Origin of the sequence: Bacteroides eggerthii (assembly GCF_025146565.1) — a bacterium.
Classification (GTDB): Bacteria; Bacteroidota; Bacteroidia; order Bacteroidales; family Bacteroidaceae; genus Bacteroides; species Bacteroides eggerthii.
The window spans coordinates 1,325,343-1,383,013 of sequence record NZ_CP102258.1 but is presented as its reverse complement, the minus strand read 5'-3'; the positions used below and the strand labels follow the sequence as shown (position 1 = coordinate 1,383,013).

47 protein-coding genes, 1 tRNA gene and 1 riboswitch (2 of these 49 cut by a window edge) are annotated in these 57,671 nt (G+C 46.3%); of the genes, 24 read left to right on the top strand and 24 right to left on the bottom strand.

The genetic code is table 11. The annotated features are described in order from the left end of the window. A protein-coding gene (locus NQ546_RS05445) for an IS256 family transposase (protein WP_004292403.1) crosses the window boundary here: on the top strand, positions 1 to 1,116 show its 3' portion. It extends 99 nt beyond the left edge of the window; 1,116 of the gene's 1,215 nt are visible here — the last part of the coding sequence; its start codon lies off the left edge, out of view; the stop codon is at positions 1,114 to 1,116. Positions 1,117 to 1,352: 236 nt separating this feature from the next. Here the strand turns inward: NQ546_RS05445 and NQ546_RS05440 are convergent, their stop codons facing one another. After that, positions 1,353 to 2,480 carry an AAA family ATPase gene (locus tag NQ546_RS05440; protein WP_004289015.1) on the bottom strand — a complete coding sequence of 376 codons (1,128 nt, stop codon included), beginning with the start codon at positions 2,478 to 2,480 and terminating at the stop codon, positions 1,353 to 1,355. A gap of 347 nt (positions 2,481 to 2,827) precedes the next feature. Between NQ546_RS05440 and NQ546_RS05435 the strand changes: the two genes are divergently transcribed. Then, complete coding sequence (locus NQ546_RS05435) at positions 2,828 to 5,857, top strand: SusC/RagA family TonB-linked outer membrane protein (protein WP_259812401.1); 3,030 nt, start codon at positions 2,828 to 2,830, stop codon at positions 5,855 to 5,857. Positions 5,858 to 5,881: 24 nt separating this feature from the next. Then, complete coding sequence (locus NQ546_RS05430) at positions 5,882 to 7,360, top strand: SusD/RagB family nutrient-binding outer membrane lipoprotein (RefSeq protein WP_004289013.1); 1,479 nt, start codon at positions 5,882 to 5,884, stop codon at positions 7,358 to 7,360. 83 nt (positions 7,361 to 7,443) lie between these two features. On the opposite strand, the gene NQ546_RS05425 is transcribed toward NQ546_RS05430, so the two are convergent. The 5 genes from NQ546_RS05425 to NQ546_RS05405 all read right to left on the bottom strand — a co-directional run bounded on the left by NQ546_RS05425 (position 7,444) and on the right by NQ546_RS05405 (position 11,081). Next, entirely contained in the window at positions 7,444 to 8,103 is a 660-nt protein-coding gene (locus tag NQ546_RS05425; RefSeq protein ID WP_171031116.1) for a MarC family protein, read from the bottom strand. A gap of 53 nt (positions 8,104 to 8,156) precedes the next feature. Then, positions 8,157 to 8,849, bottom strand: coding sequence for a YjjG family noncanonical pyrimidine nucleotidase (locus NQ546_RS05420; protein ID WP_004293701.1), 693 nt, complete (start codon positions 8,847 to 8,849; stop codon positions 8,157 to 8,159). Positions 8,850 to 8,934: 85 nt separating this feature from the next. Continuing rightward, positions 8,935 to 9,813: a Cbp1 family collagen-binding glycoprotein adhesin gene (locus NQ546_RS05415; RefSeq protein ID WP_004289010.1), complete on the bottom strand. Its 879-nt coding sequence runs from the start codon at positions 9,811 to 9,813 to the stop codon at positions 8,935 to 8,937. Positions 9,814 to 9,847: 34 nt separating this feature from the next. Then, a complete protein-coding gene (rsmI, locus tag NQ546_RS05410) occupies positions 9,848 to 10,522 on the bottom strand; it encodes a 16S rRNA (cytidine(1402)-2'-O)-methyltransferase (protein ID WP_004289009.1) in 675 nt (224 codons plus the stop codon). A 10-nt stretch (positions 10,523 to 10,532) separates the two neighbouring features. Further along, the gene (locus NQ546_RS05405; RefSeq protein ID WP_004289008.1) at positions 10,533 to 11,081 is read right to left on the bottom strand and encodes a hypothetical protein; all 549 of its coding nucleotides are present in this window, start codon (positions 11,079 to 11,081) and stop codon (positions 10,533 to 10,535) included. A 110-nt stretch (positions 11,082 to 11,191) separates the two neighbouring features. Between NQ546_RS05405 and NQ546_RS05400 the strand changes: the two genes are divergently transcribed. From NQ546_RS05400 to NQ546_RS05390, 3 genes are all read left to right on the top strand, one after another. Further along, complete coding sequence (locus NQ546_RS05400) at positions 11,192 to 11,800, top strand: thymidine kinase (protein WP_004289007.1); 609 nt, start codon at positions 11,192 to 11,194, stop codon at positions 11,798 to 11,800. A 14-nt stretch (positions 11,801 to 11,814) separates the two neighbouring features. Further along, positions 11,815 to 12,945, top strand: coding sequence for an AI-2E family transporter (locus NQ546_RS05395; RefSeq protein WP_004289006.1), 1,131 nt, complete (start codon positions 11,815 to 11,817; stop codon positions 12,943 to 12,945). An 80-nt stretch (positions 12,946 to 13,025) separates the two neighbouring features. Beyond that, positions 13,026 to 13,101: transfer RNA gene (locus tag NQ546_RS05390), tRNA-Lys, on the top strand. Positions 13,102 to 13,239: 138 nt separating this feature from the next. On the opposite strand, the gene NQ546_RS05385 is transcribed toward NQ546_RS05390, so the two are convergent. From NQ546_RS05385 to NQ546_RS05360, 6 genes are all read right to left on the bottom strand, one after another. Then, entirely contained in the window at positions 13,240 to 14,208 is a 969-nt protein-coding gene (locus NQ546_RS05385) for a permease (protein ID WP_115615963.1), read from the bottom strand. 45 nt (positions 14,209 to 14,253) lie between these two features. Continuing rightward, on the bottom strand, positions 14,254 to 14,703 hold the full coding sequence (locus NQ546_RS05380; RefSeq protein WP_004289004.1) for an arsenate reductase ArsC: 450 nt from the start codon (positions 14,701 to 14,703) through the stop codon (positions 14,254 to 14,256). Then, positions 14,700 to 15,413 carry an aromatic aminobenezylarsenical efflux permease ArsG family transporter gene (locus NQ546_RS05375; protein WP_004289003.1) on the bottom strand — a complete coding sequence of 238 codons (714 nt, stop codon included), beginning with the start codon at positions 15,411 to 15,413 and terminating at the stop codon, positions 14,700 to 14,702. The genes NQ546_RS05380 and NQ546_RS05375 overlap by 4 nt, the downstream gene beginning before the upstream one ends. 9 nt (positions 15,414 to 15,422) lie before the next feature. Beyond that, the gene (locus NQ546_RS05370; RefSeq protein ID WP_004289002.1) at positions 15,423 to 15,827 is read right to left on the bottom strand and encodes a nitrophenyl compound nitroreductase subunit ArsF family protein; all 405 of its coding nucleotides are present in this window, start codon (positions 15,825 to 15,827) and stop codon (positions 15,423 to 15,425) included. Positions 15,828 to 15,838: 11 nt separating this feature from the next. Beyond that, a complete protein-coding gene (locus tag NQ546_RS05365) occupies positions 15,839 to 16,069 on the bottom strand; it encodes a thioredoxin family protein (RefSeq protein ID WP_004289001.1) in 231 nt (76 codons plus the stop codon). Positions 16,070 to 16,138: 69 nt separating this feature from the next. Next, entirely contained in the window at positions 16,139 to 16,465 is a 327-nt protein-coding gene (locus tag NQ546_RS05360; RefSeq protein WP_004289000.1) for an ArsR/SmtB family transcription factor, read from the bottom strand. Between the two features lie 452 nt (positions 16,466 to 16,917). Here NQ546_RS05360 and NQ546_RS05355 point away from each other — a divergent pair, with 452 nt between their 5' ends. From NQ546_RS05355 to NQ546_RS05320, 8 genes are all read left to right on the top strand, one after another. Further along, entirely contained in the window at positions 16,918 to 17,586 is a 669-nt protein-coding gene (locus NQ546_RS05355) for a DUF4840 domain-containing protein (protein WP_004288999.1), read from the top strand. A 100-nt stretch (positions 17,587 to 17,686) separates the two neighbouring features. Next, positions 17,687 to 18,355: a lipocalin-like domain-containing protein gene (locus NQ546_RS05350; protein WP_039953079.1), complete on the top strand. Its 669-nt coding sequence runs from the start codon at positions 17,687 to 17,689 to the stop codon at positions 18,353 to 18,355. A 412-nt stretch (positions 18,356 to 18,767) separates the two neighbouring features. After that, the gene (locus tag NQ546_RS05345; RefSeq protein WP_004288997.1) at positions 18,768 to 19,808 is read left to right on the top strand and encodes an efflux RND transporter periplasmic adaptor subunit; all 1,041 of its coding nucleotides are present in this window, start codon (positions 18,768 to 18,770) and stop codon (positions 19,806 to 19,808) included. Between the two features lie 4 nt (positions 19,809 to 19,812). Continuing rightward, complete coding sequence (locus NQ546_RS05340) at positions 19,813 to 22,845, top strand: efflux RND transporter permease subunit (RefSeq protein ID WP_004288996.1); 3,033 nt, start codon at positions 19,813 to 19,815, stop codon at positions 22,843 to 22,845. Positions 22,846 to 22,847: 2 nt separating this feature from the next. Continuing rightward, positions 22,848 to 24,140, top strand: a complete 1,293-nt coding sequence (locus NQ546_RS05335) for a TolC family protein (RefSeq protein ID WP_039953077.1) — start codon at positions 22,848 to 22,850, stop codon at positions 24,138 to 24,140. 31 nt (positions 24,141 to 24,171) lie between these two features. Beyond that, positions 24,172 to 25,197 (top strand): sensor histidine kinase, encoded by a 1,026-nt coding sequence (locus NQ546_RS05330; protein WP_004288994.1) that lies wholly within the window; start codon positions 24,172 to 24,174, stop codon positions 25,195 to 25,197. Further along, positions 25,194 to 25,964: a LytR/AlgR family response regulator transcription factor gene (locus NQ546_RS05325; RefSeq protein WP_004288993.1), complete on the top strand. Its 771-nt coding sequence runs from the start codon at positions 25,194 to 25,196 to the stop codon at positions 25,962 to 25,964. The genes NQ546_RS05330 and NQ546_RS05325 overlap by 4 nt, the downstream gene beginning before the upstream one ends. Before the next feature lie 195 nt (positions 25,965 to 26,159). Then, entirely contained in the window at positions 26,160 to 26,408 is a 249-nt protein-coding gene (locus NQ546_RS05320; RefSeq protein WP_004288992.1) for a hypothetical protein, read from the top strand. Between the two features lie 90 nt (positions 26,409 to 26,498). On the opposite strand, the gene NQ546_RS05315 is transcribed toward NQ546_RS05320, so the two are convergent. Next, the gene (locus tag NQ546_RS05315; protein ID WP_004288991.1) at positions 26,499 to 27,350 is read right to left on the bottom strand and encodes a mechanosensitive ion channel family protein; all 852 of its coding nucleotides are present in this window, start codon (positions 27,348 to 27,350) and stop codon (positions 26,499 to 26,501) included. A 134-nt stretch (positions 27,351 to 27,484) separates the two neighbouring features. Further along, positions 27,485 to 27,581, top strand: a riboswitch (TPP riboswitch). Positions 27,582 to 27,616: 35 nt separating this feature from the next. Here NQ546_RS05315 and NQ546_RS05310 point away from each other — a divergent pair. Genes NQ546_RS05310 through NQ546_RS05300 form a run of 3 tightly spaced genes read left to right on the top strand, consistent with a single transcriptional unit; the run spans position 27,617 to position 31,190 of the window. Continuing rightward, positions 27,617 to 29,851, top strand: a complete 2,235-nt coding sequence (locus tag NQ546_RS05310; RefSeq protein WP_004288990.1) for a TonB-dependent receptor — start codon at positions 27,617 to 27,619, stop codon at positions 29,849 to 29,851. Positions 29,852 to 29,903: 52 nt separating this feature from the next. After that, a complete protein-coding gene (gene pnuC, locus NQ546_RS05305) occupies positions 29,904 to 30,509 on the top strand; it encodes a nicotinamide riboside transporter PnuC (protein ID WP_004288989.1) in 606 nt (201 codons plus the stop codon). 15 nt (positions 30,510 to 30,524) lie between these two features. Then, positions 30,525 to 31,190: a thiamine diphosphokinase gene (locus NQ546_RS05300; protein WP_004288988.1), complete on the top strand. Its 666-nt coding sequence runs from the start codon at positions 30,525 to 30,527 to the stop codon at positions 31,188 to 31,190. A 75-nt stretch (positions 31,191 to 31,265) separates the two neighbouring features. Here the strand turns inward: NQ546_RS05300 and thrC are convergent, their stop codons facing one another. From thrC to thrA, 3 genes are read right to left on the bottom strand one after another with little or no spacing between them, the layout of a single operon-like run. Then, a complete protein-coding gene (gene thrC, locus NQ546_RS05295; protein ID WP_004288987.1) occupies positions 31,266 to 32,567 on the bottom strand; it encodes a threonine synthase in 1,302 nt (433 codons plus the stop codon). Next, a complete protein-coding gene (locus NQ546_RS05290) occupies positions 32,564 to 33,817 on the bottom strand; it encodes a cofactor-independent phosphoglycerate mutase (protein WP_039953189.1) in 1,254 nt (417 codons plus the stop codon). Before NQ546_RS05290 ends, thrC begins: the two co-directional genes overlap by 4 nt. Positions 33,818 to 33,831: 14 nt before the next feature. Then, positions 33,832 to 36,264 carry a bifunctional aspartate kinase/homoserine dehydrogenase I gene (thrA, locus tag NQ546_RS05285; RefSeq protein WP_004288985.1) on the bottom strand — a complete coding sequence of 811 codons (2,433 nt, stop codon included), beginning with the start codon at positions 36,262 to 36,264 and terminating at the stop codon, positions 33,832 to 33,834. 535 nt (positions 36,265 to 36,799) lie between these two features. Between thrA and NQ546_RS05280 the strand changes: the two genes are divergently transcribed. From NQ546_RS05280 to NQ546_RS05270, 3 genes are all read left to right on the top strand, one after another. After that, positions 36,800 to 37,840: an asparaginase gene (locus tag NQ546_RS05280; RefSeq protein ID WP_004288983.1), complete on the top strand. Its 1,041-nt coding sequence runs from the start codon at positions 36,800 to 36,802 to the stop codon at positions 37,838 to 37,840. A gap of 301 nt (positions 37,841 to 38,141) precedes the next feature. Next, positions 38,142 to 39,509 carry a DNA repair protein RadA gene (gene radA / locus NQ546_RS05275; protein ID WP_039953074.1) on the top strand — a complete coding sequence of 456 codons (1,368 nt, stop codon included), beginning with the start codon at positions 38,142 to 38,144 and terminating at the stop codon, positions 39,507 to 39,509. Positions 39,510 to 39,583: 74 nt separating this feature from the next. Continuing rightward, positions 39,584 to 41,206: an NAD(P)/FAD-dependent oxidoreductase gene (locus tag NQ546_RS05270; protein WP_004288980.1), complete on the top strand. Its 1,623-nt coding sequence runs from the start codon at positions 39,584 to 39,586 to the stop codon at positions 41,204 to 41,206. Here the strand turns inward: NQ546_RS05270 and NQ546_RS05265 are convergent. From NQ546_RS05265 to lpdA, 5 genes are all read right to left on the bottom strand, one after another. Then, complete coding sequence (locus tag NQ546_RS05265; protein WP_004288979.1) at positions 41,201 to 41,707, bottom strand: flavodoxin; 507 nt, start codon at positions 41,705 to 41,707, stop codon at positions 41,201 to 41,203. The two genes, NQ546_RS05270 and NQ546_RS05265, sit on opposite strands and share 6 nt — an antisense overlap. 17 nt (positions 41,708 to 41,724) lie before the next feature. Further along, a complete protein-coding gene (locus NQ546_RS05260) occupies positions 41,725 to 43,761 on the bottom strand; it encodes an alpha-ketoacid dehydrogenase subunit alpha/beta (RefSeq protein WP_039953188.1) in 2,037 nt (678 codons plus the stop codon). Between the two features lie 18 nt (positions 43,762 to 43,779). Next, a complete protein-coding gene (locus NQ546_RS05255) occupies positions 43,780 to 45,081 on the bottom strand; it encodes a dihydrolipoamide acetyltransferase family protein (RefSeq protein WP_004288977.1) in 1,302 nt (433 codons plus the stop codon). Between the two features lie 63 nt (positions 45,082 to 45,144). Further along, complete coding sequence (locus NQ546_RS05250; protein ID WP_004288976.1) at positions 45,145 to 45,894, bottom strand: lipoate--protein ligase family protein; 750 nt, start codon at positions 45,892 to 45,894, stop codon at positions 45,145 to 45,147. Further along, a complete protein-coding gene (lpdA, locus tag NQ546_RS05245) occupies positions 45,894 to 47,243 on the bottom strand; it encodes a dihydrolipoyl dehydrogenase (protein WP_004288975.1) in 1,350 nt (449 codons plus the stop codon). Before lpdA ends, NQ546_RS05250 begins: the two co-directional genes overlap by 1 nt. A gap of 143 nt (positions 47,244 to 47,386) precedes the next feature. Between lpdA and NQ546_RS05240 the strand changes: the two genes are divergently transcribed. Further along, positions 47,387 to 47,965, top strand: coding sequence for a helix-turn-helix transcriptional regulator (locus NQ546_RS05240; RefSeq protein WP_004288974.1), 579 nt, complete (start codon positions 47,387 to 47,389; stop codon positions 47,963 to 47,965). 111 nt (positions 47,966 to 48,076) lie between these two features. Continuing rightward, positions 48,077 to 50,551, top strand: coding sequence for a TonB-dependent receptor (locus NQ546_RS05235; protein ID WP_004288973.1), 2,475 nt, complete (start codon positions 48,077 to 48,079; stop codon positions 50,549 to 50,551). A 39-nt stretch (positions 50,552 to 50,590) separates the two neighbouring features. Here the strand turns inward: NQ546_RS05235 and NQ546_RS05230 are convergent, their stop codons facing one another. The 3 genes from NQ546_RS05230 to metA form a co-directional block, all read right to left on the bottom strand. Continuing rightward, on the bottom strand, positions 50,591 to 51,640 hold the full coding sequence (locus NQ546_RS05230) for a hypothetical protein (RefSeq protein WP_004288972.1): 1,050 nt from the start codon (positions 51,638 to 51,640) through the stop codon (positions 50,591 to 50,593). A gap of 80 nt (positions 51,641 to 51,720) precedes the next feature. Beyond that, the gene (locus NQ546_RS05225) at positions 51,721 to 53,592 is read right to left on the bottom strand and encodes a peptidase U32 family protein (RefSeq protein ID WP_004288971.1); all 1,872 of its coding nucleotides are present in this window, start codon (positions 53,590 to 53,592) and stop codon (positions 51,721 to 51,723) included. Positions 53,593 to 53,639: 47 nt separating this feature from the next. Continuing rightward, positions 53,640 to 54,557, bottom strand: coding sequence for a homoserine O-acetyltransferase MetA (metA, locus tag NQ546_RS05220; RefSeq protein WP_004288970.1), 918 nt, complete (start codon positions 54,555 to 54,557; stop codon positions 53,640 to 53,642). A 342-nt stretch (positions 54,558 to 54,899) separates the two neighbouring features. Here metA and NQ546_RS05215 point away from each other — a divergent pair, with 342 nt between their 5' ends. Beyond that, positions 54,900 to 56,810, top strand: a complete 1,911-nt coding sequence (locus NQ546_RS05215; protein ID WP_004288969.1) for a fimbrillin family protein — start codon at positions 54,900 to 54,902, stop codon at positions 56,808 to 56,810. Between the two features lie 92 nt (positions 56,811 to 56,902). Then, positions 56,903 to 57,671: the 5' portion of a methylenetetrahydrofolate reductase [NAD(P)H] gene (gene metF / locus NQ546_RS05210; RefSeq protein ID WP_029429308.1), read on the top strand. 185 nt of this gene lie beyond the right edge of the window; 769 of the gene's 954 nt are visible here — the first part of the coding sequence; it begins with the start codon at positions 56,903 to 56,905; the stop codon falls past the right edge of the window.

Genomic DNA, 57,671 nt, shown 5'->3' with positions numbered 1-57,671 from the left:
TTGTTGGAGAGTATATTAAATGCTGCCCTTGAAGGTGAGATGGACGCTCATCTTTCTGAGGATGAACGCATGAGTGGCAACCGTCGTAATGGCAAGATGCAAAAACAAGTACAGACTTCGATGGGAGAAGTCACCGTATCTACCCCTCGTGACCGTAACTCCACCTTTGAACCCCAGTTCATAAAAAAGCGTGAAACCATTCTTGCAGAAGGTGTTGCAGACCGTATCATCGGACTTTATGCTTTGGGAAACAGCACACGTGAGATAAGTGACTGGATGGAGGAGAACTTGGGTAATCGTGTGTCTGCTGAGACAATTAGCGCCATCACCGATCGTGTACTTCCGGAAATAAAGGCATGGCGTTCCCGTAGCCTGGACAGCGTTTATCCGATAGTCTGGATGGATGCCATCCATTATAAGGTAATGGACGAGAGAGGCTGTGCCGTAACCCGTGCGATTTACAATGTACTGGCTCTGGACAGCGAGGGACATAAGGATCTGTTAGGGATGTATATCTCTAAGAATGAGGGCGCGAACTTCTGGCTGAATGTATTGACAGACTTGCAGACCCGTGGTGTCTGTGACATACTCATAGCTTGTGTTGACGGATTGAAAGGCTTCCCAGACGCTATCCAAAGTGTGTTTCCTGATACTATTGTCCAGCTCTGTATTGTCCATCAGATACGTAACTCCATCAAGTATGTCGGCAGCAAGCACCAAAAAGAGTTCATGAGGGATCTGAAACATGTCTATGGTGCGGTAAATAAGGAATCCGCTGAGACAGGACTTTTTAATCTGGAAGAAAAATGGGGTGAGAAATACCCTATCGTTATCAAGTCTTGGCAGGATAACTGGGAAAGGCTTACTGAATACTTCCAGTTTACGTCGGATATACGACGTATGATTTATACCACGAATACAGTCGAGGGCTATCACCGCCAAGTGCGGAAAGTGACAAAAAACAAGGGCGTGTTCCCTAACGACACCGCCCTTGAAAAGTTGGTTTATCTCGCTTACCGCAACATACGCAAGAAATGGACCATGCCCATAGCCAACTGGGCGGCCATCGCACAACAATTAGCGATAAAGTTTGGAGACAGATTTAAATTGTTGTAACTTTACGCTCGTCGGGAGTGCTGGTGCACCCCCTTGGCGCTGGCCGATCCCCGACCGATGAGCTTGGAAGAAAACGCCGCATGACACAGTTTATTTTACGTCTCCGCATAGGTGTATTATAACGAGAGAGTTCTCAGTGAATCCTGACTTCTTCATTGTAAATTAGATGCCTTATTGTTTTTCTTACAGTGCGTACTGTATCTTTGTTTCGGGATTATCTCTGCATATAGGTTTCGTCAACCCATCTGCTTTCTTAGCCAAATCTCAAAGAATTTGTCATATACGCTATAAACGCCTAACTCATTAGTAACAAAGTCTTTGTCCAACAATCCTTTTATGGCTCCTTGCACAGAACTGGCTGTTAGCTTGTAAGTTTTCAGAAACTTGGAGGAAGTGATTTCTTGGGCCCTTCCTTCCTTACAAATAGCAATGAGAACTTCTTTCTGCTTAGGTGGAAGTTGAAACAGAAGTGAAGAATAGGTAAAATTCAATTGCGATAAAATATTATCAATTGCAATATTCACTTTATCAACTGTACATTCTTCACCTTCAGCAGTCATTGCATAAAGCGAATTTACTATAAATTGTATATACCAGGTTATTCCTTCAAAACTCTTATAAATTTCCTGAACAGTTTCTTCAGTAATTCTTTTCTTATTCTCTACAAAGTGCTTTTTTATAAATTCCGTATAAATATCTATATTAATAGGAGATAACTCCATGATAGCCGTGCTCTGATAAAACGGACGTGACGGACTGGTAAATATCTCTCCCATCATATGCCGTTGCGAGCCAGCATAAATGAATTTTGCATTAGAACAATGCTGAATGTGTGTTCGTAGTGTAGCCTCAACATCACTCTCCGGATATTTGGCAATAACTTGGAATTCATCAATGGAGATTAAACAAGGTTTATCTGCTTGTTCTAAATAATGAAATATTTCATCAAGAGTTATGGCAGGAGTCTTTATATCCCCCATTTCCAAGTTCCAGTTGGGGTTACCACTGAAATCAAAAGAAATACTGGTGCGAAGAGAAGATAGGCATTTGAGAAATAATTCCCATGTCTTTCTTCCACGAGGCTTTAAACCATTCAAAATACCTTTTCCAAGTTCAAATACAAACTCTTGCAAGTTCTTTGTCGCATATATATCAATTAAAAATGTATGATATTCTTCCTTTATTCGTTTTTGATGAAAGCAATGTTCTATCAGTCCGGTTTTTCCTAAACGGCGAGGAGATATCAAAGCTACATTGTTACCGTTGGTTATGTAGCGTGTCAATGTGGCTGTTTCAATTATACGGTCGCAAAAATACTCTGCTGAAACATAGCCACTGGTTATAAACGGATTAATTTTTGCCATAGATTACATGTTTTATACAAAGATAATTATAATCTTATTATAATGATGCGTTCATAATATTTTTTTTTGTAATATGGCGTATTTTATTTTGACATAAATCTTAGTTTACAGCTTTTATCATGGTATGTTTCTTTTTTGCTAACCACCATTGCTTGTATTGCTTTTTATTTACAAAAATGGTTCAGTGAAAGACTAAGGTATATTTTGATAATTATAATATGAGTTATCAATATACATAACATATTAAAAACTAGAGTTTTAATTATAGAAGTGGTAACACACGAGTAACTTAGCGATTTTGTAAATACTTACTAGAATATGCCCTATTGACGTTTTAGGCAAATAGCATGAATTTATTAATATTTATAAATGATTCATCTACAGCAATTTACATACTAGATAGTTCTGCGAAGACTTTGCGTGTTTCGTTCGTTGGTATGCAAACACAGGAAGTTGCAATTAAACCAAATGTAAGAGTAATACTCAAATCAGATGCCGAACAACTTGATGAAGTTGTGGTAACTGCTATGGGTATCAAACGCGACCGTAAAGCATTGGGTTATGCGGCACAGGATTTGAATTCAGAACAATTGAACAAAGCAGGAACGACATCGCTTGCTAGTGCGATACAAGGTAAACTGACAGGTGTAGACATCCGTCAGTCATCGGGTGCACCGGGCGCTTCTTCTCAGATTATAATTCGTGGTGCTCGTTCGTTCGACGGCAACAACCAACCGCTATATGTAATAGATGGCATGCCGATAAACACAACTGCCGACTTTGATACCGGAAATTCTGTGACAGGCGCCAACTATGCCGATCGCAGCATCGATATCAATCCTGAAGATATAGAGTCGGTAAATGTACTGAAAGGACAGGCAGCATCCGCATTGTATGGTATTCGTGCATCCAACGGCGTAATTGTGATCACAACCAAGCGTGGTTCCAAAAACAATATGAACAAGCCAAGTGTGACGATTTCAACAAACCTGAGCGCACAGCGAGTTTCACGTAAATTCGAACGCCAAAATATATATTCGCAAGGTAACAGTATTACCGCAGGATATGATCCGACTTCTTCCATGACTTGGGGACCGAAAATCAGCGAACTGGCCAACGACCCTAAATATGGTGGAAACATGAACAACCAATATACGGCGACAGATGGTATGCACGAAGGACAATATTACAACCCTAAGCGTGCACAAGCAGGTTTGAGCGGCTGGACAACACCACAGATTTATGATAATGTGGGAGACTTCCTAGGCACTGGATTTACTGAAAACACCAACGTAAATCTGTCACAAAGTATCAACGGAATAAACTATTCTTTCGGCGTGAACAATTCACACCAAAATGGTATCATTCCTTCAACAGGAATGGATCGTTGGGGAGCACGTGGATTGGTAGACTGGAAAATCAATCCACAGTGGAATACAGGATTCTCCATAAACTACTCATCTACCAAAATCACTTCCGCACCTGGTGCCAACGATGGTATCATGAATGTAGTTTATTCAGCCCCAGCCGAATATGATTTGAAAGGAATTCCCAATCACGAACCGGGAAATCCAACGAACCAGATATTATTCCGTTCCACTTCATTTACCAATCCTTATTGGTGGGCGGAACATAACGAATACCTTCAGCATACCAACCGTGCTTTTGGCAATACTTATTTGGAATATCAGCCAAATTTAGGTTTAGGAGAGAACTTCTCCCTCAAGATAAGAGAACAGGCCGGTCTTGACATCTGGACGTCAGATTATGCCACCATACGTGAAATGGGCAGTACATCATCATTGAAAGGTGGAGATATAGAAAATTACGGTTCTCAGCACAATGTATTCAATAACCTGTTTACAGTTAACTTTGACGGTAAATTCGGTAAAAGTGACGAATGGAGACTAAACGTAATATTAGGTAACGAATTCAATCATGAGAGCATCCGTAACTGGGATTATTACGGCAGTAACTTTAACTTCCCCGGTTTTACTAATATCGGAAACGCTACTTCACTAACATCCAGCGAGTATAAGCGACAGGAACGTACTGTGGGTTTTTTCGGAAGCCTTTCAATGTCATGGCAAGATCAGGTGTACCTGACCGTAACCGGACGTAATGACTATGTGTCGACCATGCCACGCGGTAGTCGCAGCTTCTTCTATCCTTCGGTATCATTAGGCTGGGAATTCACCAAATTACCTTTCTTGCAGAATAATAAAATATTGAACTACGGTAAACTCCGCGCTTCATTCGCACAGGTAGGTCAGGCTGGTAATTATTATGCCAACTATTATTACACCCCGACTTACGGCGGAGGTATGTATTCTTACTATCCGGTTACCTACCCTCTTCCCAGTGGAGTATCTACTTTCAGACCCTACTACCGAGTATATGATGAAGGATTGAAACCACAAAATACAACCAACTACGAAATAGGTGCCGACTTGCACTTCTTCGGTAGTCGCTTGAAAGTGGAATACACATACAGTTTACAGAATGTAGAAGATCAGATATTCTATGTACCCGTAGATGGAGCGACAGGCTATCAGGAGATGTTGACAAACGCTGGAAAGATGCGTACACATGCTCACGAACTTTCTATTAATACTGCTATTCTGCAAGCCAAAGACTTCGACCTAAATTTAGGTATCAACTTTACGAAAGTTAATAACAAGGTTATAGAGCTGGCTCCAGGTGTGGAATCCATTATGCTGGGTGGGTTCGTTGAACCGCAAGTTCGTGCCCAGGCAGGATGTACCTATCCGAATATATATGGTTTGGGCTTCAAGCGCGATGAGGCTGGAAACTTGCTGTTATTAAACGGTCTGCCCCAATCTTCGGGCAATAGCCAAGATTTGGGTAACTGTTCTCCCGACTTCACTACCGGTTTTACACTAGGTGGTCGCTACAAACGTCTTTCACTCTCTACCACATGGAGTTGGCAACAAGGTGGAAAGATGTATCATGGAACAAACATGACATTGAACTATTTCGGTACCACCAAAGAATCGCTCCCCTACCACGAAGGAAGTATGATTGCCGAAGGTATAGATGAGGTAACAGGACAGCCTAATACAATTGAAGTGAATAAGGCCGATTACTATCAGGCTTATTACAATATCACCGAATCCGGTATTTATGATACGAGTTTCGTCAAGTTGCGTGACCTGACATTAACTTATCAATTGCCCAAACTCGGCATCTTCGACATTTCGATTTACGGTTTTGCCCGTAACGTGCTTATTTGGGCCAACTTGCCGAACTTCGATCCAGAGTCGTCGCAAGGTAACAACAACATGAGCGGATACTTCGAACGATTCTCTGTTCCTAATACATCCAGCTTCGGTGGTGGTCTTACTATTAATTTCTAAACATACAACATAAAGATTTTGATTATGAAAAAATACATATTCATGACTTTGACGGTGGTTCTCTTTGGCCTGACAGCATGTACGGAAGATGCATTTGACCGTATCAACAAGGACAATGAACACCCGTCACCGGAAGCTGTTCCAGCAGCACTCCAATTGACAGACGCTATTATGTCCACAGGTTTCAGTACCGTATCGGGCGACTTCGCCTTTTATCTTTCCTCACTCAACGAACAAGAGGTAGGTATGGGAAACAACCAATTAATGTTTGCCGAAATGCGCAACTCAAGCGAATGGGCAGCTTCTACGACCTTTAATAATGTATGGAACTCCACCTATGGCAACTTGCAGAATATACGCCAAATGCAGAGCAAAATAGAGAATGAGGTACCGGGTAATGTAGGACAGTTTGATATACTGGGAATGGCACAAATATTAGAAGCCGTAAACTTCGGTGTCCTGACTGATATGTTCGGCGACATCCCTTATAGCGAAGCTGTACAAGGACAAGGCAACCTACAACCCAAATTAGATGCACAGAAAGATGTATATACCGGCATTTTGGCTACACTCGACAAGGCTATCGATAACTTGGAAAAAGGTAAAAGTATGACCAATGCCGGCAACCAAGACATTGCCTACAAAGGGGCCGCATCTAAGTGGCTGGCAGCCGCTCATGCTCTGAAAGCACGCTACCTGTTACATAAGCTGGCGGTAGAACCTAATGTACTTTCCGAAGTAGCAACATCCGTACAACAAGCAATAGACAATGGATTCGAAGGATTTACGGTTACAGGATTTAATGGTTCCACATGCGACAATCCATGGAGCGCCTATGTTTTCAGCCGTCAATACACAGCACCTTCAAAGACAGTATCAAGTCTGATGGAAGCTACAGATGACCCTCGTTTAGATTATTATCTGAATGCTTTAGGAGAAGCTTATATTCCGGGAGATGAAACTATTGCTAAGACAGTAGATGACGCCAGAGTAATGAAATATCAGCCAACGTGGTATTTGTTCGGTTCACAACCCATTCATATCATGAGTAAAGCCGAACTCTATTTTATTCAAGCAGAAGTTCAGCTGCGTTCAAACGTTGACGCCACCTCAGCGTATCAAAAAGCAGTAGAGGCTTCTGTTACGGAAATTCTGACTTGGTTTGGAGATGAAACCACTGTGCCAGCTGCTGCAACAACAGCAAAAGCCTATGCATCGTCTTTGGGTGCACCGACACTCCAAAAACTTTTCGAACAGAAGTATGTGGCACAAGCACTGGATGAACAAGTAGAAACTTACAACGACTTACGTCGTTTGAAAGCAATGGGTGAAGAGTATGTAATACTGACTAATCCGAGAAATGCCCAAAGCGGTATCAACCGTTACCCAGAACGTCTACCCTACGGCAACAGCGCAGTCATCGGCAATCCGAATGTGAAAAAGGCCTATGGCGACGGTTCTTATATCTATTCTGAAAAGACATGGATAAACGGAGGTAAATAACCCAATTAACAAATCCCTTTATTTTAGTTTGCATTTTCATAAATCGCTAGAATAAAGGGATTTTTTATAATAGAATTACCCTATTATTTAATCATCTCCAAGCACCCTTCTTTAATTATATCCACCAATATAGGCTTCATTCCGCTGACAAAACATTCCACAGCAATCACCATCAAAATCAACCCCATCAAACGCATCATCACGTTATTACCGGTTTCACCCAATATATTAACCAAACGAGTAGAAGCTCTCAATATCAAAAAAGTAAGAAAATAAATAAGGGCAATAGTACCTATAAGTATCCCTTTCATTTCAAAAGAATGTGCATCTTGCATCAATACGATTGCATTTGCTATCGCCCCAGGTCCACACAACATCGGAATACCCAAGGGAGTTATTGAGATATCATCCGCATACGTTTTGATCTCCTCATCTTTTAACTTCATGGGAGTATAACGTGCTTGCAACATATCAAAACCTATCTTGAAAATGATAACACCGCCAGCAATTCGAAATCCATTTGTAGAAATTCCGAAAAACTTAAAAAGAAACTGTCCGGCAAAAACAAAGACCATCAAAGTTATAAATGACACTAAAGTTGCACGACTGACAATGGAACGACGTTCTTTATCCGTCATTCCCTGCGTCATCGTCAAAAAAACAGGCATTGTGCCCAAAGGATTAGTCAACGTAAAGAAAGAGGTAAAACACAACAAAGCAAAAGGAATAAGAGTCTCCATAATGGTAGTTTTATACGGTTATCATTAGAAACAAAAGTACAACTAATCTATCAATGTTACAATAAATCCAACAACTCTTTCAAATCAGAAATCTGATAAGTAGGCATAAAAGGTAAGTCCATACGACCGGACAAGTTATAAAACACCTGATGCATCCCTACTCCGGCAGCTCCAGCTATATCATTTTCCCAACTATCCCCAATCATCAACGAATCTTTCAGCTCGGATTGGGTTGCCGAAAGGGCAAAATAAAAGATCTCCGGCCAAGGCTTTAAAACTCCAATATCATCGGAAAGGACTATCTTCTTGAAATATTTATCAATCCCTGACGAATGCATTTTATGAGACTGGAGTTCCTTAAAACCATTTGAAAGAATATACAAATTGTATTTGGATGAAAGATATTCCAACACCTCACGCGCATGAGGCATCAATTTGCTTTTGGTAGGAATAGCAGCCAGAGCATCTTTTTCATATGCCTTTGCCAAAGCAGAATCACATATTCCTACAGCTTTAAGAGGATAGAGATAACGTTGACGATTTAATTCTTCTTTCGTCACCTTTCCATCGGCATATTCAGCCCACAGTTCCAGATTACGATGGTGGTAAAGCGAATAATAATGTTCGAAAGAATCAAAGAAACGATTATACTCATATTTCCAATACATCTCCTCATATGTATCACGAGCGTTAAGAGAAAAGGCCCAAAGCGTATCGTCTAAATCAAAAAAAAGATTTTTATAAGACATAAAAAGAATAATAAAAAAGGCTGTTTCAAAAGCAGATTCACAAACGCACTTTTGAAACAGCCCTATCCAATTATCAATCAAGTAACTATTTCACCTGAATTACCAAATACTTGGAGACACTCCAAAACTCTTTCGGGTTGGTTATTCTCAAAGTCAGCAAACCTTTATCATCTTTTTCCAAAGCATAAGAGCCTGTTGGATGAGTAGTCAGAACATCAGCATCTTTAGAATACAGCTTTATTTCTTTGGTGGTACGAATATCAATTTGAGTAAAATAATCCTTATTGATATCACCGTCTTTCAGTACTGATCCTTTCTTGAACAGGCCGGATCCACTCAAAATCTTCTGATCTTTCAGTTCTTTCTTTGTACCGAACACAAACCACGCAGTATTAAGTGCCTTGTCCTGTTCTGCCACAGTCTTAGCTTTCGCTTCATTTTCTGCAGTCAGTTCACTCTTAACCGCATTTAAATCTGTTACAGCGGCATCCAATTCCTGAATACGAATATTCTTGGAAGCCAGTTCTGCCTGTAGTTCTTCGATACGCTGAGTTTTTGCATTCAACTCTTGCGTCAAAGATTCAACAGCTTTCTTCAATTGAGAAGAGTTTGTTTTGCTATTTTTCAGCATAGCCTGCAGTTTAGCAATCTGTTCTTTGTTTTCCTCCATCTGTTTGCGAATGAATTCAATATCCGATGCTATCTGTTGCTTTGCATTCAGAGAACCCTCTGCCACTGCTCCACGTTGCAAATCCACCCGGCTCTCTGCCGCATTTATTTGGCGAAATCCTTCCGAAATATCATTGAAAGTCCCCATCATCTCATCCAGTTCAGCATTACGCTGAGTCAATTCCATTAAAAGAGAATCGTTTTCAGCTTTCAACTGGTCTTTACTGCCACCAGAAAAGCTATCACATGAAGCCATTACGGCTGCACACACAATTAAAACTGCTAACTTTTTCATACGCTTTTGTTTTACGTTTTGTTAATGAAGTTATTTAATCGTCTATTCCTGCTACTACAATTACTATTTCACCACGCGGTTCGTTGGCAGTAAAATGTTCTACCAATTCGGTGAGAGTGCCTCGTATTGTCTCTTCATGTATCTTGGATATCTCACGAGAGACAGACGCCTGCCGTTCCGCCCCAAAATGTTCAGAAAACTGCGTCAACGCTTTTACCAACCGATGGGGAGACTCATAGAAAACCATTGTTCGATGTTCTTCTGCCAGCCTTTTCAAGCGTGTCATCCGACCTTTTTTCTGAGGAAGAAAACCCTCGAAACAGAACTTCTCATTTGGCAATCCTGAAGCCACCAATGCCGGAACGAAAGCCGTAGCTCCCGGCAAACATTGCACCTCTATACCATTACGGACACATTCGCGAACCACCAAAAAACCCGGATCAGAAATTCCTGGAGTACCGGCATCCGAAATTAATGCAACAGTCTCACCGCCCTTTATTCTATTTACAACACTTTCTACCGTTTTATGTTCATTAAATTTATGATGAGACTGCATTACGTTCTTTATCTCGAAGTGCTTCAATAATATTCCTGAAGTACGCGTATCTTCGGCCAACACCAGATCCGCTTCTTTCAGGATACGAATAGCTCGGAAAGTCATATCTTCCAAATTTCCTACCGGTGTAGGTACTACATAAAGTTTTCCCATATCCGCTATCTTAACTGAAATACTTCTTGAGAAGTTCTACAAAATCAATAGCCGCCTCATTCTCTTCATCCGGTTGTACCTTTGACATAAAAACAGACATAGCCTCCTCCAATGAAGAAGCCTTACCCAGCTGCCCCACTATTTCGTTCATACGTGCCGTATCCCCATTGAACAACTCACGAGTAAAACGGAACGAATCATTCAGGCTGATGGCATGACATAGGTCTATAGCCGGTTTTATACGTTCGGCTAAAATCTGCGGAGCGGGAACTTCATCATCCTGCATGAAAACCGTCTCAGCCGGAACTTCCTTTGTAAGATCGGCAACAGCTTTATGTTCCAAGTCTGTCTTTACAACAGTAGAAGCCGATTGTTTAGCCGGAGTAATCACAAAAGTAGCGTCCAGCAGTGCAGTCAGTGCATCCAACCGTTCTTTCATCTGATAAATACTCCTTTTGGCAACTATCTTCAAAACAGGGTTAGTATCAGTGGACATCGACTGTATCAAACATTTCAATTCCTGTACATCCAGTTCTATATCTTTCAATAATACTTGCATATCCTTTTCCGTTCGTATTAAATGGTACAAATGTAGAAATAAATAATGAAAAAAATGCCAGTGAGCAAACAAAATGATTAATTTTGCGACTTAATATAACACTTTAAAACATGGTATTATTCTCGGAAGATCACATACAAGAGACTAAACGTAGAGGAAGAATTGAAGTTATATGCGGCTCTATGTTCTCCGGTAAAACCGAAGAACTGATACGTCGTTTGAAACGTGCTAAATTTGCCAAGCAACGTGTGGAAATATATAAACCTGCGATAGATACACGCTATTCGGAAGCAGATGTTGTATCGCATGACAGCCACACCATTTCTTCTACTCCAATAGACTCATCGGCAAGTATTCTGCTATTCACTTCTGAAATAGACGTGGTAGGCATCGATGAAGCACAGTTCTTTGACGAAGGCCTGATTGATGTATGTAACCAACTTGCCAACAATGGCATACGCGTAATTGTAGCCGGTTTGGATATGGACTTTCGCGGAAATCCTTTTGGCCCCATGCCGGGATTGTGTGCTATTGCCGACGAAGTATCCAAAGTACATGCTATCTGCGTAAAATGCGGTCAACTTGCATCATTTTCCCACCGTACCGTAAAAAACGACAAACAAGTACTGCTGGGTGAAACCGCAGAATATGAACCTTTATGCCGAGAGTGTTATTTACAGGCTATAAAGGAAGATCAACAAACAACAAACCAACAGTAATAAAAAACAGGATTATGGAACGTAAAAAGATCACTTTCGACAGTTTCATCCGCGGTGTCATTTTAGGGGTTATTATAATTGGTCTATTAATGCTTCTGAAGCGTCTAAGTAGCGTTCTATTACCTTTTTTTATTGCTTGGCTCATAGCCTATTTGGTATACCCGTTAGTCACACTATTCCAATACAAGCTAAAGTTCAAAAACAGAATTGTCTCCATATTCTGCGCATTGTTCACTATTCTGATTATAGGTGCCGGGGCTTTCTATCTGTTAGTGCCGCCTATGATACAAGAATTCGGCAGAGTACAAGCCTTATTAATCCAATACTTTTCTCATGGAACATACAATAGCAATGTACCCACCTCGCTTTCCGAATTCTTGCGAGATAATATTGACGCAAAATTCATCACTGAACTATTCAATAAAGAAAACCTGCTGGATGCGCTAAAAGAAGCAGTTCCCCGGTTATGGTCTTTATTATCAGATTCTATTGATCTACTATTCAGTGTATTTACCATATTTCTCATTTTACTATATGTCATTTTCATCTTATTGGATTATGAAAGTATTGCCGAAGGCTGGACACACCTCGTGCCCATAAAATACCGTCCTTTCACAATAAGCATACTAAACGACATAAAAACAGGCATGAACAGGTACTTCCGCGGACAGGCTTTTGTTGCATTATGTGTCGGAATCTTATTTAGTATAGGTTTCCTCATTATAGACTTCCCTTTAGCGATAGGTCTCGGTCTGTTTATCGGAGCATTGAACATGGTTCCCTATCTTCAGGTCATTGGATTTGTTCCTACTATCGTACTGGCAATCCTAAAAGCATCCGATACCGGTGGAAACTTTTGGATAATCATAGCCTCAGCTATAGCAGTATTCATTATTGTACAAGCCATTCAGGACGGATTTATCGTACCGCGCGTCATGGGAAAAATCACAGGATTAAATCCAGCCATCATTCTCTTGTCTCTTTCCATATGGGGATCATTAATGGGAATGTTAGGAATGATTATCGCACTCCCACTCACAACACTAATGCTTTCCTATTATCAGCGTTTCATCATTAACAAAGAAAATATTCACAAAGCGGAACCGGCTGATAATCAGATAAGAGAGAAAAAACAGATAGAATAATGCAAACTTTTTTCACCGTATCCCTTGCATATTCAATAAAAGTGCCTATCTTTGCACCCGCTTAACAGCAATAAAGGATTGATTCGCTAGCTCAGCAGGTAGAGCACAACACTTTTAATGTTGGGGTCTTGGGTTCGAGCCCCAAGCGGATCACCAGAAAATCAGAGAGTTACACAAAAGTAACTCTCTTTTTTTATGCCTAAATTACGCTGGTTTACATGATTCAGTTAAACCGAGATGTAAACCAAGAACGGAAACAACTGTAGATGTAACATACTACAAATCCATAGTGTGTTACAAAATAATATTATAGAGATAACCCAACATAACAATAAACAAGGTAATCACTCCAAAAAAAATTCCAATTAAACGCCATGTCATTACCTTCTTTAACAATGTGGCTTCAGGAAGTGAAAGCCCAACTACCGCCATCATAAAAGCGATTGCCGTTCCTATGGGAATCCCCTTAGCTACAAATACTTCAATTACCGGCACTATTCCAGCAGCATTGGCATACATTGGAACTGCCAAGATAACCGATAAAGGTACTGCAAACCAGTTTTCCTTAGACATATACTGTTCGAAGAATCCTTCCGGCACATAACCATGCATAAACGCACCGACACCAATGCCGATAAGGATATACAAAAACACCCCTCTAACAATACCCCATGCTTCTTGCATGATAACTGGCAGTCGTCTAAAAAACGGAGTATGCTCTTTTTCCCATATTCCAGAGTCGGAAGTTGAATTTTGCTGTATTTGTTTCACCCAATCACTCAAATAAGCCTCCAATTTCATCTTACCTAAGATAAATCCGCCTACCATACCCAACAGAACACCGCTAATCACATAAATAATGGTAATACGTAATCCAAAAGTGCCGATAAACAGAGCAACGGCAACTTCATTTACCAAAGGTGAGGTGATCAGATAGGCAAATGTTACACCCAAAGGAATGCCACCTTTCACGAATCCGATAAACAGCGGTATGGAAGAACAGGAACAAAACGGGGTAATAGCGCCAAATAAGGCGGCAAAAAAATACTGCAATCCATAGAGCTTGCGAGAAGTCAAATAATTGCGCAAACGTTCTATCGGAAAATAGGCATTTATAATACCCATTATCACACTGATAAAAAATAATAATATCAAAATCTTTATCGTATCGTAAAAGAAGAAGTTTATAGCTTTCCCTAAAGCTGTTGAAGCATCCAAGCCGAAGATATCATACACCAACCAATCTGCAAATCTTTGTACCATAATCCTATTATTGTTTGTAATAACACGAACAAACTGCCTCAAAAATTAGCGGTTACAAGCACATTTAAGCAGTTCTTGTTTTTTTATCTCTGTAATGTAGAACCTGGTAAATTCATTCTTGATTTCATTACGCACTCTTTCAAATTCGCTTCTGATAAAGTCTGTTGTTCCTATTGCTTCCGAGGGGTCATTAAAACCAATATGCAACCGTTTCCCTACATTACCCTCAAAGGCCGGACACATTTCGTTAGCACTACCGCATACAGTTATCACATAATCCCATGTGTCACTTAAATAAGCAGTTACATTGGTAGGAATATGCCTGCTTATGTCAATACCAACTTCTGCCATGGCCTCAACAGCCAAAGGATTAACTTTCTCTGCCGGATGCGTACCAGCGGAATACACTTGTATATCCTTGTCAAACGATTGCAGGAAACCATGCGCCATTTGGCTGCGACAGCTATTTCCCGTACATAAAATTAAAATTTTCATATTATATCCAAGTTTATCAATCCATAATAAATGCCAACCAAGATAAACAGTATGGCTACCATATAATTAAACCACTTCTGAAAAGTCTGCACACGATTATAAAACTTTCCTACCCCTGCTACACTGTATGCCAAAATCCAAGCGACAAGCATAACCGGAAGCCCTGTTGCCAATGCAAAAATGACAGGTAACAAATACCCCTCACTTTCCATAGCCGACATGGGAATGAGCATGCCAAAATAAAATAACCCACTGGTAGGACAAAATGCCATAGCAAACAATATCCCCAGCAACAAACTACCCCATGAGCCTTTTAGTTTTTCTGTTTTTTCAGTAGCGGAAAATCCGAACTTGGGTAATTGCAATTTATCTCCGGATAGCATAAACGACCCTATCAACATCAAAGCAGGAGCAAGCAGCAGTTCTCCCCATTCGCTGATACCTTTTTGTATGGCAAACATATCTGCACCCTTTCGGAGTATTGCGATAAGTATTGCTCCTAATACAGAATAAGCCAACACACGCCCTAAAGTGTATAGAATACCATTTGTAAATATCCGGTTACGGTTATTTATATCCTTACTGATAAATCCGATAGCGGTTATGTTAGTCGCCAATGGACAAGGACTTACAGCAGTCAACAGGCCGAGCAGAAAAGCGGTGATAATAGGTATCTCACTATTATCCAACAATGTTTGCAAGTATTCCATAAAACTGTGTTATTTTAGCAACCTGTTGATTTTCTGTTTTAATTCTTTCTTGAATACCGTTGTATTGCTTCGGGCATTCTGAAAGCCAAAGCGTGTCATGTCGTTACGTTCTTCTTTACCGTTCTCCCATTTATTAACATAAAGAGATGACCAGCTTACACGATATTTTTCTGCCAGCTTTTCACCTTCAGGAGTTGAAATATCTATTTCTTTGAAACGTAGTTTACCATTTTTGACCAATTCCGCCAAATCTACATTAACTACTTCTTTCGTGTGTTTATCAATGGCTTTGCAAGTTGCACAACGTTGTTTTCCATGAAAATAAAGAACCTCCACATAGGTATCTGTGGCAATCTGTGCCATTCCCCAAATAGAAGACAAACAAGCAATGGTAAAGAATAAAAAGCGTTTCATAATAATCAGATTTACTTGATTAATATATCTTTTACCTCTTTGGCAGAAAGCTTGCCTTTTGCCACAACCTTACCGTCCACGACAAGAGCAGGAAGCGTCATTACATTGTATTCCATAATCTTCATCAAATCTTCTTCTTTGGTTACTACCGCTTCCAAGGCTAATTCTTTTACTACTTGCGTAACTATTGCATACAGAGCCTTACAACCTGCGCAACCCGTTCCTAATACTTTAATTTCCATAATTTATAAATTTATCATATTAAATGTAATTCGTAAAACAACGAACATTAAGATTAAAAAAGGGGACTATCAGCAACACTCCCCCGATTTACAGATACATTGCTCGAAAAACTCCTTAAAGAGTTCACGAGCCAGTTGCCAATTCTTTCGGTTGATACAATATTTCACTTTAGGTGTTTCAACCTCTCCCTGTATAAGTCCCGCATTTTTCAACTCTTTTAGGTGCTGCGATACGGTTGCTTTGGCAATAGGAAGTTCTTCATGAATATCCCCAAAGTAACATGTTTTCTGTTTTGCCAAAAAGTGCATAATGGCAATTCTGGCGGGATGTCCTAATGCTTTGGCAAATCTCGCCAACTGTTCTTGCGTAGCTGTATAATCTTTCTTTTCGTCCATACATAGAATATTGTTCGCAAATATACGAACAATATTCTAAATAACAAACCTTACTATATTCTTTTCAAGTACAAAAACGTGACAATTAAGTAATATTCACCTACCAACAAGCAAATAGGTTCATCAAAAATGTCATTAAACATACACAAGAGATCAAATATAAAGCTGTAAAAGAATGGATTACCCCCAATGTTTTTTTTGAAAGACAGTTGGAATCCTAAAAACAAAAAAACGAAAATATAGCATATAAAATGAGACTAATTGAATATTAAAACCCAAATACAGAAATAAGTTTCTCTCTAAAAATGCAGTAGATATCATACTGTATATCAAACAAAAAACTCTTTTTAACAATCCCATCATGCAGCTATTTAAATGGGAACTGCATTTAATGTGCAAAAGCCGCCATAGATTGGCAGCACAGTATTAATCAAATTTTAAAATTAAAGAAAATGAAAAAAGTTTTTAAACCCATGAGAGTATTCGTATCAATGTTGGTACTTAGCAGTTCATTTTGTTTCACAGCTTGTAGTAATGATGACGAGAACACTCCACAACTTCCGGATGAAGTCACAACGGGAACAATGTTCGGGAATTATACAGGTAAAATGCTTATCTCCAGCTTGTCTCCAACAGAAAAAGAAAACAATGAAGAAGCGCCGGTTGGAGTAGATATATCAGCTACAGTTAATAATGATACCGTATATTTTGAGAAATTTCCCATTAAAGACATTGTTTTGTCTATCGTCAAAGATGAAACCTTGACAGACAAAATTGTAGAAGCCGTAGGTGACGTAAACTACAAAGTAGGATACAAACCTACGCTCACAGCGGCCAAAGATAGTATTAAATTCGTTTTGAATCCGGAATCATTGAAATTGTCTGTTGCGATACCATCAGAAACCGAAAATGAAAATCCGGAAGCCTTACTTATTGAAGTAAAAGTCGAACCTGGCAAAGAAGCCGGATATTCCGTTGAAAGTGCAAATATGAAATTTAATTTTGCCGCAACGAAAGTTTTGCTTGGAGAAGGAGAAAATCAGCAAGAACTCTCGGACTTTGCTCCGACAACTTTCAATTTTGACATGAATCAACATAAGATTGCTCATTCACGTTTTTAAAGTAAAATCATTCAGTATTCAAAAGAGAATGTCTATATTAGCCTATAGATATTCTCTTTTTATTAATTACAGAGTTTTTTTTAAGAATAGCAGAATAAAAATGAATCATTTAAAATGTACGTTATTAGTTTTTTCAACCGTATTGCTGACTGCATGCGGAAAAAATGAAAACATTGTCGGTAAATGGATGCAAGCTGTCCCCGGGCTACCGGAACTCAAGCAGGGCTTTGTGCTCGAAGCGGATGGAAAAGCATCATCGGTCAATATGGCTACGCTGTCTTATAAAGCCTGGCAACAGGAAGGAGCTTTCCTAATTCTTTCTGGGAAAAGTGTGGGCAACCACCAGGTGTTACCCTTCTCCGACACGCTTCATATTGAAAAACTGACCCAAGACAGTCTGATATTAAAAAAAGGAGAGCTTATTCTCCGATATGCAAAAGAAGATACCATATCCCAGAAGAAGCTGAACGAAAACATTCCAGCCTCTTTAATTGCTCCAGCAAAAAAAACATTGAGTGTAAAGGGAAAACTGATAATCGGGGCAGAAGTCCGGTCATTCATTCCTGAAGGAAGCGATGAAGCTTATTGGGTCATAGACAAGACCGGGAAACTTTATCAACAATATGACAAAATAACTAAAGGAGTGAAAAACGGAATTCCTGTATACGCTGAACTACAGGTAGAAGACATGGGAAAATCAAACGAAGGCTTTGCTGCCAACTACAAGAGTGTATATCACATACATAAAATTAACAAATTACATAAATAATACACTCTAAGAGAGACATACGTTTTCCGAAGTGTCCACATCACCATGCCAACATACAACAAGCATTTACCCGGACACATTTAAGGATAAAAGTTACCTATTTATTAGATTTCAGTTTTACAATTTACCAATATAAAAGAAAGGGAAATTGCCTTTTAAGTATCAAGGCAATCTCCCTTTTTACTACAAAATATGAGACCCAATCACAATGAATAAACGAATCTATTGAAGAATCTTCCAGACTGCCACCTAATCCTATTTTAGTCCTATTCAAATCCTCTTAATCCGTATTTCATCACCCCAATTCCGTATTCAGGTATTGTTTTCCCGACTTGGGTAAATTAGACCGAAAGATGCATTTTTTATTCTATACTTTTGTCGCTGTTAATATAACATATTAAGAGATATACACATGAGAATAAAAGTATTTTTATGGATGTCCACAGTGTTTACACTGTTGGTTTCCTGCACTGGCAAGAATGAACAAGTACGGTCGGGAATGATTGTCAAAACTGAAAAAGCAGTTCAATATTCCGGTGGGAATGGAAAGGAATATGCTTTCATCTCCCGGCCATACCGTACTTCGGAATTATCCTTCCGAGTAGGTGGTCCGATAGACCGCTTCGATGTATATTCCGGTAACTATTATTCGCAAGGAAGCATTATCGCCGAGATTGATCCTCGAGACTTTCGCATACGCAAAGAACGGACTAAAGCCATATATGAACAGATGAAAACGGAATTTGACAGAATACAGAAATTGTATGAAAAGAACAATATTTCTGCCAGCCAATATGAAAAGACAAAGGCCGATTATACTACGGCCAAGACCTCCTTTGACATGGCTTCGAACGAACTGGAAGATTCACGTCTCATAGCTCCCTTCAATGGATATGTGGGCGAAGTATATATAGAGAAGTTCCAAGATGTAAAAGCTGCACAGCCTGTCTTGTCGCTGATAGACATTGACCGTCTCCGCATCGAAACATACGTGACACAAGAAGTGGCAGCCGCAGCCCGATCGCTTGATTCGGTGAAAGTGTGTTTCGACATGTATCCCGACAAAGTTTATAAGGCGGCAGTAATTGAAGTATCCAAAGGCACTACCCGTAATAATCTTTCCTACCTGCTAACCGCACTATTACCCAATCCGGACAGAAAGCTGCTGGCCGGAATGTCAGGCAAGGTATATATGGATATTTCCACAGATCAGAAAGCAGGTGTAGTTATCCCACAGTATGCCTTATGCCACCGTCCCGAAGTGGGTGACTTTGTGTGGGTAACCAACGAAAGTACTTCCAAAGTAAGTCTGCGCAAGGTGACAAAAGGCGATTTACTGCCCAGTGGCAAGGTACTTATAACCAAAGGACTTTCCGCCGATGAGACTATTGCAACAAGCGGTTTGCGTTTCCTTTCGGACGGCATGGAAGTTGAGATCTCCTCTAAAAAATAAACCTATGAAGTTCGTAAAATATTTCTTGCAGAAAAGATCCGTCACCATTTTACTACTGGCGCTGGTACTGGCAGGTGGATTGTTTTCCTATATCAAAATGGGAAAACTGGAAGATGCGCCTTTTACTATTAAGCAGGCATTGGTACTGACTCCTTATCCGGGAGCTTCCCCATCGGAAGTACAGACGCAAGTAACCGACATTTTGGAAGAAGCCATACAATCCATGGGTGAACTGTATTACCTGAAAACGGAAAATCGTGCAGGTCTTTCCAAGATCACCGTTTATGTAAAAAAAGAGATTCGTGCAGATGAGATGCAACAGCTTTGGGACAAGTTGCGTCGTAAAGTGAATGACGTACAGGGGAAATTACCCGCCGGAGCAGGTGCCTCCATTGTCAACGATGACTTCGGCGATGTGCTGGGCGTGTTCTACGGGCTTACCGGTGACAATTACTCATTTCGTGAGCTGGAAGACGAAGCCAAGCTGATAAAGAATGAGCTGTTGAAGGTGAAAGACGTGGCCAAAGTGGAGATTTACGGTGTGCAGACACCTACTATTGACGTAACCATCAGCCCGGCTGTTATGGCACAAAGTGGAGTGACTACTGCGGACATCGCCCATGCATTTGAAGCACAAAACAAGGTGGTGGATGCCGGAGGAGTGGATGCTGGCAGCAATCGTATCCGAATCGAATCCACCGGCAATTTTTACTCTTTGGATGACATACGCGAGTTAACTATTGTATCACGTACCGGAGAACATTTCCGTTTGGCCGACATTGCCAATATAGAAGAAAGCTACCAAAACCCTCCGGGCAACATCATGCGGATTGACGGAAGTCCTGCCATAGGTATTGCTATCTCCACCGTCCCCACCGGCAACGTAGTGGATATGGCAAAGGCTGTGCAAATCACGCTTGATAAGTTTAAAGAGACAATGCCTGAAGGCTTTACACTGACTGCCATCTATGATCAAGGATATGAATCGGATATAGCCAATCAGGGATTTATCCTGAACTTGATTATTTCCGTACTCACAGTAGTAGCCATTCTATTGTTCTTTATCGGATTCAAGAATGGTATTCTGATAGGTAGCGGACTGGTATTCTCCATCTTCGCCACGCTAATAGTCATGATGGCTTCAGGCATAGCCTTACAACGCATGTCACTGGCCGCAATCATTATCGCCATGGGTATGCTGGTGGACAACGCCATTGTGGTATCCGATTCGGCGTTAGTCAATATGGAACGGGGCATGCGCAAACGAGTTGCCATCATGCGTGCCTGTTCATCCACTGCACTACCTTTACTGGCTGCCACTATCATTGCCATACTGACTTTCCTACCGATATACTACTCTCCGCATATCACCGGAGAATTGCTTTCGTCACTGGTCATCGTCATCGGAGTTTCCCTGATGTTCAGCTGGGTATTCGCCTTGACACAAACCCCATTCTTCATTCAGGAGTTTGTACGCCGTCCACGTCCGGAGGAATTAAAAGCCGGTCTTTTCGACGGTAAATACTATAATATATTCCGTAACGCCCTCCGTTGGGTGCTACGCCACCGTACCATGGCAGTCGCCTCTCTGGTAGTGATGTTGGTACTTTCAGCTTGGAGTTTCAAGTTTATACCGAAAGTATTTGTTCCTGCACTGGACAAACAATACTTCACGATGGACATGTGGCTACCGGAAGGCACTAACATTTATGAGACAGACCGTATAGCCGACGAAATGGCAGATTATGTACGGGGACATGAAGAAGTGGAAATGGTTTCCAACTACATCGGCCGCACACCGCCGCGGTATTATTTGTCCAATATAGCTTTCGGGCCACAGTCCAATTATGCGCAGTTACTCATCAAATGTCATACCTCCAAAGATGCGGTAGCCATGCACGCCCTGTTGCAAGACTCCATCCGGCTGAAGTTTCCGGAGCCACTGATCAAGGTCAACAAATTTGAGCTGAGTCCATTGACGGAAGCGATGATTGAAGCCCGCTTCCTTGGTCCGGATGCCGCAGTTCTGGATTCACTGGTAAACGTGGCAACCTCAATTATGCGGCGCAACCCGAAAGCAGCAGATGTACGTAATGAATGGGGTAACATGACCCTGGTTATGCGCCCTATCTACGACCCTGTCAAAGCTGGTGCACTTGGCATTACCAAAGCACAGATGATGCAATCCGTAAAATCCGTCAGCGATGGACTTCCCGTAGGCATTTACCGCGATGACGAACAGAAAGTTCCGGTACTGCTGAAGTCTGATAACACCTCCGTAACAGATGCACACTCATTGGAAAACCTCTCTGTATGGAATGGCAAACATTCTGCACCATTGTCACAAGTCACCAAAGGAGTGGAAACCGCTTGGGAATGGCCTCAGATACGTACCTACAACCGCCAACTCTCCATGGCCGCCATGTGTGGTGTACAGCCGGGACATACAATGGCCGAAGTCCATGGAGAAATACGCAAGGAGATTGAAGCCATGGAATTGCCTGAAGGTTATACTTTCTTTTGGGATTCACAATATAAGGATCAGAACGAGGGCTTACAGGCACTTGCCAAATTTTTCCCATTGGCATTTTTAATGCTGATAGTGATTCTGGTTGCCTTGTTCGGAAACTTCCGCGAACCAGGTATCATCCTGTGTATACTTCCCCTTTCCCTTATCGGAGTGGCCGTTGGTATGCTACTTACCGGTTTCGATTTCGGGTTCTTCCCGATTGCCGGCTGGTTAGGCTTGCTGGGTATGATCATCAAAAACGTCATTGTGCTGCTGGATGAAATCAATGTACAGCGCCACGATGGGGTCATCCCCTATACGGCAGTTATAGAAGCTACCGTATCGCGTACACGCCCGGTACTGATGGCAGCTACTACTACCATTCTGGGTATGGTTCCCCTGTTGTTCGATGTTGCCTTTGGCGGCATGGCTGCTACCATTATTTTCGGTCTGACCTTTGCCACCCTGCTGACATTGTTCATCACACCGGCTTTGTATTCTATGTTCTATAAAGTAAAAGAATCGTGATTATGTTAAAGAAATATATACTGGTTTTATTTTCATTGTGTGTTTCCTCCGTAGCTGTATCCCAGCAGAATCCTCTACTGGAAAAATACAGGTCAATGGCTGTTGAATACAGCCATGACCTGAAGGCTGCGGATAAAAATATTGCCGCCAGCCTCGAACTGGAGAAAGCAGCCCAAAAGGATTTATATCCCAAGCTGTCCGGAGGAGCTAACTTCCAGTACACAGGAAACCCATTGCAATTGACGCTGGATTTACCTTCCATGGGTAATCCGGTCACTTTCGAAGGAAAAGACATGAAATACGGTGCTTCCGTCTCCCTGCTGCAACCCATATATACGGGAGGACGCTTGCTGGAGACCATACGGATGGCCAAGTACAGGCATAATGTCAGCGGCTTTCAGGAAGAATACATCCGTTCTGGCATCTATTTACAGACGGATATGCAATATTGGAATACAGTGGCACGTACGGAGATTGTCCGCATATCCGATGACTACCGCAACTCCGTATCTTCCTTGACTCAGACCATCCGCGAACGGGTCGAAGCCGGACTCACAGACCGACAGGATTTGCTGATGATGGAGGTAAAACTGAATGAAGCGGAATACCAACTCCTGCAAGCCAAGAAAAACCTGGAGAACGGTCGTATGGCCCTCAATTCGCTCATTGGAGTGGAACTCCAATCACAGACCGAAGTGGAAGACAGCGTAGCGATAGTAGTGACAGATGACGCATCACTTTGGAGCGATAGCGGTTCTGTCCGTCCGGAACTGAAGATAGCCATGGAGCAGATAAAGATTGCCGAGAGCGAAAAAAAACTGACACTCTCCAAGTATATGCCACAATTTTATGTGGGGATGGACGGAAGTTATTCCTCCCCCGGTTACAACTTCCATTCGGATATGAATCCCAATTATGCCGTATACGCTACGGTCTCCATGCCATTATTTGAATGGGGTAAACGTCGAAATGAGAAACGGGCTTCTTCCTTCAAAATGGATATGGCAGCTGAAAATCTGAGCAAAGTGACAGACGGAGTAAACCTGGAGATTCAAACGGCACGCAATTCCCTCCGGCAAGCAATAGAACAAGTGAACCTGACAAGAAACTCGCTGGACAAGGCCTGTGAAAATGAAACAATGGCTTTAGAACGCTATGACGAGGGTAAGTCCTCTGTCATTGAGGTGATTGATGCCCAAACCTATCGTCAGCTGGCACAAATGAACTATGTACATGCCAAGGTTTCGGCACAGAATTATTATTCCGAGCTACTCAAAGCGCTCAACAAATACTAAATCATCAGAATTTATAGTATCTTTATCCCCTATGAAATGGACCACAATAACATATATGCTATTATTTTCAGGGCTGGGACTTTTCTCCTACTTCCTGATTGCCAACTATACGGATTTCTCACCTAAGACGGCTGAGGCGTTTTATTCATGGGGAGCGGTTGTCTTCACCATACTCGCATTCAACCTGGTGGGATATTCCACACTTCGATTGTCCGAATGGGTAAACAGGCAGTATGTTATTAATACTTTCCGGAAATGGAAGCTCGTCATGGTCTATATGAGTGTCATTTTCCTCTTTCTGATGTTGAACTACGGTGTATTCGTAACGGCTAAAATTCTGGCAAATGTAGAACCGATATTCAACTTCTCGCGTAGCGGTTGGAATTTGCTGATAGTCGTGTGGATGGCAGAAATGGTAGTCATCGGGCTGTTACTCTCCAACCGTACCCTGCAAGCTAACTGGTTGTTACAACAGGAAGCCGCTAAATTGCAGATGGAGAACTCTCGGGCCAAATATACTGCCTTGCAAAACCAGCTGAATCCACATTTTCTGTTTAACAGCTTGAATACGCTGATTGCCGAAATAAAATATAATCCGGACAATGCAGTATGCTTTACCCAAAACCTATCATCCGTATACCGCTATGTTCTCCAATGTCAGGACAGGAACCTGATCCCGCTAAAAGAAGAATTAGACTTTATGAATTCCTACTTGTTCCTACACAAGGTTCGTTTGGGCGATTGCATCAGTTATGACTGCCGTATTCCCCCCGAATATATGGAACGGCAGATACCTCCACTTACCCTGCAATTATTGGTAGAAAATGTGATCAAGCACAATTCCATTTCCCCCGATAAGCCCATGACTATCCACATCGAAATAGACAATGAATATTTGGTAGTCAGCAATCCGGTTTCTCCAAAGAAAAAAAAGGACTCCTCGTCCGGGATAGGACTGAAAAATTTGTCAAATCGATGTCGGCTGATGTCGAATAAGAATATTGTCATTCAGAAAGAAGATTCTGTTTTTACAGTTAAAATACCGATTATACAATGAAGCTAAATACAGTCATTATAGAAGATGAGATACCTGCGGCACGCCTGTTACACTCTATGGTATCTTCACTGCGCCCCGAATGGAATATTGAGATTATTCCCGGCAGTGTGGATGACGCTGTGGAATGGTTTGCCTCCCATGAACATCCCGAACTGATTTTTCTGGACATACATCTTACAGACGGAGATGCCTTCGACTTTCTGTCTGCAGCCAAGCCGAAATCAGCCGTTATCTTCACAACAGCATATGATCAATATGCCATACGCGCTTTTTCCGTAAACAGCATAGATTATATACTTAAACCGGTAGACGAGCAACGCTTATCGGATGCTATCGCCAAATATGAGACCCTCCATGGTCAGGCATGGCTGAAATCGGAGAAATATATGGAAACACTGCTTGAGACATTGAAACATCCTGAAAAGAAATATAGAAGTCGTTTTCTTATTTCCGGAACCGATGAGTTCTGGTTGTTACGGGTGGAGGATATTGCCTATTTCTATTCGGAAGAAAAGACGACGTTTGCAGTCACCCCAAGCGGCCGGGAACATATACTGGACCTGTCTTTAAATAAACTGGAAGAACAACTGGATCCTGAACAATTCTTTCGTGTGAACCGGCAAATGATTCTTAACGTGGATGCCATTGACCGGGCAGCTCCCTTTTTTAAAGGAAGGATAAAGGTCGTAGTACATCCACCATTCAAATCGGACATTATCATAAGCGAAGGCAAAGCCTCTGCGTTCAGGTTGTGGCTCAATTATTGATTAATATTTTTCAAGACAATCCTCTCAAATAAGGCCACATCCTGCCTCTCATCATTTTTTATTGAGCAACCAGTCATCAGATGGCCGGTTTTCTCTCCTCCACCGGTTCATTTTGTGTCTCCCATATCCCATTGTACCTGAACTAACTTGCCCGGCAGAATGTTATAACAGCACTAATTTAAAGAAGCAACCATTATGGAAAAGAACTTGATTCATAGTAATGAATTGCATTTCATTGACAAGAAACGCATTCACCGGGCAGTAGGACAGCTGGTTGAGTCATTGGAACTGGCAGCAGGTTCCACAACAGGATTCAATCTGTATGCAGTAGTAGAAAGTTATTTCACAGACCTGAACAAACGGAGAGAGATCAACCGTCTGCTCAATCCGGAACAAAATACTTGCGAAGAAACAGAAGAGGAACTCGAAACATACGGGAGGTAAAAACAGGGCATATACATTATATCAAAAGGGAGTAACACTTGGTGCAACTCCCTTTTGATATAAAAAAATCCGAAACTTTATGAAAGTTCATCAATCCTTTGCCTGATGCACCGTCAACTGCGGGAACGGGAACCCGATTCCTTCCTTGTTGAATGTAGCATAAATAGTCTTGTTCATATCAAAATAAACTCCCCAGTAATCACTGTTCTTCACCCAAACGCGGATCACGACATTCACACTGCTGGCATCCAAAGCATGAAGGGCCACGAAAGGTTCCGGAGTATTCAGGATGCGGCTATCGGCTGCAAGTATGCGGCGTACGGTACTTTCTACCTTATCATAATTCTCACCATACTCCACGCCGATGACCCAATCCACACGACGCGTCTCTTCACGACTGTAATTAGTCACCGTACCGCTGCTCAAAGCACCGTTAGGAATATAAATAACTTTGTTATCGGCCGTAGTAAGAATGGTATGAAATATCTGGATCTCACGCACCGTACCGGACACGCCCTGGCTTTCAATCCAGTCGCCGACTTTGAACGGGCGGAACAACAACACAATAAGTCCGCCTGCAAAATTCTGCAAGTTCCCGGACAACGCCATACCCACCGCCACACCGGCAGATGCCAACAGGGCAGCGAACGAGGTTGTTTCCACTCCCAACTTACCGATAACGGCTATAATCAGCAGGATCGTCAACAGTATGTTCACCAGACTCTTGATGAAGCTCTGAATACCGGCATCAATATGTCGCTTCATAAGAAGCTTAGACAGAAGTTTCTTGATGAAAGAGATAAGGAACCGTCCGACTACAAAAATTAGAATAGCGCCTATGATGCGCCCTCCGGCTCCTACTCCCCAATCTATCAGCTGCTGCATAAAAATCTGAAGTTTGCTGAAACCTTCTTCAGAAGTTTGGGCGGCAAATGCCGCCATAAATAAAGATGATAACATGATTAATTGTAGATTATAAATGATTAATTATTAGTCAGGGACAAAATTAACAAATAATTTCATTTCCCCGCCACTTTATTTGTACCTTTCGATCAAAAGAGATACTTTTGCATCCGATTTCAACTAAGGGGTGCCCTAATATGACGGGCTGAGAACATACCCATTGACCTGATCCGGGTAGTGCCGGCGGAGGGAAAAGAAGAAAAGTTCCCCTTTTCTATATTAATCATTAATCGTTAAAATTGCAAATGAAGAAGTATGCAATGGCAGCGTGTCTGTTTATGGCAGCGCTGAATGTCTGTGCACAGACAAAGGAAAAGGACAGCCTGCGGGTCATAGACTTGCAGGAAGTAGAGATTATCTCCACACGTGCCACAGGGACTACCCCGGTGGCGTTTACCAACATCAACAAAGACCAACTCAAAAAGCAGAACTTCGGCCAGGACCTGCCGTACCTGTTGAGCATGACACCGTCCGCCATCACCACCAGTGATGCCGGAGCCGGCATCGGTTATACGACATTGAGAGTGCGCGGTACGGACGGAACACGCATCAACGTCACCGCCAACGGTATTCCCATCAACGATGCCGAGAGCCACAACGTATTCTGGGTGAACCTGCCCGACTTCGCATCTTCCGTCAAAGACATGCAGATACAGCGCGGCGCAGGAACCTCCACCAATGGTGCAGGAGCGTTCGGAGCCAGCATCAACATGCAGACGGGAGACTTCTCCCTGAAGCCGTATGCCGAGCTGAACGGTTCGTACGGCTCGTTCAACACACACAAGGAGACGGTGAAAGTGGGTACAGGACTCATCAACGACCATTGGTCTTTCGATGCCCGCCTGTCCAACATCAGTTCGGACGGATACATTGACCGCGCATCGGTAGGACTGAACTCTTACTACCTGCAAGGCGGATATTACAATGACAACACTTCGGTCAAGCTGATAACTTTCGGCGGCAAAGAACGCACCTACCATGCCTGGAACTATGCCAGCAAAGAAGAAATGAAGGAGTACGGTCGCCGTTACAACTCCTGCGGATATATGTACACCGACGACAACGGCACAGCCCACTACTACGAAGACCAAACAGACAACTACGTGCAAAAGAACTACCAACTGCTCTTTAACCATAACTTCACCTCTGCCTGGAACGTGAATGCAGGTCTGCACTATACCAAAGGAGACGGCTACTATCAGGAGTACAAGGACAACCGCAAGCTGGTGGAATACGGTCTGCTGCCGTATGAGCATGACGGTGAGACTGTAAAGAAGAGCGACCTTATCCGCAAAAAAGCAATGGACAATTGGTTTGGCGGCGGTATCTTCTCTGTGAATTATAAAGGCAGCCGCCTGCACGCATCCCTGGGCGGAGGATTGAACCGTTACGACGGCGACCACTTCGGCAAAGTGCTGTGGGTAAAGAACTACATCGGCACCCTCGACCCCGACAAAGACTACTACCGCAACAATGCCACGAAGAATGACGGCAACCTCTACCTGAAAGCCGACTATGAATTGTGCGATGGCCTCAACGCCTATGCGGATTTGCAGTACCGCCACATCTCCTATAAGATGTACGGGCAGAATGACAAATGGAACAGTGTCACCGGCGACGGGCTGCAACAGCTTGCCATTCACGAGAAGTTCGATTTCTTCAATCCCAAAGCCGGGCTGTCATGGCAGATCAACCGCAACAACCGGGTGTACGGATCTTTCAGCGTAGCCCACAAAGAGCCTACGCGTAACAACTATACGGACGGCAAGTTTACCGAACATCCCAAAGCAGAGCGTCTGTTCGACTACGAATTGGGGTACACCTTTGCCAACTCATGGCTGAATCTCGGCGCCAATTTGTACTACATGGACTACAAAGACCAACTGGTACTGACCGGCGAGCTGAATGAAATCGGCGAAGCCGTAGCCGCCAACGTCCCCGACAGCTATCGCATGGGCATTGAGCTGATGGCGGGTCTGAAGCTACCTTGCGGCTTCCAATGGGACATCAACGCCACCTTAAGCCGCAACCGCGTAGAGAACTTCACCGAAACCCTTTACGAGAACGAAGATCCGGCAGGTGAGAAGTGGAGCACTTATTTGGGCGACACCCATATCGCCTTCTCTCCCGATTTCCTGCTGAACAATCGCTTCGGCTATACATACAAAGGCTTTGAGGCATCTTTGCAATCACAATACGTCAGCAAACAATACATGAGTAACCTGGATTGTAAAGACCATATCCTGGATGCCTATTTCGTCAGCAACCTGAACTTATCGTATACATTTGCGTTACCCAAAATAAAGTCGATAACCGTAGGATGCACCATCTATAACCTCTTCAACGAAGAATATGAGAACAATGGCTACGCAGGCAGCGGCTTCTATTATGAAGACGGCCAGAAAGTGCGCTACAACTACGCAGGATATGCCGCACAGGCAGGTACCAATGTATTAGGGCACATATCCCTGCGTTTCTGACACCCGAATACTTAATTATGAATGTCCCAACATTCGGCACCCAAGATTTGTTATGGAGCAAACTCTCGAAATCATCGGAACACTTGTAGGACTTCTCTACCTTTGGCTGGAGTACAAGGCAAGTATATATCTTTGGATAGCAGGCATCATCATGCCTGCTATCTACATCTTCGTCTACTACAACGCAGGTCTATATGCCGACTTCGGCATCAACATCTACTATCTTGGCGCTGCCATATACGGCTGGATGATGTGGAAGTACGGAGCGTTCCTCCGGCGGACAATCCTCAAAAAGACCGCCGCGAATATAGAGAACCCGCAGCAGAAACCACCCATTACCCGTATGCCGTTGCACTATCTGCTACCGCTCACTGCCGTATTTGCCGCTACGTTTGCAGGCATTGCCTGGATACTCATAAACTTCACAGACAGCAATGTCCCCTTGCTGGATTCTTTCACCACCGCACTAAGCATCATCGGCATGTGGATGCTGGCGCGGAAATACGTAGAGCAATGGTGGGCATGGATTGGCGTGGATGCCGTAAGCGCCGGACTGTACGTTTACAAAGGACTTGATTTTACCGCTGCATTATATGCCCTTTACACAATAATCGCTATCTTTGGCTACTTCAAATGGAAGAAGATGATGAAAGAATGATAAAGAAACAAGGTGATGAAAGAAGAATATAAAGGCACAACGAAGTTGTATAGCCGCTGCACCGAAGTCGAGGCAGTGGTTCTGGCTAACGGGGAATATCCTACGGCTTCCCTTCCCCTGCATATACTGGAAAGCGCCCCTTATGTGGTTTGTTGCGACGGCGGTGCAGACGAATACATCCGGCAGGGGCATATTCCCAATCTTATTATAGGCGATGGCGACTCCATCTGCGAGGAGAACCGCCGGAAGTACGGCCATCTGCTCCACTGCATCTCCGAACAGGAGACCAACGACCAGACCAAAGCCGTCAGCTACTTATTGTCACAAGGGAAACGCCGGATAGCCATCGTAGGCGCCACCGGCAGACGCGAAGACCATACTTTGGGAAATATCAGCCTGCTTATGGACTACATGCGTGCCGGAGCCGATGTATGTACTTATACAGACTATGGCGTTTTCATCCCTTGCCGGAACACGTGTACCCTCCCCTGCCGGCCGGGGCAGCAGGTATCTATCATCAACTTCGGCGCCCGCAGGCTGCATGGAATCGGACTGGTATATCCTCTCAGCGACTTCACCAACTGGTGGCAAGGCACTCTCAACGAATGTACCGGCACTGAGTTTACAGTCGAAGCTGAAGGAGAATACCTACTGTTCCTGAATTTCCCCATTGAGCCTTGAGATATCGGAAACGGGTAATGCCCCAAAGTATCAGGACAATCTTTTGTCCGGCACAATGCGACAGTCCTGCTCCGGTCAGATACTCATCAGATAGCGTTTGAAGTCCTCAAAGCCTTTCGACATAGGCAAGCTCTTCTTCTCGCCGCGCATAAAGGCCTGCAATTTTTCCGGTATCTGCACAGCCTCGCCGATAATCTTCTCTACCGTATCTTTGAATTTGGCAGGATGGGCCGTTTCCAGGAAGATACCCGTCTCGCCCGCCTGCAACCCTTCTTGCAACGCGCGGAAGCCACATGCCCCATGAGGGTCGAGCAAGTAATGATTGTCTTTCCATACCTCTTTCATGGTTTCGGCTATCTGTCCGTCCGTATAAGTGGCGCCGCTTATCTCGGCGGAGATAGCTGCGTGACTCCCCCCGTAAAGATCAAGCACACGAGCAAAGTTACTCGGATCGCCCACATCCATGGCGTTGGCAATTGTGGCAATGCTGGGACGCGGCGCATAAACACCCGTCTGCAAATACTGGTAGAAAATATCGTTACGGTTATTGGAAGCTATGAAACGTTTCACAGGCAATCCCATGCGCTTGCCGAACAGGCCGGCCGTTATATTGCCGAAATTACCGCTCGGCACGCAGATTACGGCATCATCGGCTTTTCCCGCACGCTTCAACTGGGCGTAGGCATAGAAATAGTAAAAGGCCTGCGGGAGGAAACGCGCCACATTAATGGAGTTGGCGCTGGTAAGTTGCATATGCTCATTAAGTTCCTTGTCCATGAAGGCGGCTTTCACCAGCGCCTGACAGTCGTCGAATGTGCCGTCCACCTCAAGGGCTGTGATGTTCTGTCCCAGCGTAGTGAACTGCTTCTCCTGAATTTCGCTCACCTTGCCTTTCGGATAAAGTACATAAACATGGATTCCTTCCACACCGAGGAAACCGTTGGCTACGGCGCTGCCCGTATCCCCCGAAGTGGCAACCAGTACGTTCACCTGCTTCTTGCCCTCTTTCCTGATGAAATAGCCCAGCAGACGCGCCATAAAACGGCCGCCCACATCCTTAAAGGCAAGCGTAGGTCCATGAAACAGCTCAAGGGAATAGATATTCTCCGTCACCTTCACCAAAGGCACATCAAAACTCAGCGTGTCATACACAATCTGTTTCAACGTATCTGCCGGAACATCCTCTCCAAAGAAAGCATCCGCCACCCGGTAGGCTATCTCCTGAAAGCCAAGCGTGTCAATGCTGTCGTAAAAATCCTGCGGCAACGGTTTGATGGCAAAGGGCATGAAAAGTCCTTTGTCAGCGGCAAGCCCTTTCACTACGGCCTCTTCCAAAGTAGCATCGGGCGCCTGTTTGTTAGTACTGTAATATTTCATAATTCTTTCATAAATTCATTTATAAACTCATCTTCTTTCATCATGCCATAGCTGCCGCTGCAAGCGGCAACCTCGTCGAACGTCTGCACCTCATCCGGCTCAATGCCCGGATACCAGATGAAGAAAGGCACCGGCTCATTGGTATGCGTACGAAGCTCGCAAGGAGTGGGATGATCGGGCAAAACGGCAATGGCAACCGGCTCTTCCCAATCTTTCACCGCTTCATAGACAGGGCCTACGGCACGACTGTCCAAGTTCTCAATCGTCTGCATCTTCAAGGAAACATCCCCTTCATGGCCGGCCTCGTCACTGGCTTCGATATGCAGATAAACAAAATCGTCCGTCTTCAGTGCATCAAGGGCCGCCGCCACCTTATTCTCGTAATTGGTGTCGTAAAGTCCGGTTGCACCTTCCACCGTCAGGCGACGCAATCCGGCATAGGTTCCGATGCCGTTAATCAGATCTACGGCGGAGATGACAGCACCTCTCTTCACCTGAGGGAACTTATCCGAGAGCTTTTCCATTTGCGGACGATAGCCGGGACTCCATGGCCAGATGCTGTTGGCAGGGTCTTTGCCCGCGGCTGCGCGCTTCTTGTTGACGGGATGTTCCTTCAACAGAGCCTGCGAACGCATAATCAGGTCGTTTATTAAATCGGCAGTCTGCCGGGGAGTTAAGTCGGCTTCACCTTCGGGAACAGTGATATCCTCTGTGCCTGCCATCGGCTTCACCAGCAAGGGGCGATAGGGTTTCAAAGGAACATCGTGCGGGGGCGTGCAGTCAATGCGTTTGTCTCCGCCTTTTATGACCAGCAGGTGACGGTATTGCACACCTGTATGAAAGCGCACGCGCTCATCTCCCAAGTGTTCCTGCAGATATTTCACCAACACATCGGCCTCCTCGGTCGTGATGTGTCCGGCTGAATGGTTCTTTATATCGTCGCCCTCAATGCAAATAATATTACAGCGCATCGCCATTTCACCGGGCTTCAGGTCTACGCCGATGCTTGCCGCCTCCAGCGGGCCGCGTCCCTCGTACACTTTCGGCAGGTTGTAGCCCAGTACGGACATATTGGCCACCTCGCTGCCCGGATGGAAACCGTCGGCAACAGTCTTGAGCCTGCCCACGCGCCCCATTCGGGCGAGTTTATCCATATAGGGTGTTTTGGCTGCCTGCAACAAAGTCTTTCCACCCAAAGACTTTACGGGCCAGTCGGCCATGCCGTCACCTAATATAATAATGTGTTTCATCATTCTTCATTTAATTAAACGTTCGCAATGCTCATGATGTCCGCAAAGACACCCGCAGCCGTCACGCCTGCGCCGGCTCCGTAACCTTGTATCATCATGGGGTATTCCTTATAACGTTCTGTGGTCAGCAAGATGATGTTGTTGCTGCCCTCCAAACCATAGAACGGATGGTTCACACCTACTTCCTGCAAGCCTACGGATGCCTTGCCGTTCTCCAATTTGGCAACGAAACGCCAGTGCTTGTTCCCGGCTTCCAACACCTTGCGGCGTGCTTCAAAGTCGGCGTCAAGTCCCGGAACCTTCTTCCAGAAATCATCCAGCGAGCCTTCAAAGAAATCATCGGGAACGAACAGGTTCTTCTCCACATCGCTCTGTTCGATGCGATAGCCCGCTTCACGCGCCAGAATCACCAGTTTGCGAATCACATCCTTACCGCTAAGGTCGATGCGCGGGTCGGGTTCGGAATAACGTTCCTCCTGCGCCATCTTAATGGTCTTGCTGAAAGGAATGTCCGCACTGATTTTGTTGAAGATATAATTCAGCGTGCCACTCAGCACCGCCTCAATCTTCAGTATCTTGTCACCGCTATGTATAAGGTCGTTAATCGTATTGATGATGGGCAGGCCTGCACCGACATTCGTTTCAAACAGATACTTCACACCACGCTGGCGGGCTATCTGCTTCAGTTCACGATAGTTCTCGTATTCCGAAGAGGCAGCAATCTTATTAGCTGCAACCACCGACACATTATGCATCAGAAGGTCTTTGTACAAAGACGCCACACCCGCACTTGCCGTACAGTCCACGAATACGGAGTTGAAGATATTCATGCCGATAATCTCATCACGAAGCGTATCCAGCGAGCTTTCCTTGCCTTTCTCCGCCAACTCTTCACGAAAACGTCCCAGGTCGAACCCCTCGCGGCCGAACATCGCCTTGGAGGCATCGGCAATACCCACCACATTCAGTTGCAGGCCATTCTCCTGCATCAATCTCTGGCGCTGGCTGTGAATCTGTTCTATCAGACTGCCGCCCACCGTACCGACCCCGCAGATAAAGAGGTTCAGCACCTGATATTCCGACAGGAAGAAAGAGTCGTGAATGACATTCAAGGACTTGCGCAGCGACTTACTGTCCACGACGAACGAGATATTCGTTTCCGAAGCACCCTGCGCACAGGCTATCACATTGATACCGTTGCGTCCCAGCGTGCCGAACAGCTTGCCGGCAATACCCGGCGTATGCTTCATATTCTCGCCTACAATGGCCACCGTAGCCAAATCTTTCTCCGCCTGTATGGGCGAAATCTCTCCCATTTCAATCTCCTTGGCAAACTCCTCATTCAGCACCTCACAAGCCAGGTCGGCATCCGCATTGCGCACACCGATGGAAGTGGAGTTCTCCGAAGAGGCCTGCGAAACGAGGAACACACTGATGCCGTTCTTTGCCAAAGCTTTGAAGATGCGATAGTTCACACCAATCACGCCAACCATGCCAAGGCCCTGCACCGTTATCAGGCTCGTATCATTAATGGACGAGATACCCTTGATGGCCTTGCTCTGCGGACTGGAGACTTCTTGCTTGATAACCGTTCCCGCCCCTTCGGGATTGAAAGTATTCTTTATTATAATAGGTATGTTCTTGTGACAGACCGGATAAATAGTAGGCGGATACACCACTTTGGCCCCGAAGTTACAAAGTTCGGTAGCTTCTACATAGCTCAGTTCATTGATGGTATAGGCAGTGGAAATCACACGCGGATCGGCAGTCATGAAGCCGTCCACATCAGTCCATATCTCCAGTGCATCGGCATCCAGCGCCGCAGCAATGATGGCTGCCGTATAGTCGGAACCGCCGCGCCCCAGATTGGTGACCTCACCGGTAGTCTTGTCCGTAGAGATGAATCCCGGAACCAGTACGCGCTTGGGCATATCCTTGAATGTCTCGCGCACCAAAGCGGTGGTAAGCTCCGCATCCAGCACATGCTTGGAATGCTTCTTCTCCGTCTTGATGAACCGGCGCGAATCGAACCATTCCGCACCTGTCAGTTGCGCTGCGATGATGGAGGAAAGGCGCTCGCCGTAACTTACAATCGTATCGGATGTCTTCTGCGACAAGTCTTTAATCAGGTAAATACCCTGGAAGATGTCCTTCAGTTCGTTCAGCAACTCTCCCACCTGACGCTGCAACGCCACTTGGGACTCGCCTGCCGGAATCACCTCCTTTATCATTTCCACATGGCGGTAGACAATCTCACGAAACTCATTCTCGTACGAAGCATCACCGGATGCCGCCATTTTCGAGGTATTGATCAGCTTGTCCGTAATGCCGCCCAACGCGGAAACCACTACTATTAAAGGTTCATTGATAGCTTCTACAATTCTCTTAACGCTTAAAATGCTGTTCGCAGAACCTACGGATGTTCCGCCGAATTTTATTACTTTCATTATATTGGTGTTTTTATTATTAATACTTGAAATACTCCCGGATGAGATGTTCATCACAGAGGATGCAGGGGTCTCACAGGGCTTTTTTCTTTCCCGCCACCGGAATCACGCGGAACTGCACAAGCAAATTTTGTGAGACGCTGCGGTTCTCTGTGACGAAAGCTAAATGAAATGACTGAAAATTAGTGTAACACGTAGAAACACAAAATACTATCCCCAACCCCTAAGGGTCATGGTGCACATGGATGTGACTGTATGTTGATAGTACTTGTTCATTGTCTCTTACTGCTATCGTTTATGATAAGTGTTGCAAAAGTAACAATAAAAATATTCAAACTATCACATTTTACGACTTTTTTGCGATAAAAATACATATTCGCTTCATTAAGGACAGAAATATGTACATTTCACGACTGACAGATTTGCACTTTCTGTCAAGGGAAGAGAGCAATCCGGACGCAGTTTTCTAACACTTTGCTATTGTTTTAGAGATATATTACTATCTTTGCATAGTAATCATGTAAGAATCGAGCGTATGATCCCAAATAATACTTCCGTTTTGTTAATTTACACCGGGGGAACTATCGGAATGATAGAGAACACAGAAACCGGAGCATTGGAGAACTTCAACTTTGAACACTTACAGAAGCATGTGCCCGAACTCCAGAATTTTACGTTCCGCATAGACACCTATCAGTTCGACCCTCCCATGGACTCTTCGGACATGGATCCGGATGCCTGGCGCAAACTCGTACGCATCATCAGCGACAACTACGAGCGGTACACCGGCTTTGTCATCCTTCATGGAACGGACACCATGGCCTACACAGCATCTGCCCTCAGCTTCATGCTCGAAGGGCTCAACAAGCCCGTCATCCTCACCGGGTCGCAGCTTCCCATCGGCGTGCTCCGTACGGACGGCAAGGAGAACCTGCTGACGAGTATCGAGATCGCCACAGCGCGGCATCCCGGCGGACGTCCCTTTGTACCGGAAGTGTGCATCTTTTTCGAGAATCACCTGATGCGCGGCAACCGCACCACCAAAATCAATGCCGAAAACTTCAACGCTTTCCGTTCGTTCAATTATCCGGTACTCGCCTCCGCCGGCATACACATCAAATATAACAATGTGCAAATTCATACGGAAAGCACACAGGGCGGGTTGCAACCGCACTACCTGCTCGATACCAATATTGCCATATTGAAGCTCTTCCCCGGTATTCAGGAGAGCGTAGTAGATGCCATCCTCTCCATAGAAGGACTGAAAGCGGTGGTGCTGGAGACATACGGTTCGGGCAATGCTCCCCGGAAAGAGTGGTTCCTTCGCCGCCTGCACGATGCCTGCGAACAAGGCATTGTGATTGTGAACGTCACCCAATGCAGTGCCGGTACGGTAGAAATGGAACGCTACGAAACGGGCTACCGGCTGATGCAGGCCGGCGTTGTATGCGGATATGACAGTACTACCGAATCTGCCGTCACCAAACTGATGTTCCTGTTGGGGCACAACTACTCCCCCGCAGAAGTGCGCGAATTGATGAACCGCCCCATTGCAGGTGAAATTACGATTACGTAACTATCTATCTGACAGCAAGGTTATAGTCCCACCCTTTTTCTTAGGGGTGGGACTTTATTCCCAATACGGCTGAAAGCAGTTCCCAATACGACTGAACCTGCCTCCCATTACGACTGAAAGAGGCTCCCATTACGACTGTGTTCCCCTACCACTACCTCCTCCGGAAATAACGCTCCGGACAACCGGACTTTTCAGGCAAAACAACAAAAATGCGGATCGGCATTAAAAACAACGCCCACCCTATCAACCCGGCGATGAAAAATCGTACCTTTGGGCAGTTAATTCTAATGGAAATTCTTTTATGGCAAAGGAGAAAACAGTCTATGTATGCAGCAACTGCGGACAAGAGTCGCCCAAATGGGTGGGCAAATGCCCGTCGTGCGGAGAATGGAATACTTATATGGAAGAGATAGTGCGGAAAGAAACCGTAAACAAGCGTCCGGTATCGGGCATAGAGACAGCCAAAGCCAAGCCCGTCACTTTAAATGAGATTGCCGCTGATGATGAGCCCCGTATCGACCTGCACGACGCAGAGCTGAACCGCGTACTGGGCGGCGGTCTGGTGCAAGGTTCACTGGTATTGATAGGCGGCGAACCGGGCATCGGAAAATCCACACTGGTGCTGCAAACCATGCTTCAGATACCGGAGAAACGCATTCTCTACATATCAGGCGAGGAAAGCGCCCGGCAGTTGAAGCTGCGTGCCGACCGCCTGACAAGCAACTCCGCCGACTGCCTGATTGTCTGTGAGACTTCTTTGGAACAGATCTATGTACACATAAAGAATACACGTCCCGACCTCGTTGTCATAGACTCCATACAGACCATTTCAACGGAAACGCTCGAATCCTCTCCGGGCAGCATAGCCCAAGTCAGGGAGTGCTCCGCCTCTATCCTGCGCTTTGCCAAAGAGACGCATACGGCGGTAATCCTTATCGGTCACATCAATAAGGAAGGAAGCATTGCCGGTCCCAAAGTGCTGGAACACATTGTAGACACCGTACTCCAGTTTGAAGGCGACCAGCATTATATGTACCGCATCCTGCGCAGCATCAAGAACCGCTTCGGAAGTACTGCCGAACTGGGCATCTACGAGATGAGGCAAGACGGATTGCGGCAGGTGAGCAACCCTTCGGAACTGCTTCTCACCCAAGACCATGAGGGAATGAGCGGCATAGCCATTGCTTCCGCCATAGAAGGCATCCGCCCGTTCCTGATAGAGACGCAGGCGTTGGTGAGCAGTGCCGTTTATGGAAATCCGCAACGCTCCGCCACCGGCTTCGACATACGGAGAATGAATATGCTGCTTGCCGTACTGGAGAAACGCGTCGGCTTCAAGCTCGCCCAAAAAGATGTATTCCTCAACATTGCCGGCGGACTGAAAGTCAACGACCCCGCCATCGACCTCTCCGTCATCAGCGCCATCCTCTCCAGCAATATGGACACAGCCATAGAGCCTGAGATATGCATGGCGGGAGAAATAGGGCTGTCCGGTGAAATCCGCCCCGTCAACCGCATCGAACAACGCATCGGCGAAGCGGAGAAACTCGGCTTCAAGCGGTTCATACTTCCCAAATACAATATGCAGGGACTGAACACTTCCAAGCTGAAAATCGAACTTATACCGGTGAGAAAGGTGGAAGAGGCGTTCCGGGCATTGTTCGGATAAGCCCGCCACAGGGAATAGATCCGCCGCAGGGGCACAGCGCCCCACAGAGTTTTTATTAATGAAGAAAAAAGAATATGATACAAGAATACCAACTGCGCGTATTGCCCGAAACAGCGGCCAATGAACAGCGCCTGAAAGAATACCTCATACAAGAGAAAGGACTGAACGTACGCGACATCACAGCTACACGAATCCTGAAACGCAGCATTGATGCGCGCCAGCGAACTATCTTCGTGAACCTGACCGTACGCGTCTATCTCAATGAAATGCCGAAAGAGGGTGAGTACAGGGAGACTATATATAATAATGTGTCGGACAAACCGCAGGTGGTCGTTGTAGGAGCCGGTCCCGGCGGACTATTCGCCGCCCTGCGCCTGATAGAACTCGGCTTGCGCCCCGTCATCGTGGAGCGCGGCAAGAACGTACGCGACCGCAAAAAAGACCTCGCCTTGATAGGAAGGGAACAGACCGTCAACCCAGAATCCAATTACAGTTTCGGAGAAGGGGGCGCGGGAGCTTACTCGGACGGCAAGCTCTACACCCGCAGCAAGAAACGGGGAAATGTAGACAAAATACTGAACGTATTCTGCCAGCATGGCGCCTCGCCTTCCATCCTTGTCGACGCCCATCCCCACATCGGAACAGACAAGCTGCCGCGGGTCATAGAGAATATGCGGAACACCATTATCGCCTGTGGCGGCGAAGTGCACTTTGAAACGCGCATGGACGCCCTGATTATTGAGAATGACGAAGTGAAAGGCATCGAAACCAATACCGGACAGACCCTCCTCGGCCCCGTCATACTCGCCACCGGACATTCCGCACGTGATGTGTACCGCTGGCTGGCAGCCAACCAAGTGGAAATAGAAGCCAAAGGCATCGCCGTAGGAGTGCGTCTGGAACATCCGGCCGAGCTGATAGACCGGATACAGTACCACAGCCGGGACGGCCGCGGCAAATACCTGCCCGCCGCAGAATACAGCTTCGTCACCCAAGTGGACGGAAGAGGCGTGTACAGCTTTTGCATGTGCCCCGGCGGTTTTGTGGTTCCGGCAGCCAGCGGCCCCCGCCAAATCGTTGTCAACGGCATGAGCCCCAGCAACCGCGGCTCCCGCTGGAGCAATTCGGGAATGGTAGTGGAACTGCGCCCGGAGGACTTGGCCAATGACGAATTAAGAATAATGAGTGAAGAACCAACCGCACAACAAGACGGCGTAGCCGATCCCCGGCTTTCAACTCTCAACTCCCAGCTCAGCATGATGTACTTCCAAGAATCCCTGGAATACCTTTGCTGGCAACAAGGCAATATGAAGCAAACGGCGCCCGCACAGCGCATGGCAGACTTCACGAAGAAAAAACTCAGCTACGACCTGCCCGAAAGCTCATACGCACCCGGCTTAGTATCGTCGCCCCTGCACTTCTGGATGCCGCCATTCATAGCCAACCGGTTGAGCAAAGGTTTCCAGCAGTTCGGCAAATACAGTCACGGCTTCCTTACCAACGAAGCCACCATGATCGGAGTGGAAACCCGTACATCATCCCCGGTCCGCATCATCAGAGACAAAGACACCTTGCAGCACGTCCGCCTGAAGGGGTTGTTCCCCTGCGGCGAAGGAGCCGGATATGCCGGCGGCATCGTTTCGGCAGGAATTGACGGAGAGAGATGCGCGGAAGCCGTAGGCCGGCTATTGCTATAAGAGTTCAGCCCTCAGCCGGTCACACCAGGCTTTGATACGCCCGTCGGTCATCTCCGACTGATTCTCAAAGTCGAGAACCAAGCCGCACCATTCATTGCCGCGCAAAGCCTTCGACCGATTGAATGAATAGTCTTTAGTGGGAGTAAATCCCACTAAAGAAGCTCCCGCCTTTTCAAAAGCATCGCCCAGAAGCCCCAGCCCATCGGCAAAATTATCGGGATAATTCACTTGGTCACCCAAGCCGAAAAGAGCGACGCGCTTCCCTTTCAAGTCCAACGTCTCCAACTCAGGGATCAGTTCGTCCCAGTAAGTGGGCAGTTCCCCGTCAAACCAGGTAGACACCCCGATAATCAAATTATCATAAGCCTCAAAATCATTACCCCATGCCTGTTCGGCAGGGATAATGTCCACATTCTCCGCACCCAGGACTTTACGAATCTTCTTTGCCACTTGTGAGGTTTTCACAGCATTGGCAGCATAAAACAATCCTATTTTTTTCATAAACCGTTCATCTTTAATTAAAATTCCAACAGCTTCTTAGCCGCTTCATAAATCCGGTCTGCATCCGGCAGGACAGCACGTTCCAATATGGGATTAAAGCCCACAGGAGTAAAGGTCGCCCCTACCCGCTGCACCGGAGCATCCAGATAGCGGAACATGTCCGAGCCGATGCCTGCGGCAATCTCCCCGCCGAACCCGCCGAACACCTTATCCTCGTGTACGACCAATGCTTTCCCCGTCTTCTTCACAGACCCGTAAATAGTCTCCCTGTCCAGCGGGATCAAAGAACGTATATCAATGACCTCTACTTTCCATCCACCCTCCTTTTCGAGGCGTTCCGCCACATTCAGACAGAGGTGCGTTGTGTTTCCGTAAGTGATTATACTCAAATCGGAACCTTCCCTGCGGATACGCGCCTTGCCGAATGGAACCTCAAAGTCATCGGGTACCACCGTTGCCGCCTCCACCGAATTATACAATGCTTTCGGTTCCAGAAACAAAGTGAATCCCCGCGAGCGCATGCTCGTACGAAGCAGTCCGGCAGCATCATCCGCAAAGGAGGGATACACGATCCGCGCACCGGGCAGGGTGGCCAGCGCTCCCTCAATATTCTGCGAGTGGTACAATCCTCCGCCGATGTAACCGCCCGAAGCCAGACGCAACGTCACGTTGGGGACAAACTTACCATTGCTGCGCCAGTATTCGTGCGTGCACTCCACATACTGCTCCACAGCCGGCCAGAAGTAATCGGCAAACTCCGCACCTTCTATCACGACACGTATTTTGGGGTCGAAACGGCTCATACCGTTTGCCGTACCCACAATATAGTCTTCGGCAATGGGAGCACTGAACACACGCGCCTCTCCAAACTCCTGCTGCATGCCCTTAGTGACATTGAAAACGCCGCCCTTGTCCTTATTGGCAACATCCTGCCCCCAAATAAACGTATCGGGATTACGCCGGAATTCCGCTTTCAAGGTTTCATTGATAGAATTCACCAGAAACACTTTCTCTCCTTCCGTCTCGTGATGCACGCCGTCCTTATACTTTTCAGGTTCATAAGGTTCGGGCAATACATAATTGAATATGGCCTCCGGATCAGGATCGGGAGCTGCCAGCGCCTTACGATTGGCTGCGGACAAGTCTTTCTTCGCTTTTTCCTCAACCGCTTTCAGCTCTTCTTCTGTGAAACGTTTGTAGCGCAACAGCATCCGGCGGAACTTCATCAAAGGGTCGGCAGCCTTGACATACGCCAGCTCCCCTTCATCGCGATAGAGGGTGTGTTTATCCGAATTGGAGTGCGAACCGATGCGCACACAGTTGGCATGCACAATCACCGGATTGCGGTTGAGCAATGCATACTCCCGCGCCTCAGTCATCGCATTCATCGAATCGAAAACGTCCTTACCGTTGCAATGGATGATTTTCAGGTTCTTGAAACCGGAAAAATTATCGGCAACCTTACGCGCCGCGGTCTGGTCCTTCTTCGGAACGGAAATGCCATACCCGTTGTCCTGCCAGACAAAAATGACCGGCAAACGCTCCAAGCTCGCACCATTGACAGCCTCATATACAAAACCCTCGGACGAAGCCGACTCTCCATGCGAGGTGATAACCACCCCTTTATGCCCGTAATACACCATGGCACGCGCCACACCGGCAGCATGCAGGTCATGCGTACCTGTTGCCGAGGATACATTCTCGATATGCCACTCCGGTTTGGCAAAGTGGTTGGACATGTGGCGTCCGCCGCTTCCCGGATCCGTAGCCTTCGAGATGCCGTTCAATATCAGTTCTTCGGGAGTCATTCCCGCCGAAAGCACCGTCAGCATATCCCGGTAATAAGGGAAGAGAAAATCTTCCCCTTGGGTAAACACTTGTCCCATTGCCAGCTGTATGCCGTCGTGTCCGGCATAAGGCGCATGGTACGACCAACCTAATGACTGCAACAGATAGGCAGGCGCTTTTTCATCAAGCGCACGCCCCAGAGTCATTAAATAGTACCACTTCTTCAACGTTTCCGTATCGGTGGTTTTTATATCATACTTCTTCATAATACTCATTTTTTGTTTTTACTCATTCCAGTTCTCCAGATAGTTCTTGATGAAATAGAGGAAATTGCCGCCCAGCGACCCGTCCACCACGCGGTGGTCGTAGGACAAGGAGAGATACATCTTATGTCGGATAGCTATCACATCCCCTTCGGGCGTCTCCATAACGGCTGGCTTCTTCTCTATCACCCCCACTCCCAATATGGCTACTTGCGGCTGATTGATGATAGGCGTACCGAACAGCGACTTGAACGTGCCGAAATTGGTAATCGTAAACGTGCCGCCCGCTATGTCGTCCGGCATCAGCTTGTTGATGCGCGCCTTGGCAGCCAAGCCGTCTATCGCAATGGCAAGCCCGCTCAGGTTCAGCCTGTCGGCATCATGCACAACGGGAACAATCAGGTTGCCGTCGTTTTGCGATACGGCTATTCCCACATTGATATGTTTCTTGAACAGGATATTGTAACCTTCTACGGAGACGTTCACCTGCGGATAGGCAACCAGCGCTTTGGCAGTCGCTTCGGTAATGGCAGGCATATAGGTCAGCTTCACCCCTTCACGTTTAAAGAAAGCCTCCTTGTTTTTTTCGCGCCACTTCACCAATTTCGTCATATCCACTTCCACCAGGGTAGTGACATGCGGCGAAGTGTGTTTGGACATCACCATGTGGTCGGCAATCATCCGACGGACACGATCCATCTCCTTCACCTCGATACCCTCTGCAACAGAGGTAGCCGTTACAGGTGAAGATTGAGGCACTGCCGCCACAGCCGGCTTCGCGGCAGCAACGCCCGCCGCACCATTCTGCTTCTGTATGATGTATTGCTTGATGTCCTTTTTACTCAAACGTCCCTGATAGCCTGTACCCGGTATCCTATCCAACTCCTCCTGCAATATCCGGGCTTCGCGGGCCAATTGGAGAACCACCGGAGAATACCAGCGTTCATTCTCCGAACCGGCTGCCTGCGCTTTGGGAAGTTCCTGCACCGGAACCGGGGAAGTCCCTGCTCCCGTATTATCCGCAACCGGAGCCTTTACGCTTTCTTTCGTACCGGCAGAAGGCTCGGAAGGCTCATCATCTCCGCCCATATCCACCACAGCCACCACCGTACCCACCGCAACGGTATCACCTTCCTTAAATAGTATCTCCACTATCCTGCCTGCCACCGGCGAAGGTATCTCCGCACTGACTTTAGCAGTATTCACTTCGAACAGCACGTCATCTTCCCGGATAACATCGCCCACTTGTACCGACCAGGAAACAATGGTTCCTTCGGTTATACTTTCGCCCAGCTTGGGCATCTTTATTTCAAATCCCGACATATAGTTAAGTTTTAAGTTATTAGTTCTTGATAATAAACAAATCATCCGGAAGTAAGGTTTTCCCTACGCCGGAGCTAATGCCACCCTATCGTATATCCACTCTCCACAAGCATACTTTTCTGCTTTTAATTGCCCGATCGCCGCCAAGTCCTCAGGAGTAAAACGATAGACGCGGTTATCTCCTCCCTCAAAGAAGAAGTGGAACAGCAAACGGGCAAAGCGCTTCAGAGGTACGGCAGGCAGCAGATACTCACTGATATTCGCCACCGCACTGCGTACCGAAGGAACGGCCCGCAACACACGCGAACTGGGCAGCAGGTCCTCTCCGTCGCTCCTTCCGCACAATGCGGCATCCAGCGCTTGCAGATTGGCGGAATACAGCAGGGTACAATGATACATCACCCTGTTCTTATGGATGCACTGCGCACTGCCCGACACTTTCCGATCGTCTACATAAATGCCCATCCGCTTGTCGGTGTACGCCACTATGCCGAGGCTTTCGAGAAAGTCCACCGTCTGCTGCAAGTAGTATTCGAAGTCGGGACGCTCCACCGTTTCCATAAAGCTCAGATTGAGGTTGCCCTCGTCATGGTAAACCGCCCCGCCACCGGAAAAGCGGCGTGCCAACAGGATATTATTCTCGTGTATATACTTCTCATCCACTTCCTTCCGCACACTCTGATGCTTTCCTATCACCACAGAAGGGACGGACTGCCACATCATAAAGAAGTTGTCCTTCTTTTTCTTCAGGAGATATTCTTCTGCCGCCAGATTGAAATACACATCCGTACAGCGGTTATCGATACAGAACATCACGCAAAAAGTGTTTCGTGAAAGATCTCTCCCACCGTGGGATGCGGGAATACGCTCTTCTGGAACTCCTCCACCGTATATCCATGCTGAACGGCAATGCCCGCCGCCACAATAATTTCCGATGACGGATTGCCCAACAAATGGCAGCCGATGATACGGTCGCCGTCATCCAGCACCAGTTTGCACAATCCATTGCCCAGCTCGTTCTCGGCAACAAAACGACCGGAATACGCCATAGGCAGCTTCTGTATGTGATAACCGGTACCGAGTGCTTTCAGTTCCTCTTCGGTCTTTCCCACCCCGGCAACTTCCGGATTGGTATAGACCACACCCGGTATGCAGTCGTAGTTCATCGCATCCTCCACTCCCAGAATGTGATTAACCGCCACCTCACTCTCACGAATTGCCGTATGCGCCAGCATGGAACGGCCTGTTATGTCGCCACAGGCATAAACACGAGGATGGGAGGTCTGCATGTGCTCATCCACTTTCACACCGTTACGCAACAGTTCGACATTCAGCTTATCCAGCCCTGCTTGGCCGAGGTTTGCCTTGCGCCCTACGCTTACCAAAATTTTCCCGGCCTCTATCAGCGAAGCCTTGCCGTCTTTTTCAACGGTCACCCCTTCATGGGACACAGCCGTCACTTTCGTGCCCAAATAGAAGTTGACGCCACGCTTCAAATACTCCGAACGCAGCATGCCAGCGGTCTCCTTGTCCATTGCCCCTAATATTTCGGGCATCATTTCAACCACGCTCACCTTCACCCCCATACTATTGAAGAAGGAGGCAAACTCCATGCCGATGACACCGCCGCCGATGATAACCAGCGACCGGGGAAGTTCCTTACTTTCGAGCGCTTCTTTGGAAGTCCAGTAATCCGTATCGGACAATCCCGGTATAGGCGGAATAACCGTATCGGAACCGGTACACACCAGCAGGTAAGTGGCTTCATAGGTTTCGCCACCCGCCACGATGCGGAACATTCCATTCTCCTCACCCGCTATCACAGCTTCTTTTTCCACAATGGCGACTCCATACGAACCGACCGTCATCTTCACGCCGCCCGTCAGCTTCTTCACAACTTTATCTTTACGGTCGATAATCTTTCCCATATCGAAAGCGGGCGCATCGGGAACGGTAATGCCGTACTTGGCAGCACCTTTCATCGTATCCCACAGCTTGGCAGAATACAACAGTGTTTTTGTGGGAATACATCCCTCGTTCAGGCATACGCCGCCTATGGCTTTCTTTTCAAACAAGACGGTTTTCAGACCGCCGGCAGCTGCTCTCTCGGCAGCCGTATATCCGGCAGGCCCGCCGCCGATAATAGCTATATCATATCTCATAACGTTAAGGTTTTAAGTTAGTTATCAACTACTAACAAATAATATAGCGACAGAGTTCTTCGTTTCGGCAAAATTCATTTCCTTAGTATTGCAAGGAGGATACAAAAATAATCCGTACTTTTGCGGGCAAACCCTGTATCCTTATGACAACCCCTGAAATAGCAATCGTCGCTCCCAACACACTTACCTCTTTGGGGCTGCAGAACCTTCTGGAAGAGATCATCCCGATGGCTACCATACGTGTGTTCCATTCCTTTGCCGAACTTATGGACGACACACCCGATATGTATGCCCATTACTTCATCGCTTCCCAGATATATTTCGAACATACCGCGTTCTTCCTGCCCCGCAAACCCAAAACCATCGTATTGGCAGGCGGCGACAACCAGCCACAGCTGTCGGGAGTACCTACCCTGAACATCTACCAGGACGAGAAAAGCCTCATCAAAGATATTCTACGGCTGCACCGCTACGGACATCAGCAAGGGCATGTCGCCGCCAACACCCCCGATAACCACGACCTCTCCGCCCGCGAAATAGAAGTGCTGGCGCTCATTACCAAAGGGCTCATCAACAAAGAGATTGCCGACAAACTGAACATCAGTCTGACCACCGTCATCACCCACCGCAAGAATATCGTGGAGAAACTGGGCATCAAGTCTGTATCGGGACTGACCATCTATGCTGTGATGCATGGATATGTCGACGCGGACAGAATATGAAGCCGGTGGACAGTGATGAAATGATCAGCGAAAACTAACCATAATCCTCATAAATTAGGATTGCACATACTGGAGATTTCGCGTTACTTTGCAACCGAAATAAAACCAGTTATGAAACAATATAAGATTATCACCCTGATTTTGATGCTCCTCACTTCCGGCAACATGCTTGCGGAAGAGCTGGACACCTTGAAAGTAGTAGACGTAGAAGAGATACTCGTCATTGCAGCACCCAAAGAGAACCGGAAACTTCGCGAGCAGCCCACAGCCGTCACCCTGCTCTCACAACAGGATATGCAGGCAGCCCAAGTCAACTCCATCAAGAACCTGACGGGACTTGTACCCAACATGTTCATCCCCGACTACGGTTCACGCCTGACCTCCGCCGTCTATATCCGCGGCATCGGCTCACGCATCAACACACCCTCCATCGGCCTGTATGTGGACAATATCCCCTACATCGACAAGTCCGCTTTCGACTTCGACTACTCCGACATCGAACGCATTGACGTGCTGCGCGGCCCGCAAGGAACACTGTACGGGCGCAATGCAATGGGGGGACTGATTAAGATCCACACCAAATCGCCTTTCTCCTATCAAGGGACAGACTTCCGCATGGGTGCAGGCACGCACAATGCCTACAATACCTCGCTGACCCATTACCACCGGGTATCCGAGCGTTTCGCCTTCTCCACCGGCGGCTTCTATGACTACGAAGGCGGTTTCTTCCGCAATGCCGCCCTGAACAACAAGAAGATAGATAAAGGACAGTCCGCCGGCGGACGCTTCCGCGGTATCTACCTGCCCTCCGACAACTGGAAAGCTGACTTGAACGTGAGCTATGAATATAGCGACCAGGGCGGCTATCCGTACTACTACACAGGCAGCGTAAACCCCGCCGCCCAAAGCGAAGAGATGAAGCCCTACGTCGGCACAATCTCCAACAACCGCGAAAGCGACTACTACCGCAACCTGATGAACGCAGGCCTGAACCTTGAATATCAGGCACAGCACTTTACGCTAAGCGCCGTAACGGGTTATCAGTTCTTGAAAGACCGCATGTCCATCGACCAGGACTTTACAGCAAAAGACATTTATACACTGGAACAAAAACAACGCATCCACACATTGAGCGAAGAACTGGTGATGAAAAGCAAAGGCAACGGACGCTGGCAATGGGCTACGGGGGTATTCGGCTTCTACCAATGGCTGAAAACCGATGCCCCGGTGACATTCAGAAAAGACGGCATGGACATGCTGGACCAGATGCTGGGCAGTGTAATCCCTTCCAAGATTGAAGTCACCATGATGCCGGGCATGGGGCTGAACATATTACCCTCCCTCCAACTCGGCGGCAACGATTTGCTCATCAACGGCGATTTCGACACGCCGCTTCTCAACGGAGCATTGTTCCACCAATCTACATTCAGGGACCTGTTCGGCCTGAGGGGACTGTCTTTCACAGCCGGATTGCGCCTGGATTATGAAAAGATGAAGATGAACTACAACTCCGGTACTGCAATGGACTATACGGTAGGCATCAAGGGAGAAATGGTACGTGGCGGACAAATTATCAAAGAGATACCGATGATGCCCGAAACGTCACTCACCGTACAGTCGCGCTATCAGGGCTCCATCGACAAAGACTACCTGCAACTGTTGCCTAAGTTCGCCCTCCAATATGATTTCAAAGACAATCTGGGCAATGTCTACGCAACCGTAAGCAAAGGCTACCGTTCGGGCGGATACAACATTCAGATGTTCTCCGACCTATTGCAATCGAGCTTGAAGAACGACATGATGAGACAGACGAAAGAAGAAGTCCTGAAAGCCATAGAGAACTCTCCCGGTGCGTCTTACAAGGATCTCATCAGTGAAAAGTTCCCCGATGCGGGCAAGAATCCCGACGCTCGTTCCGCCACCGAGTATAAGCCGGAGCAGACGTGGAACTATGAAGTAGGAACTCACCTGAACCTTTTCAATAACCGCCTGCGTACCGACGCCGCATTCTTCTGGCTGGAGACACGCGACCAACAGATCTCACGCTTCGCAGGAGCAAGCGGCTTAGGGCGCGAAACGGTGAATGCAGGCAAAAGCCGCAGTCTGGGCGCCGAGCTTGCCCTGGCCGCAGCAATTACCACCGATTTTACGGTGAACACCAGCTATGGCTACACGTATGCCACTTTCAAGGATTACGCCACCAATGCCCGCGTAAACGGGCAACTTCAGGAAGTGAGCTACAACGGCCATTACGTGCCCTTCGTCCCCAAACACACGCTGACCGTAGGCGGACAGTACATCTTCCGCATCAATGCGGGATATTGGCTGGACCGCATCCAACTGAATGTCAACTATACCGGTGCGGGACGCATCTACTGGACAGAAGAAAATACCGTCAGCCAGTCTTTCTACGGCACTCTGAACGGCCGCGTCAGCTTTCAAAAGGGACGCGGGCAGATAGACCTCTGGGTGCGCAATGCTTTGGACAAGGATTATGCCGCTTTCTACTTTGAGAGTATGGGCAACGGGTTCATGCAGAAAGGACGTCCCATCCAGGCAGGCATCGAACTGCGTTGCAGGTTTTAGCCGACAGAGGAACAAACCCTTTCGGCAAGAATGGAATTCCTACTCGTTGATTGCCCCGCAATGCGGACAAACGCCTTTCGTCCCTATCTTTTGTCCGCAATTGCCGCAACGATAACGGGATGCCGCCAACGATGAGCGCAGCTTCCTGAAGAACACGCACACGAATACGGCAATAAACAAATATCCGATATATATCTGCGTAGTCAATATAAAGAAGAAATAACAGAAGATACAACAGGAAGCCAGCCCCAGCAGATAGAACACAGCCGCCGCCGGACTCAGCAGACGGAACAAATCGTCGAGCACCGCCAGCAAGACAATGACGAACATCCAAAGGCTCATCAGGAAAACAGAAAGCACCAACGGAACCCTAAACGGCGAAAGCGTAGGATTGAAATAAAAATGCTGCCACGTCTCCGGCACAAATACCTGCATAGACTCGTACACCGTAGCGCTGAATGCCAGCAGCAAGCACAGCAACAGCGGGTATACGCTGTCTATATCATTGAAGCAGACCATTTGCAACTGCTTGCGCCGGAACGCACGAAACAGCCATACCGCCACAAACAATGCAAAGATTACGATGAAATAAGAAGCATGCGTCTCACTGAACAGGTAAATGGCCTGTGAGATGCTGTCCGTAGGGACAAATGCCCGCATCATATCCTTTTCCCGAATCCACCCCTGTACCTCCTGTGAATGGGCGAGCTTCACCCATACGCTATCCACACTGTCTGCCGGATGAATGGCAAACTCCGCTACCACAACCCTGTCGCCCCTGTACAATGTGTTATAGCAATCCTTTACAGGCAGGCAGGCGATAGTTACCGAGTCATCCAGTAGTTCCAAATTTGTATCCCACGTATAATGGCGTTCGTACAGATACCTCAACGAATCGCGCGTCCTCTCCCCCAGCTCCCTGTTTTCCAAGTCGGGACGGGGATAATGGCAAGAGGCAAGACAAGGCAGAAGTAAAAGCAGGAGATATAGCGGATGCAGTATAAGGCATAAGGTACGGGACACACTGCGTACAGTAACGTTATGCTTACGGTTGCTCCTATTTAATTCTGCTTTATGCATCTCCCACATCTTATTTGTTATATCCTATGTTTTATACTCTTCGTCCGTTATATCCCATACTTCATGCTTTCTGCTTCAAACCTCCCGTCTCACTCTCCGCTCACCTTCATTTGGCAGTTCTTACAGTCAAAAGTCAGGCGGAAACGCTTACCGTCCGTCCCGACCAAGTAATAAGGTTCCCGGTATGGAGAGTGTCCCTTTTGATGCGTAGGACACCAGCCCATGCTATAACGCAGGCAATGCTTACAGAACATCAGTACGGCTTCCGGTACGGCCTGCTTCTCGTATGCCGGTTCTACGGAAACAACCCCATGCTCCAGATAAAAGCTACGGGCGGATGTATTCATCACATTCCCCAAATATGTCAGGGACTTCATCGGGAAACAATGCCGGGTAGGTTTCCAGACATGCAGTTCACGACGGTAAGTGATACGGCGGGCCGCTATCAGCCTGTCTGTCACTTGGCGACGCCAATCTGCTATCACCGAAGCCGGTATGAACCAGTTATGCGACAGGTTGATCACAACAGCGGGAGCAGCCTTCACAGAAGTATCGTCCATACCTCCCAAAGCCACGACCTCAAAAGGGGTGTTACCTAATTTGCCAAGCTGGGTACGCAGATGCTCCTGTTGCGGAGTACGCGCCAGCTCTTTTGAACAGGGGAATGACAATGTCACACGATTCCCGTCTTCATCTGCGGCAGTCAGGGCAAAGCCCGAAGGGGTATCTGCCAGTTCCCACTCAATGCCTATTTTGCGTTCGGCAGACTTGCGGGAAAGGATGCGTTCAAACTCCTGATCGAAATTTCGATAGAGACGGGTACGCGGTTTGATGCGGGGCACTTCGCCTGCCGGATAGAGTTTGTTGCCATCCACCCGGTTGATACGGAAACCTTTCAAACGGCCCTGCTCATCAAGGAAACAAACACCGTCTCCGTTATGGAAAGGCTTCACCCCGGCTACGGTAAGGTAATTGCCGCGTTGCTCCTTCATCGTTCCCATTTCCTCACCCAGGGATTTCGGCGTATCGAAAGAGGATATCTCCCGTTCGCGGCCTTGCAAGAAGTAGTGGGTAAAACCGCGGCTGAAGCTCTTGTCCAGCTGAGGAACGAAATCGAAGCGGCAACTGCCCGAAGAAGCGCGTACATACTCTCTACGACGGGCAAATATGGCATCCAGCTTTTGGCGGTAGGCAGCTGTGACATTCTTCACATAGGAAACATCCTTCAGCCGCCCTTCTATCTTCAGAGAAGAAGCTCCGGCATCCAACAGATCTTCCAGAACTTCACTTTGATTCAAGTCTTTCAGAGAAAGCAAGTGCTTGTCACGTACGATTGTTTTTCCGTCAGCATCTACCAAGCTAAACGGAAGGCGGCAGAACTGTGCGCACTCCCCCCGATTGGCACTTCTGCCGAAACACGCCTGACTGACGTAGCACTGGCCACTGTAACTCACACAAAGCGCACCATGCACAAAGACCTCCAAAGGCGTCTCCGGACAAGCCTCGTGGATATTGCGTATCTCGTGCAGTGAAAGCTCGCGCGCCAATACCACCTGACGAAAGCCGGCATCCGTCAGGAAACGAACCTTCTCCGGTGTACGGTTGTCCATTTGCGTACTGCCATGCAAAGGTATAGGCGGCAGGTTCAAACGGGTAATCCCCATGTCCTGGACTATCAACGCATCCACACCGATACGGTACAAATCCCAAATCATCCGTTCCGTTTCGGCAAGTTCTTCTTCTTTCAAGATCGTATTCACCGTAACATAAACACGTACATTATACAAATGGGCATACTCTGCCAAAGCGGAAATATCTTCCAGGGAATTGACAGCTGCCGCACGCGCACCAAACTTCGGCGCACCTATATACACCGCATCCGCACCATGATTGACAGCCTCAATGCCACACTCTAAATTTTTGGCAGGAGCCAACAGTTCTATTTTTCGTTGCTTTATCATATTTTCACCACAGAGGGACACTGAGTTCCACAGAGTTTTCGGGATTATTACTTGATCTCTTCAATATTGAACGGAGTTTCCTGATATACAAAGTAGTTCAGCCAGTTGGAGAACAATAGGTTGGCATGAGCCCGCCAACGCACCAACACCCCCTTGTCAGGATCATCGTCCACATAGTAATTGCGGGGCATATCAATGGGTAGTCCCTTACTCAGGTCACGACGGTATTCCGTATCGAGCGTCAAAGGAGAATATTCGGAATGGCCGGTCACAAAAAACTCACGTCCGTTACGCGCCATCACCATATACACTCCCGCATCTTCCGACTCCGAAAGCAGGGTCAGCTCGGGAACCTTCAGAATATCTTCCTTGCGGATCTCCGTATGACGGCTGTGGGGGACATAGAACACATCGTCAAAACCACGAAAGATAGGATACAAAGGTTGCAAGGTACGATGTTCGAATATGCCGAACATCTTCGCATCCAACGGATATTTGGGCACGCCATAATGGTGGTAGAGCCCGGCTTGCGCCGCCCAGCAGATATAAAGAGTGGACGTGACATGCGTACGCGCCCAATCGAATATTCCGGTTATCTCATCCCAATAGGTCACTTCCTCAAAGTCCATCTGTTCCACAGGAGCGCCGGTAATAATCATACCGTCGTATTTCTCGTCGCGCATCTTGTCAAAGTCCGTATAGAAAGCTTTCATATGCTCTATCGGAGTGTTCTTGGAAGTATGGCTTTTGATTTTCATGAATGAGATTTCCACCTGCAACGGAGTGTTGGAAAGCAAACGCACCAAATCGGTCTCCGTCGTAATCTTCAGCGGCATCAGATTCAGTATAACAATCCGTAGCGGACGAATGTCCTGCTGGGTTGCACGCGAATTATCAATAACGAATATATTTTCCTCTTTCAGCAGCTCTATCGCGGGAAGTTTATCGGGTAAATTTAAAGGCATAAGCTCTGTTCTATGGTTTAACTAATTACTGTTTACGATTTTAGCGTGTAAAGTTAGATAAAAAATCAGAGTGCCGTAAATAATTGGCAGAAGTTTTTGTTGAATTAGAATAGCCGATACGAAATATTAATATATATTTGCGGTCTGTATCTACCTATATGTGCCAAAAAAGAAGAAAGAAAAGGCCAAGCAATCAATTGTGACAACGGCTGGCAAGCAGCAGAAAGAGTAAATAACTTTCTTATATAATTGCGGTTCCTCTCAATCTAAATTTCTCGACACACACAAGTATTTGAGAATGAACCAAAGACGGGAAGATTTCCGTCTTACAAATTATTATATATGAAAAACCAAAAAGACCTTTTCAAGAAAGGCAGTATTCTGTTGTGTTTTGTTTTTGCCATAGCGGCTGTTTCTTGCGTCAATCAAATCAATGATGAAATCCGGGAAAGCAATATTCCCATCTCCTTTGTTGCAAAAGCGAGCAAGGGCAACACTAAAATAACGAAAAACACATTTGAGACCGGAGACAGAATGGGTGTATTTGCCATGCTGACCGGTAACGGCTTAAGCGAACAGCGTTACATCGACAACCTGCTTTTGGAATGTGGTGAAGGGACAACACTGATTCCCAAAAAAGAAGTTTTCTATCCGGAAGGAGATGCCACTCTGGATTTTATAAGCTATTATCCCTATCAGGCAGCCGGAATGGGCGGAGGCAGTTCTTTACTGCATGTCACAGTACAGGCGGATCAGAGCAAATCCTCCAATTACAGCTTATCCGATTTCATGACAGCACGAACCGAAAACATTGCCAACAGTAAAGAAGCCGTAAGACTGACCTACAAGCATCAATTTGCAAAAATAAAAATAGTTCTTACTCCCAAAGACGGAGAGAACGTAAATGATATGCTCAAAGCCAATCCCCGGATCATAGCTACCGGCTTCAGGACACAGGCGCTATACGACCTGCAATCGGACGAACTATCCGAAGTGGATGAAGAAAGTGAAACGGACATTATACCTTCCGGCGTATGGAAGGAGACCGGCAACGGACTGTCCGGTAAAGAGTTCATTGTCATTCCGCAAACACATTCCGACAGCAAACAGGCTTTCAGCTTAGAATGGAACGGTAAAATCTATGCCTGCTCCCTGCCCTCAGCCATTATCAAAGAAGATACGGAATTGGAAATCCAGATCAACGCATTACAAAATGCCGGCGAATCCCTGACCGGCGTAATCGCCAGCATCAAAGAATGGGGAGCAAGCGAACAAGGAGACAGCGAAAATGAATATGACATCACTGCTATCCACACAGCCTCTTTGTCGTTCAAGACATCCGGTGTATATAGAGTATATCGCCAGGGGAAACCGGTAGCAGAGATCTGCCGGGAATATCTCCATACCCCTGCCGATGATGCAATAAATTCCAAAGCCATTGTGGTCTACCCCGTATCGGACAACGGTCGGACCGACCTGAACAATGGAACCGTTTTACAACTGCCCGACAAAACCGCCGCAACGCATGGCGGCAAAGTAAGCTGGAATGAAACGGACAACTCACTGGCTTATACAGGTGGACACTCCGGCCCCATTGAAAAATTCTACATCGACGGAGACCTGAAGATTGTTACAGAAAAGCCCGACAAAGCATTGACTGTCAATGTAAGCAGCTACACAATCAGAGATATACGGAACGGAATATTGCAATCTTATCCTATCGTAAAAATAGGAACACAATACTGGATGAGAGAGGATCTGCAAACCGCCTACTACAACGACAGTAAAAACATCCCTATACAAAAGATATTAGGAACAGGAGACAGATGTTTCCAATATTCCGTTCCCGGCTTCCTGCTTTATAACGGCGAGGCGGTACTTACCGGCAAATTAGCTCCACTGGACTGGAGAATACCGTCGGACAATGATTGGAACAGGTTAAAAGAGTACATAGCCGGAAATGCTTCCGCACTGAAAAAAACAGGAACATGGAGTTCTGATACCAACCCGGCGACAAATGAGACAGGATTCGGCATTGCCCCCAAAGGATTGCTGCTGGAAAGAGATAATGCAACAACTTTAGTAAACCCGGCCTCATCAACCGCCTATTGGACACGCAACGGCATGCAGGAACAATTGGACAAAGTAGTGATAATCACAAACAGCAATAATGACATTGAATTTAAAAACTCCGTCAAACCGGAAGGTAAGAAGTACTATAACGGATTTTCCGTCCGTTGCATAAAAGAATAGCCTGTCCTTCGGGGCATTTCTCATTTCTTTTTCGTATTTTTGTTCCCAATGTGCAAGGATTTTGCCAATTAGACAAAGACAACGAAGAAGAAATGAGAGTAATCGATCTGATAAACAGTAACGAAAAAACAGCTTTTTCTTTTGAGATATTGCCCCCGCTGAAGGGCACAGGCATCGAAAAGTTGTACGAAACGATAGATACATTACGGGAATTTGACCCTAAATACATCAATATAACCACACACCGCAGCGAGTACGTGTATAAAGACCTCGGCAACGGACTGTTCCAACGCAACAGACTTCGCCGCCGTCCGGGCACCGTATCTGTTGCCGCAGCCATCCAAAACAAATATAATATAACGGTGGTACCGCATATTCTTTGCAGCGGCTTCAGTCGTGAAGATACCGAATACGTATTGCTCGACCTGCAGTTTCTAAATATTACAGACCTTTTGGTGCTGCGCGGAGACAAGGCGAAGCATGAATCCGCTTTTACGCCCGAAAGCAACGGTTACCTGCATGCCATTGAGTTGCAAGATCAGATTAATCAGTTCAATAAGGGCATTTTTGTAGATGGTTCCGAAATGACGGTAACAAATACCCCCTTTTCATACGGAGTAGCCTGCTATCCGGAAAAGCACGAAGAGGCTCCCAACATCGATACGGATATCTATTGGCTGAAAAAGAAAATGGAAAACGGAGCAGAATATGCCGTTACCCAATTATTCTACGACAACCGGAAATATTTCGATTTTGTGGAACGTGCCCGCCAAGCAGGAGTTACCATCCCTATCATACCGGGCATCAAGCCATTTAAAAAGTTGTCGCAACTCAGTATGATACCCAAAACATTCAAAGTGG

Bases quoted from the DNA above. Each gene is read 5' to 3' on its own strand.
- NQ546_RS05440 (WP_004289015.1), bottom strand. From the start codon at position 2,480: ATGGCAAAAATTAATCCGTTTATAACCAGTGGCTATGTTTCAGCAGAG.
- NQ546_RS05435 (WP_259812401.1), top strand. From the start codon at position 2,828: ATGAATTTATTAATATTTATAAATGATTCATCTACAGCAATTTACATA.
- NQ546_RS05430 (WP_004289013.1), top strand. From the start codon at position 5,882: ATGAAAAAATACATATTCATGACTTTGACGGTGGTTCTCTTTGGCCTG.
- NQ546_RS05420 (WP_004293701.1), bottom strand. From the start codon at position 8,849: ATGTCTTATAAAAATCTTTTTTTTGATTTAGACGATACGCTTTGGGCC.
- NQ546_RS05415 (WP_004289010.1), bottom strand. From the start codon at position 9,813: ATGAAAAAGTTAGCAGTTTTAATTGTGTGTGCAGCCGTAATGGCTTCA.
- rsmI (WP_004289009.1), bottom strand. From the start codon at position 10,522: ATGGGAAAACTTTATGTAGTACCTACACCGGTAGGAAATTTGGAAGAT.
- NQ546_RS05405 (WP_004289008.1), bottom strand. From the start codon at position 11,081: ATGCAAGTATTATTGAAAGATATAGAACTGGATGTACAGGAATTGAAA.
- NQ546_RS05400 (WP_004289007.1), top strand. From the start codon at position 11,192: ATGGTATTATTCTCGGAAGATCACATACAAGAGACTAAACGTAGAGGA.
- NQ546_RS05395 (WP_004289006.1), top strand. From the start codon at position 11,815: ATGGAACGTAAAAAGATCACTTTCGACAGTTTCATCCGCGGTGTCATT.
- NQ546_RS05385 (WP_115615963.1), bottom strand. From the start codon at position 14,208: ATGGTACAAAGATTTGCAGATTGGTTGGTGTATGATATCTTCGGCTTG.
- NQ546_RS05380 (WP_004289004.1), bottom strand. From the start codon at position 14,703: ATGAAAATTTTAATTTTATGTACGGGAAATAGCTGTCGCAGCCAAATG.
- NQ546_RS05375 (WP_004289003.1), bottom strand. From the start codon at position 15,413: ATGGAATACTTGCAAACATTGTTGGATAATAGTGAGATACCTATTATC.
- NQ546_RS05370 (WP_004289002.1), bottom strand. From the start codon at position 15,827: ATGAAACGCTTTTTATTCTTTACCATTGCTTGTTTGTCTTCTATTTGG.
- NQ546_RS05365 (WP_004289001.1), bottom strand. From the start codon at position 16,069: ATGGAAATTAAAGTATTAGGAACGGGTTGCGCAGGTTGTAAGGCTCTG.
- NQ546_RS05360 (WP_004289000.1), bottom strand. From the start codon at position 16,465: ATGGACGAAAAGAAAGATTATACAGCTACGCAAGAACAGTTGGCGAGA.
- NQ546_RS05355 (WP_004288999.1), top strand. From the start codon at position 16,918: ATGAAAAAAGTTTTTAAACCCATGAGAGTATTCGTATCAATGTTGGTA.
- NQ546_RS05350 (WP_039953079.1), top strand. From the start codon at position 17,687: ATGAATCATTTAAAATGTACGTTATTAGTTTTTTCAACCGTATTGCTG.
- NQ546_RS05345 (WP_004288997.1), top strand. From the start codon at position 18,768: ATGAGAATAAAAGTATTTTTATGGATGTCCACAGTGTTTACACTGTTG.
- NQ546_RS05340 (WP_004288996.1), top strand. From the start codon at position 19,813: ATGAAGTTCGTAAAATATTTCTTGCAGAAAAGATCCGTCACCATTTTA.
- NQ546_RS05335 (WP_039953077.1), top strand. From the start codon at position 22,848: ATGTTAAAGAAATATATACTGGTTTTATTTTCATTGTGTGTTTCCTCC.
- NQ546_RS05330 (WP_004288994.1), top strand. From the start codon at position 24,172: ATGAAATGGACCACAATAACATATATGCTATTATTTTCAGGGCTGGGA.
- NQ546_RS05325 (WP_004288993.1), top strand. From the start codon at position 25,194: ATGAAGCTAAATACAGTCATTATAGAAGATGAGATACCTGCGGCACGC.
- NQ546_RS05320 (WP_004288992.1), top strand. From the start codon at position 26,160: ATGGAAAAGAACTTGATTCATAGTAATGAATTGCATTTCATTGACAAG.
- NQ546_RS05315 (WP_004288991.1), bottom strand. From the start codon at position 27,350: ATGGCGGCATTTGCCGCCCAAACTTCTGAAGAAGGTTTCAGCAAACTT.
- NQ546_RS05310 (WP_004288990.1), top strand. From the start codon at position 27,617: ATGAAGAAGTATGCAATGGCAGCGTGTCTGTTTATGGCAGCGCTGAAT.
- pnuC (WP_004288989.1), top strand. From the start codon at position 29,904: ATGGAGCAAACTCTCGAAATCATCGGAACACTTGTAGGACTTCTCTAC.
- NQ546_RS05300 (WP_004288988.1), top strand. From the start codon at position 30,525: ATGAAAGAAGAATATAAAGGCACAACGAAGTTGTATAGCCGCTGCACC.
- thrC (WP_004288987.1), bottom strand. From the start codon at position 32,567: ATGAAATATTACAGTACTAACAAACAGGCGCCCGATGCTACTTTGGAA.
- NQ546_RS05290 (WP_039953189.1), bottom strand. From the start codon at position 33,817: ATGAAACACATTATTATATTAGGTGACGGCATGGCCGACTGGCCCGTA.
- thrA (WP_004288985.1), bottom strand. From the start codon at position 36,264: ATGAAAGTAATAAAATTCGGCGGAACATCCGTAGGTTCTGCGAACAGC.
- NQ546_RS05280 (WP_004288983.1), top strand. From the start codon at position 36,800: ATGATCCCAAATAATACTTCCGTTTTGTTAATTTACACCGGGGGAACT.
- radA (WP_039953074.1), top strand. From the start codon at position 38,142: ATGGCAAAGGAGAAAACAGTCTATGTATGCAGCAACTGCGGACAAGAG.
- NQ546_RS05270 (WP_004288980.1), top strand. From the start codon at position 39,584: ATGATACAAGAATACCAACTGCGCGTATTGCCCGAAACAGCGGCCAAT.
- NQ546_RS05265 (WP_004288979.1), bottom strand. From the start codon at position 41,707: ATGAAAAAAATAGGATTGTTTTATGCTGCCAATGCTGTGAAAACCTCA.
- NQ546_RS05260 (WP_039953188.1), bottom strand. From the start codon at position 43,761: ATGAAGAAGTATGATATAAAAACCACCGATACGGAAACGTTGAAGAAG.
- NQ546_RS05255 (WP_004288977.1), bottom strand. From the start codon at position 45,081: ATGTCGGGATTTGAAATAAAGATGCCCAAGCTGGGCGAAAGTATAACC.
- NQ546_RS05250 (WP_004288976.1), bottom strand. From the start codon at position 45,894: ATGTTCTGTATCGATAACCGCTGTACGGATGTGTATTTCAATCTGGCG.
- lpdA (WP_004288975.1), bottom strand. From the start codon at position 47,243: ATGAGATATGATATAGCTATTATCGGCGGCGGGCCTGCCGGATATACG.
- NQ546_RS05240 (WP_004288974.1), top strand. From the start codon at position 47,387: ATGACAACCCCTGAAATAGCAATCGTCGCTCCCAACACACTTACCTCT.
- NQ546_RS05235 (WP_004288973.1), top strand. From the start codon at position 48,077: ATGAAACAATATAAGATTATCACCCTGATTTTGATGCTCCTCACTTCC.
- NQ546_RS05230 (WP_004288972.1), bottom strand. From the start codon at position 51,640: ATGTGGGAGATGCATAAAGCAGAATTAAATAGGAGCAACCGTAAGCAT.
- NQ546_RS05225 (WP_004288971.1), bottom strand. From the start codon at position 53,592: ATGATAAAGCAACGAAAAATAGAACTGTTGGCTCCTGCCAAAAATTTA.
- metA (WP_004288970.1), bottom strand. From the start codon at position 54,557: ATGCCTTTAAATTTACCCGATAAACTTCCCGCGATAGAGCTGCTGAAA.
- NQ546_RS05215 (WP_004288969.1), top strand. From the start codon at position 54,900: ATGAAAAACCAAAAAGACCTTTTCAAGAAAGGCAGTATTCTGTTGTGT.